The following is a 57,671-nucleotide window of genomic DNA, read 5'->3' as shown; positions in this document are numbered from 1 at the left end:
TCGCAACGCTTTGACAGCAGAGGATGAGCCCTTTCGAGATATCTCCGTCTTCAAGTGCAACTCGGTTCCGCATATGGACGGCCCCTTCGGTAAGCCGGGCAACACAGGCACCACAGACACCGGACTGGCAACTGTATGGTGGATTTAAGCCTTTCAATTGGGCAGCTTCCAGTATGGTTTGACCCGCAGCCACCGGTACGTCATGCCATGCACCATGCAGATTTATGCGGGCTGTCGCTGCGACCCCTGACGTGCTGAGGTCGAGCTCGACATTCCCTCCAAAGCTTTCCGTGTGAATGCGATCGTCAGGCACGTCCAAATTTTTGAGCGCCGCCCGTAGGTCCGTGTTCATGCTGCCCGGACCGCAGATCCAGTATTGCGTGTCCTGCGCCACAGGTGGGGTCTCGGCAATAGCGGCCTGAACGGCGTTTGCATCCAACCGACCCGTGCGCCAAGGGCTGAACCAACTGAACAAGGAGGGGTGTGACAGAACATGGCGCACAGAAAAGCGTTTTGGGTATCGCGCTTGGATCTGCTCCAACTCGTCCCGAAAAATGATGCTGTTCGCGTTGGTGTTGCCGAAAACCAAATGCGCGACGGAATGCGGCTCGTCCGTCAAAACGGCATTGATCATCGCGTATAGAGGCGTGATGCCACTGCCCGCGCCAAAGAAATAGTGTGTGCGGCGTTTAAGGAGTCCGGGCGTTAAGGTGAACTGTCCAAAGGGGGGCATGACTTCGATGGTATCCCTTACCGACAGAGCATCACCGATATGGTTCGACACGATCCCGCCTTTCACTCGTTTCACAGTGATGCGCAGTGCGGATCCAGGAGGGTTTGAGATGGTGTAGCTGCGCCTATGTTCCTGCCCTTCGATCAAAAACCTGATCGTCAAATGTTGCCCTGCTATCCATTGAAACAGATCAGCCAGTCTGGCAGGGACATCTAAAGTGACACTTGTGGCTGCACCGCCGATCTCTGTGCGGATGTCAGATAAGGTCAATGGATAGAAGTCGCGCTGCATTAAATCACCAATCACCGGTAGTCATAAGTTGTTGTCAATGACCGGACCACCATCCCGCCAAGGTAAGGTTCAAAGGCAAACTCATCTGTTTTACGCATTTTGCCGGCATATCCCTGCCAATCATATTCAATATCCGTAACCGCGGTTACGTGGTGGACCTCATCTTCGGTGCGGGTGGTCATTCTGGGCGTGGATCGCTTAGTTTCCTTGTAGTCCGCCAATTCCTTGGGGAGTTCAGCATCGGTAGCGGCGGCAACGTCCCCCACACGGTAAGTGAAGACATCATCTTCCTGCCCGGCACCGTATTTGAGAACGATCCGATGAGTAGCTTTGGGATGCCAGATTTCCCACGTAGCCAGAAGGCTATCTTCGTCTTGAGCCGCCAGGACACGGGCGGAGATCTCCTCAGGCGTTTCTGCTTGCGCTGTCAGCGCCAAAGCCGACGCGATAGCCACGCCAATTAGGGTGGCTTGAACGGGTGTCATAATCCATCTCCGCATTGTTCAATCAGCCTTCATGAACTCCAAAACGGCTTTTTGGTGCTGGGTAATCGGGCTTTCACCAATCCCGGCCGGGCCGATTTCCAGATACGGGCTTTTCAGAGACTTCTGCTGTTGTTCGCAGGCATAGATATCCTCGGTCGTGAAGTCTCCGGATGCCATCGGATCATCTTCGCCTGCGACATCGGCCCCTTGATACTTCGCACCGCCAAAGTCCTTCCAAAAACCCCAGCTTTTCCACTGTTGTTTCTGAAACGCCCAATCAGATTCATTGGCCAGTTTCGTGCGATTTTCGATGCGCGTAAGGTCCGGCGCCAGTGGCGTGATGATAAACAGGTTCCAGCTTTCCTCACTGGCCCCGATACCAATGCCGGGAAAGAGCATTGGAACCCACGCGCCGACATGGGGTTTTGGGATCGCGCGCGGCATCGGCAGGTTCGCCTCATGATCCTTGGCGTACTCCGCGGACGGAGGCTCCCAAAAGTGATAGTGCGGCCCCTTCCACCCGTATTCCGCCTTGGCATGGTCATACATATGCAGGGTGTTGGAATGCAGGTGGCTCAGGTGATAGACGTCGATGTAATTCTCGACAACGATCTTCCAATTTGCCTTGATCTCATAGGTGTTCCGACCTTCAGCGTACTCTACCAGTTCCTCGGGCTTGTGCGGGCCAAGGAATGGATCGACCTCGCCAAACCACTCCGCAAGCGTGGGCGCGTTCGGATCAGGATGGACGAACAACATACCGCGCCAGACGTCTACGCTCGCCGGTTTGAGGCCAAGGCAGGATTTATCGATACCACCGGGAAATTCCGACGCCTCATCGGGGACGGAGATCAGATTGCCTTCCAGATCATAGGTCCAATCGTGGTAAGGACATGTAAGCGCTTTTTGCGTCTTGCCAACCGCGCGGATCAGTTGTGTACCGCGATGGCGGCAAATATTGTGAAAGGCCCGCAGCCGGTGATCGCGCCCCATGACGACAAACAGGTTGTTCAAACCTGCCTGCACCGACAGATAGTTCCCGGGGCCTTCGATATCTTCAACCAGTCCCGCAAAACGCCAGGTGCGTGAGAAGATCTGTTGTTGTTCTCGGTCGAACCAATCCTGCGAAGTATAGGCTTCGACTGGCAGGTGATGATACATTTTGGTCATCTTTATCCCTCAGGTCATCAGATGGGCGTATTGTGGAAAAAGGCTGGCGGCGAGCATCATCAGTCCTGACAAAGCCCAGAGGCAGGCAATGGCCCAGAATAGAATTGGATCGTCGTGTCGGTTGATCTCGAACACCAGAAAAGCCTGACCATTCAGGATGGTCAGAATGGTCCACCACAGGAAGAGCAGCCCCCAGACCCAGTAGTATCCCAGGACAGCTGCAGCCAACAGTACAGGCAGAGTTATATAGTTCGCGGTTCTGGCGTGGCTCATCGCTCGGCCTCCAGCGTAGAGGCAAGCAAAGACGCCGCCAGCTTCAATTCCGCGCGCCAGACTTTGGGCGGCTCGAGTGGCGACAGGGCATCCATGCTGACAAAGATTGCGGAAATACCCTGAGTCACGGCACGAGTGCTTGCACCCGGCGCGTTAGGGGCGGCGCGCTTCAGGACATCCTCAACCACGTCAAAAAAGGCACTTAGGCTGTCCATAAGATCCTGCCGCAATTCCGGGCGATCCGGAACAACAGTCACCAGCGCCTGATACGCCAACATCAACCGCGGATCAGTTCCGCTGTTTTCGGCAAAAAGAGCGTCCACAAGATCCGTTGGCGTAGCTCTGTCTGGCAGGGCCTGTCGCAGGCCGTCTAGTGACATCGCAAAGCCTTCAAGCGTGTACTCGGCAAGTGCGGCAATCATTTCGTCCTTGTTGCCAAGATAGTGGCGAAGCAGAGGGCGCTTGACGCCTGCTTCCTCCGCGATCCGTTCCTGGGTCGCGCCGTCAAGGCCGAACCGCGCCACACATGTGAGGTACGCATCCAGGATTTCCTGAGATCGTTGGTCTTTCAGAGATGGTCTTGGCATTGCGGCCTCTTAAATTGTCACTGATGACAAATAATGATTAGAGATTGTTTGTCAACTATGACAATCTACTTTGAGACCAGCGCGTGAAAAGAAACTTCAATTCGGAAGGGCTATAGCGAGGGGCCAGCCACCATCCAATGCTTTCGCGAGTGCGACAGCCTGCCTCTCATCTTTTTCAACAGTACCGCCCGCTGGTTCGAGAAAGAGAGTTCAGCCCAAGTAAAATGACCGCGGAACACCGTCACAACGTCTCGATGTTTCCCAAAAGAATAGAGGTCATATCCATCGCAAATGAACCATCTTGGACAGTAACATCCAACTGCGTGTCATAATTCACCGCATTTCGCGTTATCCCCGAGAGGTCGGCATCTGCGTCCAGAAAAACCCATTTCGCGGGATATGGAGAAGTTTGTCCGACCGCCGCCTGCAGGATGGACAGCGCGTCCAGTGCGTTGACGGCTCCGTCCTGTGTTATATCGGCGGCAATCAGATTTTCTGGAGCCGCCGGCCCCCATGTCGGATCCAACCCGACCGAGATGCGCAGAACCTGCAACGCATCCAGAGCGTTAACCCGTCCGCTCGCTGTTGAATAGGTTTTGACGACCTCCAGCTCTCCGGCCAACGTCTCGTTCGGAACGTTCAGATCGAAGCGTCCGGTCTCATCCGTGGTTGCAGTGACGGTGCCGCCTCCGGTCGGAGCGAACTTGATCTCGGCATCTGCAAGAGCCGGATTGGCGGTCTCGGAATCGACGCGCACGCGGCCCTGAATGCCGTCCGAGCTTGCAGGCTCCAACCCGCCAAACGTTCCGAAATCCACCGGAATGTGGTCTGGTCCGCCGAACCCGGAGCCAAAAACCTCTTCTTTCGTCAATGGCGCACCGGTCGAGGATATTACGTGGACGACCTCATTCAGATACTGGATATCGGCCCCTTGGGATGTGGCGGTAAAGGTCAATTGATCGGGGGTTCGCAGCAACAGATAGTCGAACATGTCCAACCGATCGGCACCGGCTTCGAAATCCGTGATCGTCGTGGGGTCGCTGCCGTATTGCATGACGAATATGTCAGCCCCAGCCCCGCCTGTCAGTGTCGTCTCACCACTCCCTGCAATGAGGATGTCATCTCCGTCCCCGCCGGACAGTTGGGCATCCAGCACCCCCGCGCTGAGCATGTCGTCTTGCGCCGTGCCCATAACCGGCCCGCTACCGTCAAGGACGACACCAAGATTTGCCAAAGAAACGCTCAACTGCGTCAGTCCGGGATCCTGCTGCGACGTAGCCAGGACCTGAAGCTCATCACCGATATGGGCGAGGCTGAGGGTCTGGACGTTCCCCAACCCACTATCCAACGTGTCGGCAAAGCTATCCAGATAGATCAGCTTTCCATTCGGGGTCAACGTGAACAGGCTGACGCCATCGTCGGAGCCGCCGGCCACGATGAAGGCACGGCCCTTCACCTCGATCACCGACAGGTCCTGCACGGATTCAAATCGGGTATTCAACGTATCGAGAACGTGATCCTTGGGGATCAACCGACCATCGCTGCGCAATCCCATCACGCTGAGGGAATTGCTACCCGACCCCGCCACGATGACCCAGGATTGCCCATAGGCTTCGACCACCTCAATCGCCGTGGGCGTAGAGATTCCCATCGTTGAAACAGCGGCACTGTTGTCCAGAGCGCTGAGGCTGCCATCGCTTGCGGAAACGTCAAATACGGCGATTTCACTATTTGCAGCGTTCGCGGTGATCACGAATTGTTCGGTCCCGACCGTCGCAGCATGCATCGAATCGGCTTGGCCAGAGAGCAGCGATACAACCGAAAGCGTGCCGTCTGGGTTGATCTCATAGCTGACGATCTGATCGGTGTCTTCATGCGCAAGGGTCAGATAGTTCTGCCCCCCGACGTCCAGTTGCGCCATCGCCGAGATGTCTCCGCCACCGACGAGCGTCCCGGTTTCCTGCAGATCGCCAAAAGTGCCGTCCGAGTTGAGCGTATATCCCACCAAACCCGTTGCATTGTTGATATCAAGGGCCAGTTGGTCCTCAGCGCCCAAGGTGATTGGCACACCTGTCCGCCCCACCTGATACAGGATCGGGCCGCTATGATAGACCGTATCCACCAGCTGCGGCCCGGCCCCTTCAATGAGCCGCCAGGCGGCAACGCCACCGAACGGCCCGGTGATGGAATAGAGATACGTATCCCCGTTAAACGTTTTTAAAGCCGTATCGCCGATACCTGAATCGAGCGCCGGGCTTCCCGTTGCAACCACAGTTTCGAATTGAAGCATCACCTTGATCACCCCCAATGCCACCCCTGGCAATGACCTGAGGATGATCTGATGCCCAGACCGAAACAAAAGCGGGAATGTGGTGAAAACGAGGAGTTCGGCTTCAGTTTAACTCAATTTTTCCAGGTTCGCCCGCGGTGGTAACCGGAAGGCAAGACAGATGAACAAAGCGTCATGTCGGGGACGGCCTTCCCAGGATCGCGGACACCAATTCTGAGGGGCAAGACGATGAAGACACCTGAGCGCCATACTGATACGCCAGCCGATCTTTCAGGGGCAGATCGCGATCGCCACAAGCGCTCGTGGATCGAACGCAACCTGCGCAAACTGTCCGGGCGCGGCATTGCGGGCGGATTGGTGTCGACCTTGCTGGCCCTTCCGGCTTTTGCGCAGGCGACGGTTGAGGAACTCTATGCTTTCCAATTCGCGGATACGATCCCGGGTGTGAAATCAGCCAAGCTGATGGACAATAGGGATGTCCTTCTGAAAATGCTCGATGGGCGCACCATGGTTGTTGCGGCTGAACATGTTCAGGTCCTTGAGAGCGGTTCGATCATGATCGCCGAGGCGATGGTTTCGCAGATCGTCGAATTCAGCGCTGTTGCCGAGGCCGGAGCTGCCTCAGCGGCAAGCGGTCTGGGCGGCATGGGTGCTGCGGCGGCGGGTCTTGGTCTCGCCGGTGCTGCGGCGGCAGGTGGCGGCGGCGGAGGCGGTGGGGACGATCCAGCCCCTACGCCAAACTTCCCGACGCTGAATCTGGCAGAGTTGCAGGCCACCTCCCTCAACAACACTCTAACCAACGCAACTGCGCCGGACGATGCGACTTCGGTCGAGGTTACGATCGGCTCCGTGACCACGACCGTGACACCGGATTCCGAAGGGAACTGGACCGTCACTCTCACAGCGCCCGAGGCGAGCGCCCTGGCCCAAGGTCAGTCCACCGTGACCGTTCGTATGCTTGATACCTTGGGGGACGAGATCTCCGTATCGACGGCAACCGTGGTCGTAGACACAATCCCACCAACACTCAGCATTGACAGTTTCTCGGATGGCGCCGTCATGAACGCCGCCGAGCAGGGAACAGATCTTGTCGTAAGTGGCGCGACAAACGCGGAAAACGGGCAGTCGGTGAGCGTCACCCTGAATGGCCAGACTTACACCGGCACGGTGTCCAACGGCCAATGGTCGGCAACCGTTCCAGCCGCCGATCTGGCAGCCTTGTCGGATGGGGCAACCATCAGCGTGACAGCGGATGTTTCGGATCGCGCTGGCAACCCGGCCTTTCAAGCCAGCAACAGCTTCGATACGGACTTCACGGCTCCAACCCTCACGCTCGATCCGGTCGGCGGAGGGTCCATAGACCTTATTAATGTAACCGGCGATCTGACCATGACCGGGGCGACCTCGACCGAGGACTACCAAACTGTAACGCTTGTATTGGATGGGCAGTCCTTTACCGGCACGACTCTAGGCGGCAGTTGGTCTGTCACTATTCCCAACGCGGATCTTGCCGGGTTGACGACGGGCACCCCGGCAGAGATTAGTGTTTCGCTCGCAGATGCAGCTGGCAACCTGGCGACCACCGTGACGGCCACGGTGCCCGTCGACCTCTCTGGTCCATCTATTGCCATTTTACCCTTGTCCGTAGGTGATATCCTGAACGCTGCCGAAACCGGTTCAGATTTGACCATTTCAGGCACAACAGGAAATGTTGGCGACAACCAGCAGGTTTCCGTCACGCTGAACGGCCAGACCTATACGGATCTTGTTTCGGGTGCCACCTGGAGCGTAACCGTCCCAACGGCCCATCTGGCGGCTCTGTCCGATGGGGGTGATTTTACGGTAACAGCCAATGTGTCTGACGCAGAAGGGCTGGCCGCGCCTCAAGCAACGGCGCAATTGGCCAAGGATGTAAGCGCTCCGACAGTCACCATAGACAGTTTCTCGGACGGGGCCGTCATGAATGCGACCGAACGAGGAACCGATCTAACCATTTCGGGTTCCACCACAGCTGAAGACGATCAAACCGTGACCGTTGGCATGAATGGGCTATCCTACACCGCCGAGGCCGCGGGCGGGTCGTGGACCGTTACTGTGCCAGCCGCTGATCTGGCACTCTTGGTAGACGGAGCGACGATTGCCGTGACGGCAGATGTCTCAGACATCGCCGAAAACCCGGCTGTTCAGGCGACAAGTAGTTTCGATACAGATTTCACTAATCCGACCATCGCGATTACGAGTGTTTCGGACGGCTCGATCATGAACGCCGCAGAGCGGGCAACGGACCTGACCATTTCAGGCACTAGCGATGCAGGCGTAGGGGCGGTTGTATCTATCACGATCGCACGCGCCGACGGCACGGTTGACATCAGCGAGACGACAACCGTCACTGGTGGCAATTGGACGTTGGTGACAAGTGCGTCTGATCTTTTGGGGCTTCAGGATCAGGAAAGCTATACCATCACCGCGACTGTGGCTGATGCAGCTGGAAACACGTCCCAAACCACAATGGGCTTTACAACTGATTTTGCGGCACCCAGCATTACCCTCGATCCACTGTCCATAGGATCAGTTCTGGATGTCGTGGAGCGCGGGCAGGACCTGACGGTTTCGGGTACGACAACGGCCGAAAACGGGGAAATCGTAACCATCACCTTGGACGGCGAGGCCTATACAGCCACCGCAATGAACGGAAGTTGGAGTGCGGATATTCCAACCAGCGATCTCACAGCCTTGGCAGACAGCGCTAGCTTCCAGATCTCGGCATCGGTTGAAGACGCTGCAGGCAATACCTCCAACGCGGCAACAGGATCCTTCTCAACCGATTTCCGACCATCCTTGAGCCTCGATTCGATTGGAACCAATGGGGCGATCTCTCTTGCCGATGCGCAAAGTTCCGGGATTACAGTCAGCGGCTCTTCGGTTGGTCTGGCCGCTGGGCAGACTGTGGACATCCTTTTGGGCAGTACATCCGTTGGCACCGCAACCGTCGCAGCAAATGGAACATGGTCTGCGCCTATCGCAGCCTCCGCTTTTGCCGGCACGACGGCCGGGACGGATCTGAGTTTCTCGGCAGAAGCAACAGTATCCGGAGGGCCTGATCCCCTTCCGGTGAGTGCTGACGCCACAGCTCATACGCCCGCAGCCTATGTCATCTCGGAAGTCGGCAGAAGCGGCTCAACCGTCCAGTTCGCGGTTTATTCGGAAGCCGACCGTGATCTGTCGAGCGGGTTATTTGTAGACATGCGTTTAGAGTTCGACTCCGCTCAGGTCACCTTTGACAGCGGCTCCATCATATTCAACGGGCAATTGCCTCTTGCCGTGAACGCAGCCAACCCCAGTTTCGTCAATTTCGCCGGAGCCACACTCAGTTTCTCCGACATTTCGGCCCCTCTCGTGCAGTTTTCCGTCGACATTCAGGACATCAATCAACCCTTTGAGCTGAAGATCGTCACGCCAAACGGAGGCGACTCTGTCTACCAATCAGGGACGACCACTGACGATGTCATAGGTGCAAGCAATGTGGACACGATCATCAGGGGGGGTGATGGCGACGATACGATTGACCTGACAGAGGCAGGCCGAGACATCGTTGTGTTCGAAGCAGACCCTGCAATCAATGGCACGGATATTATTACGGGGTTCAGCACCGGAACTGCAACGGAAGTCGCAGATACCCTGATGTTCAGGGGCCTCGACGTCGCCACGTTGCGAGGCACGGGAACGGACGTGGAGTTCCTGAGTCAAGGCGGCAATCTGGGAATAGATACAGGCTTCGTCGGCTTTACGACCATCCTGAGCGACCTCACGGTCAGCACCATTGAATTGTCATTGGAGAGCCTGGTCGGAGCGCAGGCCGGAGACGAGATCTATGCCCTGACAACCGATGGAACCGACGCCAAGCTCGTCAAAGCCAGCTTCTCTGCATCAGACGACGTCACTGTTGATACGCTCGCCGTGTTCGATGGTCTGAATGATCTGAACAACCTGAGTGCAGACAATATCCTGCATACCGATCCCACAGGTGCCACCGCCTAGTCCTTTTCTAGGATTGGCCGAGAGCTTGGAAGGCAGCCATGTCAAAAACCCACCTCAAACCCCTCTCATTCCAGAGGTATGGTCACAAGTTCTGGAAACGCTTCACCTCATTCGATCATACAAGGTACGTGACCGAATGTTCAGTTGTTGCGGCAGAAGTTTTCCCCGTAGCGGCTGCTTTCCCGCTTGTGTTCCGCAAAACGGAGAGCGGGGTAGAGCCGGTCGCAGTGTTTTCCCTGACAGAAGAGGCTGAAAACTCATTTGTGTCTGAAACAGGCATATGGTTGGCGCCCTACTTGCCCTCTGCGATGAGGTGCCCGCCTTTCGATGCCGAACCAATGCCAAGAGGTGGGCAGGTCAAGGACGCTCAATTCCAATTGCTCATCGACGAATCCCTTGGCTTGATCAGTGATGACCCCAGAGATGAGGCGTTCTACCGTGAAACAGGAGCGCTTTCTTCCAATCTTGAAGCCGTAAAGAGGTTCTTCCAAGGTCGAATGTCGTCAGCACAAACCACAAAGGCCATTTGTGATGTGCTTGCGGATATGAACTTGTTGGCCCCACTCACCCAACATGAGGGTTGCTCTTTACCAAAGGGCTGTTGGGGTATCTCGCCCGATGGGTTGAACAGTTTGACCAATAGGCAACTGGCCACACTGACAACTTGTGGCGCTCTGCAGCTAGTCCACGCGCATCAGGTCTCACTGTCTCACATAGCTTGGTTGGCCCAAGCACAATCACGAATGACACAAAATCCGAGCTCGGTGGATCTTTCGCGGAAGACGAATGTCGACGGCTTCTTGTCTGCATTGGCCGATGCGCAAACGAACGAAACCTCTTGGGGCCCGAATTCGGAGCTAAACGCTTATGCCCAATGACCCCTGGTTGCCATGCAGCGGGCCAAAACCGAAAACAGGTTCGATCAGCGGACGCACTCCATTCCTTCGCTGCCGTAACTTGCCGAAGAGGAACTTAGACATGACGCGGCACGAATCCCAACCGGACACATCTCGTTTAACAGAACTAGAAAAGTGTATGCTGCATGTGGGTGAGACACTTGAACGTCCAATAACAAAAGCATCTCTCTTTGCCGCGCAGTCAAATTTGGAAAATGGCCTCTCGATAAGTGATGCACTGGCGCTTGCACGCCAAAGCGGTCTTCAGGCAGGGTATGGCACGCGCTTGCTGAGCAAATTGGATGACGACTTGTCACCAGCCATACTGTTGTTGGAGGGGGGACGATCCGTTGTCTATCATGGGCGCAGCGACGACGGCATGCTTTTGGTGTACGACCCTTGCATTGGGCCGGGAACCGGAACAATTCCACAGAAACAGTTGGAAAAAGCGTATACCGGCTACGCAATTCTATTTCGCCGAGACCATCAAGATATCTTGAAGAATAGCGAGGCCCAAAGGTCTGGACATTGGTTCTGGTCAGCTTTGGCGGCCAGTCGATGGTCCTATTTCCAGGTCATTCTCGCGGCAGCGCTCGCCAATCTTCTAGGGCTCTCAACTTCTATCTTCATCATGGTCGTCTATGACCGAGTTCTTCCCAACGAAGCAACGGAGTCTCTGATTGCACTGACCATAGGCGTGGGCCTCGCCCTTGGCTTCGATTTCCTACTTAAGATTCTAAGAGCTGGATTCCTTGATCATGCCGGCCAAAAGGCTGATCGGCTGATGGGACGGCGCATCTTTGACAAGTTACTCGATATCCAAATGAAATCTCGTATCGGATCAACTGGCGCGATGGCAAATACAGTTCGCGAGTTCGAAACTCTGCGCGAATTTTTCACGTCCGCAACATTGGTTGCGATCGTCGATCTACCATTCATCGCTCTGTTTGTCTTCGTGATCTACTTGGTTGGTGGATCATTGGCCATCGTTCCTGCGATGGCAGTACCCATTGTTCTGCTGACCGGCTTGCTCGCCCAACCTATACTATCGCGGTTGGCCGAGCGGCAATTCAAGGATGGTCAATCCAAACAATCTGTTCTTGTTGAGGCCGTCTCTGGCCTCGAAACCATAAAAACCACCTCTGCGGATCGTCAGATGCGTACCCGTTGGGAAAGCGCGATAGAACGACAATCGAACCACGGACTTCGCAGTCGCGCGATAACACAATTCGCCCTGAACCTGACCGGCCTCACGCAACAGGCGGCGCAGGTGCTGATCGTTTTCTATGGCGTTTTCTTGGTCACGGAAGGACAAACCAGCATGGGCGCCCTGATCGCCGCCGTCATGTTGACGGGTCGCGCCTTGGCACCCTTGGGGCAATTGGCGCAAACTTTAACGCGATACAATCAAGCACGCAGCGCTTTTCGAAACCTTAACCAGATTATGCGGGCAGACAGTGAGCGACCGGAAGGCAGAACCTGGATCGGCCGTTCACACTTCAAGGGCGCGATTTCGTTTAGCAACGTCCATTTCGCATACCCGGATCAATCCGAAGACACGTTGAAAGGTGTCTCCTTTACTATCAACCCTGGTGAGAAAGTCGCAATTCTTGGCCAAATTGGCTCGGGCAAAAGCACAATCGCGCGACTGTTGCTGGGCCTCTATGCGCCTCGGGTCGGGTCGATCATGCTGGATGGGTTGGACATTCGGCAAATTGACCCAGGAGATCTACGACGAGGTGTCGGCTCTGTTCTGCAGGATGTTTGGCTGTTTTCCGGCTCGATCCGCGAAAACATCGCCAGTGGCACCATGAGGCCGAATGACGAAGAAGTGATTGAAGCCGGGCAAATTGCCGGAGTTGAGGATTTTGTAGCGCGTCATCCAGCAGGTTATGATCAACAGCTTGCGGAAAGGGGAGAAGGGCTTTCAGGTGGACAAAGACAAGCGATTGCCTTGGCGCGGGCCTTGATCGGCAAGCCATCGGTTCTGCTGCTGGATGAGCCGACAAGCGCCATGGATGTTCAAACCGAAGCGCGTGTTCTGTCCCGCCTCAAGCAGGCGACTCCGGACACGACGATGGTGATCGTCACGCACCGTCCTAGCCTCTTGGAGCTGGTGGACCGCGTTATTGTCATTGACGACGGCCAAATCGCGAAAGACGGGCCAAAAAGCCTTCTGTCACAACATGCACGCCAAAACAGGAGGCACCTGAATGTCGCAGCATCATGATCTTGCCTCATTGGCACGCGCGACTCGCGGAACTTCACCTTTGCGAAACTCTCTTCTGCTTGTGGCAATTCTCGCATGCCTCCTCACGGCCGGGCTTTGGGCGTATCTGACCGAGTTGGACGACGTAACCCGCGTGGATGGCCGGATCGTGCCATCTGGAGACATCCAGATCATCGAAGCAACAGAGCCAGGCGTTTTGAAGGTATTGCACGTGCGGGAAGGCCAAGTGGTTCAAGCCGGGACCTTGTTGATGGAATTCGACACGACCCAAATCGACAGTCAGTTGAATCAGGAACAACAACGTGCTTTTGGCCTGATGGCTCGGATCCAGCGGCTTCACTCCGAGATCGAGGGCCGGGAGCTTCAGTTTGACGCTGCGCTCGTCACAGGCGCCCCGGATGTCGTTCAATCAGAAACGGCTTTGTACCAAGGCAGGCAAGTCGAATTGCAGGCTGAAGTTGATATCTTGCTGCGACAACAACAACAACGCCATAGGGAATACGAAGAAGGATTGGTAGATCAGGTCACCGCGAAAGAGACACTGAATGTTCTGGCTGAGGAACGAGCAATAATGGCACCTCTGGTCGCCAGCAAAATGGAACCCGCGACCACGCTTTTGGCGCTTAGGCGCAGTGAGGCAGAATGGAAAGGTCGCCGGGTCAGAGCCGAAGCTGCGACCAGTCGACTAAAAACCGGTCTGGAAGAGATTGATGACCGAATCCGAGCGGCGCGCAGCAGATTTCGGAGCAATGCTCTGACCGACCTCGCCGTCGCAACCGCTGAACTGTCCGCCCTAGAACCAATGCTGCCAGCTTTGCAGGATCGAGCGTCCCGCGCAAACGTTCAATCTCCGGCGCGCGGCATCGTAAACCGCATCCACCGTACCACGATCGGCGGTCTTGCGCGCACCGGAGAGGAGTTGGTCGAGATCGTTCCACTGGATGACAGTTTACTGGTCGAAGCCTATGTTCGCCCGCAAGATATCGCGTTTCTTCATGCTGGACAGCCCGTGAAAGTCAAAATCACCGCCTATGATTTCGCCCGCTACGGCGGACTGGATGGGGAAATTGTTCGAATTGGCGCAGATACCATCACCCGGTCCGAGCACAACGACGAAGAGGTCTTTGTCATCGAGATCCGGACCAATGGCACAATGCTCGACGCCTCGGGGGCCGCTGTTGAAATCATTCCTGGCATGATTGCCGAGGTCGATATTTTGGCTGGGCGCAAAACCGTTCTGGACTATTTGATCCAACCGGTCGTGAAAATTAAGGACCAAGCGCTGCGGGAATAGCGCAGCCTCAATCACAGCACCACACTCAACTTATTGACGTAGCGTGAAATCCTGTTGTTATAACGAGCTAGGCTTCTTGAATTGCTGGTCAAACAGCCGGCGGAACGCGCCGTTTTCTTCCAACAACACATTCAAGGTCCCTTGCTCGACGATTTGACCATCCTGAACGACCATGATGTTGTCCGCTTCCAGAACGGTCGATAGTCGGTGAGCGATTACGATTGTCGTGACCCCTTCCGTCAGCTTGTCCAATGCCTCTTTAACCAGAGTTTCGGATTCTGCGTCAAGCGCACTTGTGGCTTCATCCAGCAGAAGGATTTCCGCTTTGCGCAAAATTGCGCGGGCAATTGCGATCCGCTGTTTCTGACCTCCGGACAGGAAAGCTCCGTTTTCCCCAACCTGAGTGTCATAGCCCTCTGGCAACTGAGAGATGAAGTCATGCGCATGCGCAGCGCGTGCAGCTGCAAAAATTTCTTCATCGGTCGCGTCCGGCGCGACATAGCGCAAATTGTCCATCACGGTGGTCGAAAACAGGAACGTGTCCTGCCCGACATAGGATATCTTCCGGCGCAGCGATGCAAAACTGACTTCGGTGAGATCCTGACCGTCAATCTCTACATAGCCCTGATTGGGATCATAAAACCGCATTATCAGGCCGAAAATCGTGGATTTTCCTCCGCCTGATTGGCCCACGAGCGCCGTGGTTTTTCCTGCTTCGAAAGTGACATCCATGTCTTTGATAACGGGCAGTGTCCCCTGATACCCGAAGGTCACATCACGCAAGCGGATTTCGCCTGGACCTTTAACCATCTCTTTGGGTTCTGAATGTTCCTGCATCGAATCCTGTTCATCCAGAAGCTCGAACATCATACCAATTGGCACCATGCAGGTCTCGATCGAAACCCGCATTTTCGACAAGCGTTTGGCGGGTTCATATGCCATCAGTAGGGCCGTGATGAACGACATCAGTTGACCCGCCGTCGGAGGCTCAGATCCTCCGATCCCCAAAGTGCTGATAACCAGAACACCGGCAACGGCCAGACCTGCCAGAAACTCCATCAACGGGCTGGCGATGGCCTGCAAAGAGGCGATGTCGTTCGAACGTTTCTCGACGCGTTTGATCGCAATGTTCATCCGATCGGTCATGCGGCCTTCAAGGCTGAACACCTTAATGACTTTGATCCCGTTCGATGTTTCCTGCAGGACCTGGATGATCTCGGAAAGGTATTTCAACTCGGCCTGCATTATTCGCCGTACGTTCTTCAACAGATAGCGCACGCTTATCAAAGCAACCGGACCAACGACAAAAAACAGCACGGAAAGTAGCGGTTGCTGATAGATCATGACAATAATAAGACCCACAAGCGTTAGCGCGTCGCGCACGAAACTGGTTACGATGATATTTACCAGGTTCCGGGCGGCCCCCGCCCCTGCGGTGACCCTCATCAACAGGTTGGACGATTCAATCTCGGCAAAATACCCAATACCGCGCTGCAGTAGTCGATTGTACAGCCGCTCTTGTTGGACCGCGATAATTCGGTTCCCCGCGCGCGCCAAAAAAATCGACTGAATATAGGAAGCGAATGCCTTAGCGCCGAACAGCCCGACGACAACAAGCGCGATCCAATGTGCCTGCGACCTCATTTCGGGGGTGGTCATGGCATCGACGATGTTTTCCATCATCCAAGCCGTACCGGCGGTCGTGGCGGCAACGACTACCATCGCACCCATCGCGATGCCGTACATCCACCCTTGTTTGCGCAGGCTTTCCACGACAAGCCTACCGATATAGCCCGATCGCCATTTTGCCCAGGCCTTGCCGATCATTTCACACTCCAGATCGTCGGTGTCGCCGCCCTTATCGGGCAACCGCACGGTTAAACAGCGGTGTCTTATACCTCTGCCCCTCGGTCGTCGAGGTCGCTTTAGTTAATCAGGACAAACCCGAGTTTCCAGCCCACCCGTGCAGATATCCTTGAAGCAGGGTCAAATGCGCGCACCGGGACCTTCAGTGCCAGACCACATCGCCCAGGAAAATATAACCTGCGCCATAGATCGTTTTGATCAATCGAGGGTTTTTGGGGTCTTCACCCAACTTGGTTCTGAGACGGGAAATACGCACATCCATTGCACGATCAAAGCTCTCACCAGCCGCGCCTCCCAGCGTTTCCTGCATCTGGGCGCGGCTAATCAGACGTTTGGGACTTTCGAGAAACAGACGCAATACTTCACCTTCTGCATGGCTGAACGCGGTTTCTGTGCCTTTTTGATCCTCAAGAACATAGCGGTCAAAATGCGCGACCCAACCGTTGAAACTGGCCGTCTCCGAGTGCGCCACCTGCCCCTTCGGCGCCCGCAAACGCGCCCGCACACGGGCAACGACCTCGGCGGGGTCGAACGGTTTGGTGATATAGTCGTCGGCCCCGAGCTCTAGCCCGGTGACCCGATCCTGCACCTGCGCGCGGCCTGAAATGATGATGACGGCAGCGCCCTGTTCCAAGGCAAGGCGATGCACCAGCGCCAATCCATCCGTATCCGGCAGGGACAGATCAACCAGACATACATCGGGCGTAACACGGTTCAACGCGGCCTCGAATTCTCGGGCACGTGAAAAGCTCTGGGTTCGAAAACCTGCGTCTTGCAGGGTCTCCGTCAGAATATGGCGAATCTCGGGTTCATCATCGAGAATGGTCACCAACGGTTGAGTCATCACGCAGCCTCGGTTCGGATCAAAGCCGAAAGTTGTTTGGGAGTGAACGGTTTGTGCAAGACGGGCACCCGACCGATTGCGCGCTTCAACACAGGATCAGTCGATGGCAACGACGTCATCAAGATACATGGCAGCCGGGGTTTGAGACGCTCCATCAGGTCCAGCCCGGTTGCCTCCCCTTCCAACCGGATATCGGACAGGACCAGAACAATGTCATCCAGTTCGCTCACCAGCGTCAATGCCTCGTCGACCGAGGTTGCCTCGATGACCGAAAACCCAAAGTCGATCAGCATGTCGCGGAACTGGAGGCGCAAGTCCTGATTGTCTTCGACCAGAAGAACCATTCCGCCGCGCATGGGGGGCGCAGGGCGGTACGGAAGCCGCAATACAACCGACGCCCCCGAGGGCGTGTTCTTCAGGCTCAGGTCCCCTCCGGCTAGTTTCACCGTGTCATAGACCATTGGCAAGCCAAGACCGGACCCGTCGCTGCCCTTGGTGGTAAAAAATGGATTGAGGGCTTTGTCCAGCGCTTCGGGCGAGAACCCCGGCCCGGTATCAGAGACCGTAATCTCAACCCAAATCGCGCCAATCGCATGGGCGCTGATGGTGATCTGACCGTTGTTGCCGCAAGCATCGCGGGCATTCAGGACCAAATTCAGCAAGGCATCCTGCACCATCCCCGGGTCCAGCATAAGGGCCTGATCGGGCAGCGTGTTGACCACCGAAAGCCCCACCCCACGCGGTAGAGAAGGTGAGGCGAGAATGCGGAGGTCCTCAAGCAGCTGAAGCATATCCGTTGCTTTGGGCTGCGGCGTCCGGTTCCCCGTCATATCCGCGATCCGGTTCAAAAGCTGCCCGCCGCGCTGCGCGGTTTGACGGGTCGCCGCAATCAGCTCATGCGCTTCATCGGGCAGGTTCATCTTGTCCAGCCGTCCCTGCATCCCCAGAATGATGGTCAGCAAGTTCGAAAAATCATGCGCCAGCCCGCTGGTCATCTGCGCGGCCATCTCACGGCGGCGGGTTTGTTGCAACGCGACGCGGGTTTGGGTTTCCTCGGTGATGTCCACAGACATAATATAAACGCCTCCTTCCCCATCCGGGGTAAAGGACACGCGAATACGGCGGGAATCTTGTTCTTCAGAGAACTCGAAAACGGAGGTTTCTCCGCCATAGGCTTTTGACAGATGCGGCTCGACCCTTGAAAAGGCGTGTTGGCCAAGCGCGTCGGAGATATGCAGCCCCAAAATATCAGATGGGCGACCCGGCAACACCGAGCTGAGCCGCCGGTTTGAGTAATCGTAGCGCCCATCGACATCGAGATGCGCAATATGGGCGGGCATCATCTCGGTCGTCATGCGCGTGCGGGCTTCGATCTCGGTCAGTTCGCGCTTGGCCTCCTCCAACGCGGCGATGGTCGCGGCAAGCTTACGGTTGGTGGCCGAAAGTTCCTCGGTATGGCTGAGAAGCTGGTCCGAAAGCTCCTCGGATCGGGCGCGCAGCAAGTTTTCGGCGCGTTTCGTGCCTGTGATATCTGTGTACACTGCAACCCAACCACCCTGCGGCAGAGGCGATCCCTCAACAGCGACAACCTGCCCGTTCGGGCGGACGCGCTCCATGTAGTGCGGCTCAAACGCCATAGCTTGCTCGACGCGCTGCTGCACCATTTCATCTACATCGCCCTCGGGCCCGTATTCTCCGCGGGTGACGAGGAAGTGAATCGTATCACGAAACAACGCGCCGGGTTTAACGAGGTCGTCGGGAAGGCCGAACATCTCTTGAAAGCGTCGATTGCTGAGAACCAGACGCAGTTTGTTATCGTAGATCGACAGTGCCTGACCGATCAAATTCAGCCCGGCGGTCGTCATAGCCTTGATGCGTGTCTCGCTAACGGTCAAGATCGCCCTCCTTGCGGCCTATCCGTAGCATCAGATTTGGACTTGGTGTAGAGGCGAACGCCCAGCCGGTTATTTTGTCCCACAATCGGTAAACGTGTCTGCGCCGAACAATCGTGGCGTGCAAGCTGCACGTGTCGCCGCGGCGCAATGCCGGATTTGTAAATCCGCCGACAAAGGCATACAACCATTGCAGATTCAGGCTTTTTTGCATCACATACAGATATGAGCAGCCCAACCATTTCCGCCGAACGCGAAAGCGATGGCACTCAGATCCGTATTGCAGGCGAAATGCTGACGCAATTGCTTGCTCCGGTCGAGGGGCCTTTTGCAGGCATTCAGCCAGAAGGCGGGCATGTTACGCTGGATCTGTCGGACGTGGAAGCATTGGATACAAGCGGCGCGTGGCTGGTTGCGGATCTTGCCAAGCGGTTCACGACGGCTGGCGCTAAGTTGGAATTCCGGGGTGTTCAACCGGCCCATGCCGCACTGATCGAGACCGTATCGAAGAACATCCCAGACCATCCCGGAAAACTGGCCCCACCCCGCAATGCCGTGGATTGGGTCGCGAGCGTGGGTCAGAAAACGGTTGGCGCGTGGAAGGACACGCTCTCGATCCTTGGGTTCCTGGGTCTGACGCTGCATCGGCTTGGGCGCACACTTGTCATGCCCTGGCGTCTGCGTCGGGCTGCCCTGTTTACACATATGGAGGAAACCGGGTTCAAGGCTCTGCCCATCGTGGCATTGATGGGGTTTCTGATCGGCGTTGTTCTGGCCTTTCAGGGGGCGACACAGCTGAAACAGTTCGGGGCCGAGATTTTCGTGGTCGAGCTGATCTCGATCTCTGTTCTGCGTGAGCTTGGGATCCTTCTGACTGCTATCATCGTTGCCGGTCGGTCGGGGTCGGCCTTTACCGCCTCAATCGGGTCGATGAAGGTGCAAGAGGAAATAGACGCCATGCGCACGCTGGGTCTCGATCCGATAGAGGTGCTGGTTGTTCCGCGTGTCCTGGCCCTTTTGATCATGCTCCCGATCCTCGGTTTTGTCGCCGATCTGGCGGGGCTTTTCGGCGGCGGACTGATGAGCTGGATCGACCTCGGCATCAGCCCCGGTATGTTCGTCACCCGTTTGAACGAAAGCACCGATGTCTGGCAATTGGCGGTTGGGTTGATCAAAGCGCCCTTCTTCGCGCTGGTCATCGGCGTGATCGCCTGCTGGCAGGCCATGCAGGTTAAAGGCTCGGCCCAGAGCGTGGGTCAGCGCACCACGGCCTCGGTCGTGCAGTCAATTTTCATGGTGATCGCCATCGACGCCCTGTTTTCGATCTTCTTCTCTGAGATCGGGATCTGACATGGACGGCACGGTGCAACATCAGACCACTCAGGCAGACGCGCAACGCGAGGCGGTGATCCGCGTGCGCGGGCTTCGTAATCAGTTCGGGCCGCAGGTTGTCCATGACAATCTGGATCTCGATGTCTGGCGGGGTGAGGTTTTGGGCGTCGTGGGCGGCTCGGGCACCGGTAAATCGGTACTGCTGCGGACGATTGTGGGGCTGAACACGCCAGCGGCAGGCAGCATCGAGGTTCTGGGCGTAGATGTCCTGAATGGCCCCGAGGAAGACCGCCGCCGTATCGAACGCCACTGGGGCGTGGCGTTTCAGGATGGTGCGCTGTTTTCCTCGCTCACCGTTTTGCAGAACGTCATGGCCCCGCTGCGCGAACATACTGGCCTGAGCGAAAAACTGATGGAATCTCTGGGCGCATTGAAGATCAGCCTAGTGGGTCTGCCACAGCTGAGTTGCGGCAAGTTTCCATCCGAACTTTCGGGCGGGATGCGCAAACGGGCCGCGCTGGCTCGCGCCTTGGCCATGGACCCCGAGATCGTGTTTCTAGATGAGCCCACCGCTGGTTTGGACCCAATCGGTGCCGCCGCCTATGATGAGTTGATCCGAGAGTTGCAGCAGGCATTGGGCCTGACGGTTTTCATGGTCACCCATGATTTGGACAGTCTGTATGCGATCTGCGACCGTATCGCGGTACTTGCAGAAAAACGCGTACTGGTTGAAGGTCCGATAGAAGAGATGACCAAGGTCGACCATCCTTGGGTTCAGGAATACTTCACAGGCCCCCGCGCCCGCGCGGCACAGCAGAAGGGGTAAGGCAGGTAAGGCGATGGAAACCCGAGCGAACTATATTCTAATCGGCGCATTTACCCTTGCAGCACTACTGGGGGCTTTTGGCTTTTTCTTATGGCTCGCTAAGTTCGAGGTAACCCGCCAATACGCCTACTATGACGTGTTGTTCGACAACGTTTCTGGCCTGTCGGCCGCTGGCGGGGTCAGTTTCAACGGCCTTCCTGTGGGTCAGGTGATCTCATTAAATCTGGATGATGACGACCCCTCGAAAGTGCGGGTGAGGATTGAGGTCGATGCAGATATCCCCGTCACAGAAGACACGATCGCCCAATTGCAATCGCTTGGTGTAACCGGCGTTGGCTATGTCGAACTGACCGGAGGATCTACCACCGCCGCCCGCCTGCCGCAAAACAGCGTGATTAAAAGCAAACGCAGTACGATTCAATCTCTGTTCGAAGGCGCGCCGAAGGTGCTCGATGAAGCGATCACTTTATTGCAGGAGCTGAACTCGGTCGTCGATGAAAAGAACCGCAAGGCCGTCTCGGATATTCTCGAAAACCTAGCCTCCGCCACCGGGCGTTTGGACAAGACCATGTCGGATTTTGAAACCGTTTCCGGCAATATCGGCGATGCGGCCAAGGATATCGGTGAGTTCACCAAACGTCTCGACCCGCTGATCGCTGCGGCTGAAACCACGCTTCAGACCGGAAACGAGACGCTGCAATCGGTCAAAACAGCAGCGGACTCGGCGACAGGCGCGTTGGATGAAGCCAAAACAACCCTGACAACGGCAAACAGCGTCATGGCCGAAGACATCAAGCCCTTTATTCAGCGCGGCTCGGAACTGGCCGAGAACCTGACGCGGTTGTCGAATGAGGCCAGTGTCTCGCTAGGAGTGATCACCGAAACTGTGGCGAATGCCAACACCACGCTGGCGTCAATCACCACCGCGATGGACTCGACCAAGGGCGTATTGGCCTCGGCCGAGCGTGCCTTTGACACAGCAAACCGGGTGATAGACGAAGACGTGGCTCCTGTGGCTGAAGACATCCGCAAAGCAGCCAATCAGGTGACCGAGACCGTCTCAAACATCACCAATAAAATCGACGAGATCTCGGACGATGTCCTCAGCGCCTCGAACTCAGCGAAGGAGCTGCTGGGAACGGTCGACAAGATCGTACAAGACAACAGCCGGCAAGTGTCGAACTTCCTACGCGTTGGCCTGCCTCAATTCGTCCGTTTTGTCGAAGAGGCGCAGCGGCTGGTCATTTCCCTCGACCGCTTGGCTGACAGAATAGAACGCGACCCGGCACGGTTCCTGCTGGGCACCCAAGCATCGGAGTTCCGTCAATGATTAGGACCCTGTTTCTGACCCTGTCTTTGACGTTGCTGGGGGCCTGCGCCGGTCTTGGTACGCTGCGACAGGCCTCAAAACCAAACAACCTTTATCTGCTTACGCCCAAAAGCACGTTTTCTTCTTCGCTGCCCCGGGTCCAAAAGCAGATCGTTGTGCAAGAGCCGACGGCGACGGCCGCTGTCAACACCGACCAGATCGCCATTCAGCCCACTGCGCTTCAAGTGCAATACCTGCCGCAAGCGCGCTGGGTCGATCGCGCGCCGCTGATCGTGCAGGCGCTGATGGTCGAGAGCTTTGAGAACTCAGGCAAGGTTGCTGCGGTGGGTCGATCTACGGTCGGACTGCGCGCGGACTATGTTATTCAACCGGACTTGCGTGAATTTCAGGGTCTTGTCGTATCGGAAACTGAGGATTCCACGTCTGTAAGGGTCGAGGTGCGGATGAACATCAAGATCATCGACGAGTTCGAAGACAAAATCATCGCCTCAAGCTCATTCCGCGAATATGTCGTCTCGGCCAGCGATCAAACCCCTGATCTGGTAGAGGCTTTCGACATCGCGCTCGGCAAGACCATGCGCGATGCCGTGGAGTGGAGCGTGCGTAAAATCCACTCGCATGCGGCCAACAATCCCCGACCGTCGTTGCAATAGACCCTAGAAATGCTGGGCTGACGCACGGTTCCAATCGTCGGCAAATTCGGCGGGAATAGCGTCCGACAGCAGTGCGCCTTCTTCAAGGATTGTGTGCATTTGCGCGTAGGAATGCTCCCGCTCGTCGGCGGTCCGGCGCAGGATGTCACGTGGGTGAAGCTCGGCCACCGTTGATTTCCCCATCGCGCCTAACAACTCGCGAAAGCTCTCCAAGGTGGCATCGTGGTAGCGATGTACTCGCTTGCGCTTTTGCGGCACGTTTACCGCCCTTCCCCTAACCGGGTCTTGGGTCGCCACGCCGGATGGGCAGCGGTTGGTGTTGCAATGCAGCGCCTGAATGCAACCGACCGCAAACATCATGGCACGCGCGGCGTTGCAGATATCGGCCCCCAGAGCAAATTTTTCGACCAGATCATAGCCCGTGGCCACTTTGCCTGAACAGATGATGCGGATTTTGTCGCGCAGGCCCGCACCCTTCAGGCAGTTGTTCACGAAAATCAACGCCTCGTTCAGTGGCATGCCAAGGCGGTTCGTGAACTCGACCGGAGCAGCCCCCGTGCCCCCTTCGGAGCCGTCAATGGTGATGAAATCGGGCAGGATTCCGGTCTCCAACATTGCCTTGCAGATTGCCATGAATTCGGACGGGTTGCCGATGCACAGCTTGAAGCCGACCGGTTTTCCGCCAGACATCTCGCGCAGATGCTGGACGAATTCGAGCAGCTCGGTCGGGCCGTCAAAAGCCGAATGAACCGGCGGAGAAATGACGTCCTGATGCTCTGGCACGCCTCGGATCTCAGCAATCTCTTTGTCGACCTTGGCCGCGGGCAGTACCCCGCCATGCGAGGGTTTAGCCCCCTGAGACAGCTTGATCTCGATCGCTTTGACCACGTCCTTCTTGGCCTTTTCTGCAAATTTATCCTTGTCGAACCCGCCGTCGGGGGTCCGACACCCGAAGTAGCCGGTGCCAATCTGCCAGACAATGTCACCGCCTTCGGCCAGATGGTGCGGAGACAACCCGCCCTCACCGGTGTTGTGGGCGAAACCGCCATCTTTTGCCCCACCATTCAAAGCCCGAATGGCGTTGGCGCTAAGCGCCCCGAAACTCATAGCCGAGACATTCAGGCGCGACGCGCTGTAGGGTTTTTCACATTGCGGCCCGCCCAGCATGATACGTTCTTCGCTTTCATCCACGTGCTTGGGGGCCAGCGAATGATTGGCACGGTGATAGCCCACGGTCGTGATGTCGTATTGCGTGCCAAAGGCCTGCGTATCGACCTGACCCTTGGCTCGGGAATAGATCAGGCTGCGCACGATCCGGTTGTAGGGACGACCGCTTTCGTTTGTTTCCACGAAATACTGACGGATTTCGGGACTGACGAACTCCAACATATACCGGAAATGGCCCAGCACGGGGTAGTTGTTAAGCACGTTATGTTTGGTGGTCAGAATGTCGTACATTCCGATCACCGCGTAGGGGATCAGAATGATCAGGAGCCAATGCACCGGGTGCCAGACAAAGCCCAAAAGCAGAACCAGAGGCAAACAGACGAAGCTGAGGAAATAATAAAGCCTGCGTACAACCATTCCTGATCTCCTTGGGTGGGTCGTTTTGGAGTGCGGCGTAAAATCCATTCAGATCAAAAACCGAAAATGCTAAATCAAAGTGAAACAGCTTGGCTTTTGATTGCAAGCCCTCAGACAGTTTGCAATCAAAGGAGACGCGTTTGTGAAATCGCGTTACGAGTTTGATCGATCTGATGTTTTAAGGCGCGACGCCTGACAGGCTGGCATTAAGGGCAGGCAGAGTGAACACGCACAACTCTCAATCAGGCAAACAAGGTCGCGCCCTGATGTTTCTTGCCGTTTTTGTCGGCGGCGCACTGGGTTCTCTAGTGCGGGAGTTTTTTTCAGTAGAAATCCCGAGCGCTTCGGTCCTGACTGCAACGTTCGGGATCAACGTTTTCGCCTGTTTCGCCCTTGGCTGGCTGTATTCCATTCGCCATCGGGTTCACGCGCACGTTTTGCACCTCGGAGCTGTCGGGTTTTGTGGTGGCCTGTCCACGTTCTCTTCATTCGTGGCCGAGCTTGAACGGTTGGCTGCAAACACGCTTGGGGCGGCAATGACGGCGGCCGGGTTGGAAATCGCCGTTGGCCTGGGTGCCGCAATCGCCGGTGAGGCCCTCGGGCGGCGTTTTCATGCAGGTCGGGGGTCCGCATGACGAATCTGTACCTGCATGCTCTGTTTGGCCTAGGCGGTGGTTTGGGTGCTGTGCTTCGACATTGGGTGGCGCTGCGGATCACGCATGACCTCCCTCTCTCAACCTTGATAGTGAATGTGCTTGGCAGCCTGTTGCTTGGGCTGTGGCTGGGCTATCTGGGAGGCCCAGTCGACATGGGCGAGGAGGAAAAGCGATTGGTATTCGGCTTTTGCGGCGGGTTTACCACTTTTTCCAGCTTCGCCTATCAATCGCTAGAGCTGCGACGCAAGCAAACTCTGGCTCTGGCGGCAGGCAATATCGTCGTCAGCCTTGTGATGTGTTGGGGCGCGTTGTGGTTGGGTCTCGTTATAACACGCTGACGTACCGGCTACATTGCGTGCAAGTGCATTCGAACCGCAAGGTTGCCCAAAATCCAGACCGTTCCGAGAATGATGATCAACAGAACAAGGGTCGAAAACAGGATCAGATCCAGATCCTCGCGGCTGCTGCGACGACGATCTATGTGCAGGAAATAGACCAGTTGAAAGATCAGCTGCGCCAAACCCAACAGACCGATGGTCAAATACACTCCAGTCGTTTCAATACCAAACACTTGCGCAACGCCAAACATCGCAAGCGTCAAAAGCAGTGAGCCTCCGTAGCCGATGACATAGCGCCGTCGCTCGCGCCGGTGCATCTCGGAGCGTTTATCCATAGGTCAGACCTCCGAAATAGACGATTGTGATGATGCCGATCCATATCAGGTCGAGAAAGTGCCAGAACAATGCAAGGCGCACGACGCGTGAGATGACCAGATCGGTCATTCCCATGAAGCGCAGTTGAATACCTAAAACAATCAACCAAACACAGCCTGCCGCCACGTGCAGCCCGTGCAACGGTACAAGCCCGTAGAAGGCCGATAAAAAGCCGCTGCGCTGCGGGATACCGCCCTTCTCGACCATTGCCATGAAGTCTCGTATCTCAAGAACAAGGAAGCTGATGCCCAAGAACAGCGTTACTCCGAACCACAGAATGATCTTTGACCTTGGCAGGTTGTATTTCAGAGCCAGCATGGCCAACCCGACTGTCAAGCTGCTGGTCAACAGGATCATGGTTTGCGCGAAGATACTTTTGAGGTCGAACAGCTCGCGCGGGCCGGGACCACCCGCCTGCGCGTCGATCATCGTGATGTAGATCGCGAACATCAGGCCGAAATAGACCAGATCGCTCATCAGGAAGACCCAGAAACCGAAGGTGACGACTTCGGACGCTTTGTGGGCACTGGCGTGGCGTTCACCGAGGTTGATGCCGGGATAGCTATGAGTTGGGGCGCGTTTCATGTCACCACCTCCATGTCGGGTCGGGCAAGACCTCGGTTTTCCGTCGCCGTCTCGTGGTCCCGATCCACGGCGGTTTCGCTGTGAACCAATGCAAGCCAGGCTTCGTGTTCCTTGCGGACCTCCTCGGCGGGGATGGTGATTTCGGTGCTGGTGTCGAAGGTCCAGATGATGAAGGCCAGGATCATCGCAACCGTCATCAGCGCTGCTAGCCACCAGATCCACCAGACCAGCGCAAACATCCAGATACCGCTGGTCACGCAGAGGATGAACCCGATCCCGGTATTGCGCGGCATATCGATATCCTCATAGGCGTCAGGGGTGGGATAGGCCGCGCCGCGTTCTTTGGCGTTGGCGAAGTCATCCCGCGCGGTTACTTGCGGGATGATGGCAAAGTTGTAGGGCGGTGGCGGTGAAGGGATCGACCACTCCAACGAGCGGCCATCCCAAGGGTCGCCCACAGGAACGCGGGTTTTTTCGCGGTCGCGGATGCTGACCCAAAGCTGGACCAGAACCGATAGCAGCGCGGCTGTGATGACCAACGCTCCGACCACCGCGACGATCATATAAGGGTGAAAGCTCGGGTCTTCCCAACTGAACGATCGGCGTGGCATGCCCATTAGGCCGACAAAGTAGAGCGGCAGGAAGGTCAGCATGAACCCAATAGTCCAGAGCGCAACCGTCACCCTGCCCCACCCTTCATTTAGGCGAAACCCAATCGCCTTCGGGAACCAGTAGTTGTAGGCCGCCAGCAAGCCAAACAGCACGCCTGGCAACAGTACATTGTGGAAATGCGCTACCAAAAACAGGGTGTTGTGGACCTGATAGTCAACGGTTGGATTGGCCAGGATCACTCCGCTAAGGCCGCCAATGACAAACAGCATTAGAAAAGCCAGCCCATAGAGCATTGGGACCGAAAACCGGATACGGCCCCGCCAGAGAGTTGCCATCCAGTCATAGACTTTCACGCCGGTGGGAATGGCAATCAGCATAGTCGCGATGCCGAACACGGCGTTGATCAGCGCGCTTTGGCCCATTGTGAAGAAGTGGTGTAGCCAGACGGTGAAGGACAGGACCGCGATGGACATCGTGGCAATCACCAGCGAGGTATAACCATAAATACGCTTTGCCGAGAAGGTCGCAAAGACCTCGGAATAGATGCCATAGGCGGGCAGTACGAGCAGGTAGACCTCGGGGTGGCCGAACAGCCAGAACAGGTTGGCGTAGTTCATCATGTTGCCGCCGAGGTCGTTGGTGAAGAAATGAAAATCCAGATAGCGATCAGAGGCTAGCAATAAGGCCGCGACCCCGAGCGGCGGCATCGCAAAGACGATGAGGATTGAGCTGCAGATGATCGTCCAGCAATACATCGGCAGCCGCATGAACGTCATACCCGGTGCGCGCAGCTTGTAGATCGTGACGGCAAAGTTGATCCCGGTCAGTGTCGTTCCGATTCCCGAAACGACTATTGCCCAGATCCAGTAATCGGGCCCCACACCAGGGTTGAACGCAGCCCCGGTATAGGGCGGATAAGCGGTCCATCCCCCGGTCGAGAACTCTCCGACCACCAGAGAAACCATCAGCATCATGCCCGCCGAAACCGTCAGCCCTAGGCTGATCTGGTTCATCACTGGAAAGGCGACGTCCCGCGCGCCGATCATCAGTGGAATGACGTAGTTCGCGATGCCAAAGACAAAGGGCACAGCGACAAAGAAAATCATGATCGTGCCGTGGGTGCTGAAGAGTTCGGCAAAATGCTCGGCCTCAAGGAAACCGTCGCCCGGCCCGGCCGCCTGCTGGGCGCGCATGACAACGCCTTCCAGCACACCGCGGGCCAGCATGACGATGGCAAAGACGATGTACATGATGCCGATTTTCTTGTGATCGGCACTGGTCAGCCAGTCGCGCCACAGCGGCCCCCACAGCCGAAACCAGGACAGTAGAAAGACAACGGCAGCCGCTCCGACTATGACTACGGCGGCGGCGGCATTGGCGACGATCTCATTTGCGTTGGGGTTCTGGATCAGCCCCGCGATTGGAAACGCGTCCCAACTGAGGCGGCCGAAGAAACCGGTCTCTGAAGTCATTGGCCGACCCCCTGCCCGTATGAGGCTGTTCCCGGCTGCTGATCGCGCGGCAGGGCTTGGCCAGAGTGATAGCGATGCAAAATCGACTGAAACAAATCGCCGTCGTCCAAGCGGAAATACAAGGCGTTTTCAGGCATATCTGAGGTTCCGAGGGCCTGCTGCACCTCATCCCTATCCGAACGCATTGCGACGGTCTTATACGTCGCCGCATCCAACACGATGCCGTTCTGGCGCACAGTTTCGACCCAAGCGTCAAAATTCTCCGCCGATAAGGCAAGCGTTTCGAACTTCTGTTTCGCGAAACCGCGCCCGTTATATTGCGTATTCACGCCCTGCATCTGTTCGGGTTGATCTGCAACCAGATGCAGCTGAGTGGTCATGCCCGGCATCGCGTAAATCTGCCCGGCCAAGGCAGGGATCATAAAAGACTGCATTACCGTGTCCGTTGTCAGAGTCAGAGCGATTTGCTGTTTGACTGGAATACCCATCTCACCCACGGTCGCGATCCCGAGATCGGGATAGATGAACAACCATTTCCAATCGAGGCCAACGACCTGAACCTGAACAGCGGGCTCATCCCCAAAGGGAGCCGCGTAAGGGTCCAGGCGATGGGTTGCTTTCCACAAGTAGATCGACAAAATCGTGACGATCACCACCGGAACGCCCCACATCACCATCTCGAGCCGGGGCGAGAAGTCCCAATCTGGCCGATAAGCAGCTGTGCCGCCCTTCCGACGGCGATATCGCAGCGCGATAAGCGGAACCAGAACAAGAACAGGCACAACAGCGATCAAAATCAACCACGTTGCCCGCAAAAGATGTGCCTTCTGCACCGCCGCGATTGGTCCCTGAGGATCCATGAAGCTGTCACTGGCGCCTGCGGTCCGGGCCAATGACACCACCACCACTAGGGCCATCAGCACCGCCGCCGATATGAGGGCCGTTCTGACCTTGGTCATAGGCGACTGTCCTCTTTCGCATCCGTTTCAGTGCAACTATCGACAAAGGCAAGAGATTTCTCAAGGCTTTTGATCGCAGCCTTCAAGTTGGCACCAATGTTGCTCTGGTTTCGGTTGACTTGCAGGCATCGTCGGGACACAGCTTGGCTACGATGCGTATTCTCATTTTGATTTTTTGCCTTGCCATCCAGCCCGTGGCGGTCAACGCGCAAGATCGCGCCAAGGTTGAGCGTCAGTTTCAAAACTGGTTGCGTGAAACAGTGTGGCCGCAAGCCCGTGCCAAAGGCGTTTCGCGCCAGACCATGACACGAGCGCTGTCCGGCGTGACATTGAAATGGGATCTTCCCGATCTGGTGCCGCCGGGCAGCCCTCCGCAGTCATCAAAGCCACAATCCCAGGCCGAATTCGGAGCACCGGCGCGCTATTTCAAAGCAGGCTCTTTGCAGGGCGCGACTGCTCAGGGGCGCAAAATTGCCAAACAGCACGCGGCGGTGCTTGCTCGTGTCGAGGCCGAAACCGGCGTTCCAGCCCGTATCATCCTGGCCATCTGGGGTCGTGAAAGTGGCTATGGCCAAGTGGCGATCCCGCACAACGCGTTTCAGGTCCTAGCGACAAAGGGGTTCATGAGCACCCGCTCGCAATATTTCACAGCCGAGTTGCTGGCCGCTTTGCAAATCGCGGAAGCAGGGCATTTGAACGGTCGTGAGATGAAAAGCAGCTGGGCCGGAGCGCTGGGGCAGCCGCAATTCATGCCCTCGAGTTTTCTGACTTACGCCGTGGACGGAGATGGCGATGCCAACGCAGATATCTGGCAATCCGAAGAGGACACGATCGCCTCGATCGCCAACTACCTGTCGCAGCATGGCTGGATTTCGGGCCGTGATTGGGGGTTTGAGGTTGTTGTGCCTGATACAGTCAGCTGCGCTTTGGAGGGTCCTGATCAGGGGCGCGCGATCGAGGAGTGGGCCTCGATGGGGATCACGCGAACATCCGGCCGCCCGTTTCCAGCGCATGAACTGCCCGCCCAAGGGTTCCTAATGATGCCCGCAGGTCGAACCGGGCCGGCGTTTTTGGTGACCCAGAATTTCTACGTCCTGAAAGAATACAACAAGAGCGATCTATACGCCCTGTTCGTGGGTCATGTCGGGGATCGGATTGCATTCGGTGTCGGAGACTTCACGGCGCGCTGGGGTCGCGTTGACCCGCTATACCGTTCAGAAATTGCAGCGATGCAAAGAGGGTTGGAACGCCTTGGCCATGATGTCGGCGGCGCAGACGGCCTGCCAGGTTTCAAAACGCGACGCTCAATCGGGCGCTGGCAGAAAACGCAAGGTCGGGCCGAGACGTGTTTCCCTGACCGTGCGCTTGTCTCTGAACTTGGGCAGTAACCAGCCCCAGTCCAAATCAACAATGTTTGTTTTTCCTCGCTATCGTTGCCTATTAAAGGTCAATTGACAGGCTTGCCCAAATTGGCTTGATGCACGGCCTTTCTATTGACCGGACATGTCGCACAGGCTTGGCGCGGCTGTTTAGAATCAACCCGTTATGGATACATCGCCAAGAACGCGATACTGGAGCGCTTCAACGAAGCGACCTCGCGGCTTGAGATGCCAGCCCAAGCAACCAGAAACTGGCAACATAACTGTCTTTTGACTTGCTGTTCCCGCCATGGCACGATCTGACCGATTTAAGCTCAGGCCCTTCGGGTAATATTGAATGATCTGGCCCCAAAGCCTAAGAGGAATAACCCGATTGGTTTCGACCACGAGGGGCAACTAGATTGAGAGGCACTATGACACGCAAGGTCACCAAGGCGATTTTCCCCGTAGCAGGACTTGGAACACGCTTTTTGCCCGCGACGAAATCCGTCCCTAAAGAGATCATGACGCTGGTTGACCGCCCTCTGGTCCAGTACGCCATCGACGAAGCCCGCGCTGCTGGGATCACCGAGTTCATATTTGTCACGTCCCGCGGGAAATCCGCGCTTGAGGATTATTTCGACCATAACCTCGTTCTGGAACAAGAGCTGAAAGCCAAAGGCAAGGACAAGCTGCTGGATACGCTCAATGCGACAAACATGGAGAGCGGCGCCATCGCCTATATCCGCCAGCACAAGGCGCTTGGGCTTGGCCACGCGGTCTGGTGCGCGCGCCGCCTGATCGGGGATGAGCCTTTCGCCGTCATGCTGCCCGATGACGTCATCGCCGCCGACAAGCCCTGTTTGCAGCAGATGATCGAAGCTTATGAAGAAACCGGCGGCAATATGGTTGCCGCGATGGAGGTTCCGCCAGAACAAACCAGCTCTTACGGGGTGCTGGATGTGGGTGGCAACGTGGGCACGGTCGTGCGTACGCGCGGCATGGTCGAAAAACCCAAGCCTGAGGACGCGCCTTCTAACCTCGCAGTCATCGGACGCTATGTGCTTGGGCCGTCAGTTCTGTACAACTTGAACCAAAAGAAGAAGGGCAGCGGCGGAGAAATCCAGCTGACCGACGCCATTGCCGAAGATATCCGCAACGGTGTTCCTGTCTTTGGCTACAAATTTGACGGACAGCGCTTCGATTGCGGATCGAAAGCTGGGTTCCTGCAGGCGACGGTCGCGTTTGCGCTGGCCCGTGACGATCTGCGCGATGACCTGAGCGCCTATCTGCACGACCTTTTCTCGGCAGAGAAAGCTGCCCAGTAACCGGGCGGTAAGACACAGAAATGAAAGACGCTGCGCGATCATGACAACCGTATACCCAGTAATTCTGTGCGGGGGGTCTGGAACCCGTTTGTGGCCGCTCTCGCGGAAAAGCTATCCCAAGCAGTTCGTCCCCTTGCTGGGCGAAAACAGCCTGTTGCAGGATTGCGCCCTCAGAATGCGTGGGCCTGAAGCTGCGCCTTACGCCAAACCTGTAGTCCTCACAAATGAGGCCTTTCGGTTCGTCGTGCCGGAGCAATTGACCGAGATCGGCATAGACCCCGGCCCGGTTTTGATCGAACCCGAAGGACGCAACACCGCGCCCGCCGTTCTGGCCGCAGCGTTGTTCCTGAATGAAATCGACCCGGATGCGGTTATGTTGGTTGCCCCCTCTGACCACGTTGTCCCCGATACCAACGCATTTCACGACGCGGTCATTGAAGGTTTACGCGCGATTGCCGAGCGTGGCGATCTGCTGACCTTCGGTATCACTCCGGATCGGCCGGAAACCGGCTATGGCTATCTGAAACTGAGCCAAACGCCCAAAACCCGCGCAGTCCCTCTGGATCGGTTCGTTGAAAAACCCGATCTTGAAACCGCCCAATCCATGCTGGCCGATGGCAGCTATCTGTGGAACTCGGGCATCTTCCTGTTCGCTGTTCGGGACATCATCGCGGCGTTCGAACAACACGCGCCTGCCCTTTTGAGCCCTGTCAAAAACGCTGTCGAAAACGCCAAGAGTGACCTTGGCTTCCTCAGACTGGATGCCGAGGCGTGGTCTGAGGTCGAAGATATCTCGATCGACTATGCCGTGATGGAGAAAGCGGACAACCTGAGCGTTGTGCCCTATGCGGCCGGTTGGTCGGATGTAGGCAGTTGGTCCGCGGTGCAAGAGTTGACCCATCCGGACGCAGATGGCGTCGCGACTTCCGGTGAGGTTACGGCGATTGACTGTCAAAACGTGCTGGTCCGCTCGGAATCTTCGGCGCAGGAGGTTGTGGCGCTGGGTTTGCAGGACGTGATTGCCGTTGCCATGCCCGACGCGGTTCTGGTCGCCAGCATGGACAAGGCGCAGGACGTCAAAAAGGCCGTCACCGCGCTGAAGACCAAAGGCGCGAAGCAGGCGGAATCCCTGCCTGTGGACCATCGCCCTTGGGGCTGGTTCGAAAGCCTCGTGATCGGCGACCGGTTTCAGGTCAAGCGCATCCACGTCCACCCCGGCGCGGCGCTTAGCCTGCAGTCGCATCACCACCGGTCGGAGCACTGGATCGTGGTGGAAGGCACTGCCAAGGTCACAATCGACGAAGAAGAGCGTCTGGTTTCTGAAAACCAGTCTGTCTACATTCCTTTGGGTGCGGTCCATCGGATGGAAAACCCCGGCAAGGTGCCCATGGTGCTGATCGAGGTCCAGACAGGCACGTATCTAGGTGAGGATGACATCATCCGCTATGAGGACATCTACTCACGCAGTTAAACTGTTTGAATTCAGTTTCTTGCACGAGATTCAGGTGAAAAGGTAAACAGAAACACCTCCGGGCGTTCGCTGCGGTCAGATAGATTTCATGCGTCTTGCGGCAGGGTAGCGCGCAACGAAATGTCGGACCGACAGCCTAAGGAGGACGCCCGTGTCTCAGACCTCACCCCGATTGAACCTCCCGTTTTTGCAGCCGTCTCAAGCGCAGAAACATGTCACTCACAACGAGGCCCTGCGCCAGTTGGACCTCGTGGTGCAGCTGAGCGTTGTGTCGACCAGCAGCACAAATCCACCCGTCGCCCCGGAACAGGGTGAGATTCATGGGCTGGGCGTGAACCCGACCGGAGATTGGGACGGTCATGCAGGCGAATTGGCCGCCTGGATTGATGCCGCCTGGCACTTCCTAGCCCCACAGACAGGCTGGCGCGCTTGGGATCAGGCGGATGGGCAGGTGAAACTGTGGGACGGTAGCGCGTGGATCACCCCTCCGGTCGAGACCACGAACTTGCCCGGTATAGGCATTGCCACCGGCTATGACAGCACCAACCGCCTATCCGTTCGTGGCCCTGCAACTTTGCTGAGCCATGAGGGCGGAGGCCATCAGCTGAAGATCAACAAGTCCGACTCTGGCGAAACCGCGTCGCTGCTGTTTCAATCCAACTGGACGGGTCACGCCGAGATGGGCCTTTCCGGCAGCACCGGGTTTTCGATCAAGGTGTCACCGGACGGCGGCAGTTGGACAGACGCCCTGCGCCTTGATCCCGCCACGGGTATCGCCAGCGGCGCCGCCGTTCAAAACAGCCCCACGGATACAACGGCCGGACGCTTGATGCGGGCTGACTATGGGTACGGGCCCGGCAATCTGCTGGGGTCGGTGTCGGAAAACGCAGGCGCTCCGACGGGTGCAGTGATCGAACGCGGCAGCACCGCAACGGGCGACTATGTCCGTTTCGCCGATGGCACTCAGATTTGTACCGCAACCCTGACCGCCACAGGTTGTAACATTGCTGAAGGCGCGCTTTTCGCTAGCAACACGGAGACGTGGACCTTCCCGGTCGTTTTCGCGGCGACCCCGTCTGTCAGCGGCAGCGGTGGCAGCGCGGGGCGGTTCATCGGGGCCGACGAACCCTCGACCAGCCAGGCCGTTTTCAAGGTGCTTTCCACCACATCAGATGCAACAACCCTAGCGCCGTCTCTTGCCGCGATTGGACGTTGGTTCTGAGGTAAAATGGGGCCCGGGCCTTGGGGTTCGGGCTTCTATTTCGCGCGAAGATCGCCCTGAGACTGTTCGAGAAACCAAGCGTAGGTTTCGCGAATACCGTCCTCAAGCCCGATCGAGGCCGTCCATCCCATATCCGCCAGACGTGACACATCCATCAACTTGCGCAGGGTCCCGTCGGGTTTTGAGGTATCCTGCGTGATCCGCCCCTTGAAGCCCGTGACCTTCGCCACCAGCGCCGCAAGCTCGGCAATCGAGATGTCAGACCCGCACCCGACGTTGATATGGCTGAGCATCGGCTGCGTGCTCGCCTCGTAGACGTCACGCGGAAGGTCCAGCACGAATAGAGACGCCTCGGCCATGTCATCCACGTGCAGGAATTCACGGCGGGGTTTGCCGGTACCCCAGATCACAACCTCATCTACACCGTGCCTCTGCGCTTCGTGGAAACGGCGGATCAGGGCGGGCAGCACATGGCTGTTTTCGGGGTGGAAATTGTCGCCCGGCCCATAGAGATTGGTCGGCATGACCGAGCGATAGTCCACCCCATGCTGTCGGTTGTAGCTTTCGCACAGCTTGATCCCGGCGATCTTGGCCACCGCGTAAGGTTCGTTGGTGGGCTCCAGAATACCCGTCAGCAGGGCGTCTTCACGCATCGGTTGTTGCGCCGCGCGCGGGTAGATACACGAGCTGCCAAGCTGGAGCAGGTGTTTGACTCCGGCCTCAAACGCCTGATGGATCACGTTGCATTCGATCATCAGGTTTTTGTAAATGAAATCAGCAGGGTAGGTATTGTTGGCATTGATGCCACCGACCTTGGCCGCAGCCAGTATAACCATATCGGGCTTCTCGGCCTGCATGAAGGCGCGCACCGCAGCTTGATCGGTCAAATCCAGTTCGGAATGCGTGCGGGTAATCAGGTTCAGGGCTTCTCCAGCCGCCTGCCGGTCCTGCAATTTGCGCAGAATACCGCCGCCAACCATACCGCTATGCCCTGCTACGTAGATTTTACGCATGATTGGTTCCTCAGCCGTTTTCCAAGCTCACGGGCATCTCATAGCCGTGTTGCTTGAGTAATGCATGGCGCTGCGCTGTTTTGAGATCCTCGCGCACCATCTCAGCGCACATGTCCTGTACCGTCAACTCGGGCACCCAGTCCAGTTTCTGCTTGGCTTTGGACGGATCACCCAGCAGGGTCTCCACCTCAGCCGGACGGAAGTAGCGGGGGTTGATCCGCATCACCACATCCCCGGGCTTCAGCGCCGGAGCACTGTCGCCTTCGACCGCCTTGACGGTTGCAATCTCATCTACGCCTTCGCCGGTGAATTCCAGCGTCACGCCCAGTTCGGCGGCGGACCATTCGATGAACTGGCGCACGGAGTATTGCACCCCAGTCGCAATCACGAAGTCCTCGGGCGCGTCCTGCTGCAGCATCAGCCACTGCATGCGGACATAATCCTTTGCATGTCCCCAGTCCCGCAGGCTGTCGATATTGCCCATATGCAGGCAGTCTTCGAGGCCCTGAGCGATATTCGCCAGACCGCGTGTGATCTTACGGGTCACGAAGGTCTCACCCCGGCGCGGGCTTTCGTGGTTGAACAGGATGCCGTTGCAGGCATACATCCCATAGGCCTCACGATAGTTGACGGTGATCCAATAGGAATAGAGCTTGGCCACAGCATAGGGCGAGCGCGGGTGGAACGGCGTGGTCTCACGCTGGGGCGTTTCCTGCACCAGCCCATAAAGCTCGGACGTGGAGGCCTGATAGAAGCGGCACTTCTCCTCCAGCCCCAGAAACCGGATCGCCTCGAGCAGGCGCAGCGTCCCAATCGCATCCACATCCGCCGTGTATTCGGGGGATTCGAAGCTGACCGCCACATGCGATTGGGCCCCGAGGTTATAGACCTCATCAGGCTGAACCTGCTGGATAATACGCGTCAGGTTGGACGTGTCGCTCAGATCGCCATAGTGCAGATGCAGCTTGGGGTTCGGCTCGTGCGGGTCTTGATAGATATGGTCGATCCGCTGCGTGTTGAACGACGAGGCACGCCGCTTGATTCCATGCACCTCATAGCCTTTTTCCAACAGAAACTCGGCCAGATACGATCCGTCCTGACCGGTAATGCCGGTGATCAATGCCGTTTTGGTCATAACTGTGCCTCGTTTCCACAAATGCGTCTGTTTGACGTCTCAAAAACAGCAAGAGCGTATGGAATGCAACCCAAGGCGATAATCTGGCATTGCACCTGACCACGATTTCTTTGATTGTGCAGGCGCATTTCGGCCGAGACAAAAAAGGAATTCGAGCTTGCGTATTGCGATGATCGGCACCGGCTATGTGGGTTTGGTGTCAGGAGTGTGTTTTTCGGATTTCGGCCATGATGTGATCTGCGTCGACAAGTCCGAGCATAAAATCCAGTTACTGCAAACCGGTGAAGTTCCAATTTATGAGCCGGGGCTGGATACCCTCATGGCCAAGAATGTGGCCGCCGGGCGGCTGAGCTTTACGACGAACTTGCAAGACGCCGTAGACGGAGCGGATGCGGTTTTCATCGCCGTCGGCACACCGACGCGACGCGGGGACGGGCACGCGGATCTGACCTATGTGATGGCTGCAGCCGAAGAGATCGCCAATGCGCTGACCGACTATGCGGTGATCGTGACAAAATCTACGGTGCCCGTCGGCACCAACCGCAAGGTGCAGCAGGTCGTCACTGCCGCGAATCCGAATGCGCAGTTCGATGTGGCCTCGAACCCGGAATTCCTGCGTGAAGGGGCCGCGATCGACGATTTCATGCGCCCTGACCGGGTTGTGGTCGGCGTGGAAAACGACCGCGCTGCCGAGGTGATGGCCGAGATCTACCGCCCGCTTTATCTGCGAGACTTTCCGATCCTGACCACCGATCTGGAAAGCGCCGAGATGATCAAATACGCCGCCAACGCGTTCCTCGCGACCAAGATCACCTTCATCAACGAGATTGCCGGCCTCTGCGAGAAAGTGGGCGCCGACGTCAAGGAGGTTTCGCGCGGGATCGGGTTGGATGGTCGGATCGGAAACAAATTCCTGCATGCCGGCCCCGGCTATGGCGGTTCGTGCTTTCCGAAGGACACAGCAGCGCTGGCCCGGATCGGGCAGGAACACGCGCATCCAATGCAGATCACCGAGACCGTGATCCGCGTTAATGACGGTGTGAAAAAGCGAATGATCGACAAGATCCGCGACGCTTGCGACGACAGTTTCAACCGCAAGACCGTGACCGTGCTGGGGGTGACTTTCAAACCCAACACCGACGATATGCGCGATGCCCCGTCCCTGACCATCATTCCGGCCCTGATCGGCGGAGGAGCCAAAGTGCGCGTTGTTGACCCGCAAGGCCGTGCTGAGGGCGAGGCGCTGCTGCCCGGCGTGGATTGGTGTGACGACCCATACGCGGCGGCCAAAGATGCCGACGTCGTTGTTCTTCTGACAGAATGGAACGAGTTCCGTGCCTTGAACCTAAGCGAACTTGGCGGTGCGATGAAGACGCCGCGCATGGTGGATTTGCGCAACGTCTATTCTCAGGACAGTGTCGAAAAAGCGGGTTTTGAAACCTATGTGGGGGTCGGGCGTTAACCGCCCACCTCAACCTGCATAGAGCGGAACCGACGCGTCTGCCCCTTCGGCCAGTGCTTTGCTCTGATCCCGCCGTACTTGCTCATACGTTGCTAATGCATCGGATGAGAACAATTCTGTAGGTGCTTGAACCGGCACGAAATTGCTGTGTTTGTCCGAGCCCCTTGCCAGAAGCGCATAGTCCCGATCCGCCACCAATTGTTGCGCGCCGGGGCTGAGATAGCGGATAGCCAACCCGATCCGCCGGTCCTCGGACTGGTTCGGCCCTGAACCGTGGATCGTCAGCCCGTGATGCAGCGACATCTGACCGGGCGCGAGTTCGATATGGGTCTTGTCCGTCTCGGCGACTTCGACAGCCACTTCTTGCCCGCGGGACAGCAGGTTCGTTTCCGAATAAGTATCGGTATGCGGCAAGATCGGGTTCTTGTGGCTGGCGCGCACGAAATCCATACACCCGCTGCGCTCCGTCGCCGGGGACAGAGCGATCCAGGCCGTGACCTGATCCGGCGTTTCGCCCATGCCCCAATATGTCAAGTCTTGATGCATACCTACCGTTTGCACGGTGTTGGCCTCCTTGATGAAAAACTCGGCCGACCAGATCATGATATCAGGGCCCAGAACGCCCTCGACCACATCCAGAACGCGGGGATCCTGCGCGATGCGCGCTGCCAGTGGCATGACCAGATGCGCATTTACCCTCTTGTAGGTGTTCAAAGGCAAGGGCAGATCAGCCTCCAGCCAGTCGCTCTCAATCTGTTCTAGCTCCGCCCGGAAACCGGCGGCTTCGGCCTCGGAAAAGACGGAGAGGGGAAAGAGATAACCATCCTCCCAATACTGGTCGGATTGTTGCTGCGTTAACGTCGTCGCCATTGGGTCACCTATTTGCCGTGTGCGCAAAGGGTATCCGCGAGCGGACACGGGTCAAAACCAAACCTCTTGCCTGTCAGGATAAGTCTAGCTTAGCCTGCGCTACATGCTACCTCGCATCCCATCCCTCAACTGGCTACGCGTGTTCGAAGCAGCCGCCCGCACAGAGAGTTTTTCCCGTGCAGCATCGCAGCTCAACATGTCGCCAGCCGCCGTCAGCCAACAGGTCAAGGCGCTAGAGACCCGGTTGGGCACGCCGCTATTTCACCGCCATGCCCATGCTGTCACGCTGACGGAAGCGGGGCGTGCCTATCTGCCCTCGGTCCAGCAATCCCTGCTGATGCTGGAAACGGCCACCACCGGGTTGTTCGGTGAGACGCGGGAACAGAGGCTATACGTTCAGTCGGTGCTATTATTTGCCCATGGTGTCTTGGCCAAAGGCCTTCCCGCGTTTCAGGCCGCGCACCCTCAGATCAAGCTTTCGCTGACCACCGGCAATGCGAATTCGGATTTCACCAATCAGTTCACCGATCTACAAATCGTATTTGGCAACCCTGCGCTGTTTGGCACTGAAGGAAATGAACTGCTCCGCGAGGTTCTGTTTCCCGTCGCCCCGCCCGAGTTTGCCGCACAGATCCACACCCCGCAGGACCTGCTGCAATTCACCCTGATCGAAGTATCGACCCACCGAGCCAGTTGGCTCTATTGGTTCGAAGCGTTGCGTTTGCCGACAGGGCAGGCCCGGTTCTTCTTTGCCGACAACTCGATCATGGCGGCCGAGCTGGCCGCCAGCGGGCTTGGGATTGCATTGGCCCGCGCGCCCGCATCCGACCGTATCATGGAGAATTCAGGACTGGTGCCTTGCCTGCCCGACCTTCAGGTCAGCGGGCAAGAAGCCTATCACCTGATCTATCCCTCTCGTGCAGATTTGCGCCGGCCGGCCCGCCTATTTCGCGACTGGCTGCTGGATTACAGCGCCGCCGTCCAAACGCGGTATCGCCCCTGACCGGTGACTTCGCGGACCAAACCGCGGCGGGTGAAGCGGTCGATGTTGCGCTGTACTGCCGCGCGCGAGGCCTGGGTCAACTCCTCGGCCAGAGGGGCCGAGACCATGGGCCAGGCGCGCAAAGCGTCGATCAGCAATGGCGGCGTCCGACCGCTGAGGTCGGCTGTTGCCTCCTTCGCCCGCGCCTCCCACGCGTTGATCCGGTCCAGGTGCAACAAGGCTGCGAGGGCCGCCTGACCGGCCCCGAGAATCCAGGCGGACAGTTTTTCCTCAGGCGATCCGACTCCACGCAGCGCGCCCGGCCCAGACAAGGCTAACGGCATGAAAAGCGCCCCGCCCCGCCCCATCGAGGCCGCATGCCGAGCGGCAATGACGGCTGCTTCCGTATCCTGACCGGGTCCTTGCGACACGGCCCGCCATGCATGAAAGGCGATCGCGGCTTGCGTGACGGGGTGCAGCGCCTCGACGCTACGCATCACGTCTGACAGGTCTGCAATGGCCTCCGGCACCTCTTCAATCCCTTGCGCTATCCGGTCCAGAAATGCGGTCAGCCCGGCCTCCCACCCGTCATGGGAAGGGGCCGCGCCGGACGACAGTCGGCGCACCGCCCACCCTGCCCGGAACAAGGCCTGCACATCATCACCCGTTGCGCCGATCCGCAGACTTGTCCAAAGCGCCAAGCGTTCGACACTGATCCGGTCACCCGTCCACCAGCCCAGATCGGATACATCCATCAAGGCCAGACGATGGGTCCACCCGTCTGGTCCTGCCCGCAGCCGTTCATCCAATGCGCCGAAGGTTACCGCCAGATCGGCAAGCTCGGATGACAGCCCGGATTGCGCGGCCTGCCACTCTCTGGGATCGAACAATTGCCGCTGATCTGCCCGAGGGCCAGGGGTCAGGAAATCATCCTGTGGCGAGTCATCCTCGGGCGGGAGAAACCACAGATCATCCTCATCCTCCGGGTCGCCATCATAGATGCTGCGCGGCCCGAGATCTTCGGCCTCATCATCGGGGTCGGATGTGACAGGTTTGGGCTTCATACCCGCATTCTTCGGCTATTTCCGACCACTCACAAGTGGTTTTCCATTTGGATGACCAGCTTTCCCGTCTTGCATTGGAAGATTCGACCAAATGGACGCGCAACCAAGCCCGGTCGCTGATCTAGACTTCAGAGCTGACTTATCCCTGACAACCGCCCATCGCCCACCGGCGCAGGTTGACCTTCAAACCACCGCCAAACGGATGCTGCTTGGCCACGTTGCCTGCCGCTGGGCGTTTGACATAGGTCTGAGCCTGATCGCACAGGGCCTCATGCGTCCACTGGTGGCAACTCGAACAATTCTGATCTTTCCACAACTCATCCGGCAACCCATCAATCGGCGGGAACTGAGGCGAGCCTGCGACCAGTTCCTCGATCGACTTGCCCCTGACGTGGGTGTTGCCGAACGTCAGGATGGATTTCATGGTGACCGCTGCTCCGGCGTCGATGCTGCCCGAATTCTGCGCCTCGGGCGCTTCGACATTGGCTTCGGCTTTGCGCGTCACAGTCTCGCTTTCCAACTGCAGGGCCGCCAGACGCTCGACCGCCTGATCGGCGAATGCGCCACTGGGAAAGCTGTGCAGGTATACCTCATAGGAATGGATCGAATCGTCAACCTGCGCCAGTTCATACATCAAACGGTCTGTCTCGGTCGCTTCCGGGGCCTCTTGCGATGGCGTTGGCGTGGGCAGAGTTCCAAAGGACTCGGCCAAAATCGTCTGCAACAGATCATTGGCCTGCGATGCATGAACACTGTCTGGATAGGCCCGCTGAAACAGCATGATCTTCACCGGGTCACGGCTGTTCACGGCTTCCTGCCATTGTTCTTCTTCGGTTTGTTCCGGTTTCGCGATCAGTGTTTCATTCGCGCGCGCAAAGGCGAAATCCTGCGTCAGGGACGAGGTATCCCAAGGCGTTTGCAACCCACGCGTTTCGCTGAGAACATCAACACGGACCTTCTTGAACAATTGCTCGATCGCCATGCCGGGCGTGTCGATATGCTGCGCAAGGCTCAGCGTGAACGGGCTGTTGCCGGTTTCGCCGTCCAGCGCAACGCCGCCGGGATCGGTGGCATAGGCGAGAAAAGTACCGGTCGGGGCTTTCATCTCGGCCAGACCGTTGTCATCCATATCGGCCAGATCCTCAAACGGGTTGTTCCGGCAGGCGTCCAGAATGACGATATTCGTTTTGTTGTTGGCCGAGGCCATCTGATGCAGGACCGAACGAGCCTCAACCGCCATAAGATCCAGATCGGCCGGATCGGACAGCGACACATCCACGGGCAGCAAGTAGTTCGAACCGAAAGACTGCACCCCGTGACCCGCATAGTAAAACAGGCCAACGGCAGTTTCGCCGCCCTTGCGCAGGTCACGCCCGAACTGGGCAATGGCGCGCTTCATTTCGATCTGAGTGCTGTCGGACAGATGCCGCACCTCGAACCCGAGCGCGGTCAGCTTCTCCGCCATCAGCCGCGCATCGTTGATTGGATTGTCCAGAGCCGAGACCGAACCATAGTCGGAGTTTCCGACCACCAGCGCGATTCGCGGCTCGGCCCAAGCCGAACCGGTCCAGAGCATTGCGATCATCGCAAACAGGGTTCTAAGTACGCGTTGCACCTTTGGTTCTTTGCCTTTTTCTGGTCTCATGGTCCGTGACCCCTTGGGCACCACTCAGCCCGGAAGTACTCTGATATTGTTTTTTGGCTTTCTTATGGCCGTGGCCTGAAATATCCCAATTAAAGTATCAAGACTAGGAAGAGGTTCACACATGCCGCGTTTAAACTTGGTGCGAAATGCTTTTGCGATGACGGCACTGGTATTTGCAAACACGGCGTGGGGTCAAAGCGCCGATCCGTTCGAACATGGGTGGAAATTGGACGCCGATGCCTCGGAGTTGCAATTTTTGTCGGTCAAAAAGAACTCGATTGCCGAAAACAGCGGCTTTGCAACCCTCACGGGCGTGATCAGCCCTGAAGGCGGTGCCGATATTCGGGTTCAGATGGACAGCGTTGATACCAAGATTGACCTGCGCAATGTGCGCATGCGGTTCCTGTTTTTTGAAACCTTCAACTTCCCCGAGGCTGTGATCACCGCCCAATTGCCGCCCGAACAACTGGTGGATCTGCACCAGACCCGGCACAAGATCATCGACCTGCCCTATAGCCTATCCCTGCATGGGGTGAAAAAAGACAGCGTGGCGCAGGTGGCCATCACTCTGGTCGACAATGACCGCGTGGCTGTGGCCAATACGACGCCGATTGCGATTGCCCTGCCCGACTTCAACCTTGAGGAAGGACGAGGCAAGCTCGAAGAAGCCGCCGGTGTTGATATTCTGCCCTTCGGCTTTGTCAGCTTCGGGTTCGTATTCGACCGCGCTCAACCCGGCACGCCACCTCAGCTCGAGGTTGCCTCGGCCACGCCGGGGGCTACCGCGCTGGAGACCAAGGGTGATCTGGATCGCGAGGCCTGTGAAGGGCGGATGGAGATCCTGTCGCGCACCGGCAATATCTACTTTAACTCGGGCAGTGCGCGGCTGACCAATGACTCGATTCCGCTGCTGAGCAATCTGCATGACATTGTCGACCGTTGCCCGGACCTGAAGATCGAGATCGGCGGGCACACGGATAGCGATGGCTCGGATGAGGCTAACCGTGTTCTCAGCGAACGTCGAGCGCAGGCGGTCAATACCTATCTAGTCGATCAGGGGATCGCGCCGGAACGTCTGCTGACGGTTGGTTATGGCGAAAGCCGCCCGGTTGTGTCGAATGACACCGCAGACGGCAAACGCCGCAATCGGAGGATTGAGTTTGTGCCCGTAAACTAGGCTCAGTACTCAGCCAGAATAACCGGATCGAACCCACCACTACGCCATTGCCGCAGGGCCGATATGAAATTCGGCCCCGGCACGCCGTCGATCGCGCTGTTGTAATAGCCCGCCTTTTGCAGCAGCCGTTGAACCTCCATCAGGGTGTCGCGCGACCATTGGTCTGAGGCGAGGGATAGCTGATCCAGGATCGCTCCGTTATCCTCAGCGGCTCCGCGCAGAAGCATCCGCGCGGCCTCCAACGGATCACGAGGCACGCCGCGCCCTTCGTCCAGAAGGATCGCTGCTGCCAGATAGCCCTGATACTCACCATCACGCGCAGCTTTCTGGAAGTAGCCCAATGCTTGCTCGGGCTCGCCAGCGGCACCATCTTGTGCCAGCACCCCAAGATTGAACGTCGCCTTGGCCGACCCATCCTCGGCGGCCTGCTGCAGAAGCGCGACGGCGCGCGCGTCGTCTTTGGGAACGATCTGACCTTCAAACAGGGTAACGGCGAGGTTGATCATGGCATCTGCGCTGCCCCCTGCCGCCGCGCGCTCGTAGAGGTCCAGCGCTGTTCCCATATCCTGAGGGACGCCAGTGCCGCTTTCATGCAGTTGCGCCAAGGACACCATCGCCCGCAAATCCCCTTCGGCAGCAGCCTGTTTGTAGAGGGTCACGGCACGCTCCACATCCCCCGCAGCAATCGTCGCCCGTGCCAGCAGCGCCACGTAGTGCGACAGATCCGGTGACTGGGCTGCCGCCGCGCTGCACGCCTGAATGGCCGTCAGCGCATTTTCCTGCAACCGGCTGAAAGGAACGCCCGTGATGCTGGCCGTGCGGTCGCGGGGATGGGTCGCGAGGCGTTCGCAAATGCCGCCCGGTGTGCTGTCCTCGGGTCGTGGGATCGAGGCGATCAGCCGCTGCGCTTGCGCGGCGTGGCTGCCATCGGGGTATTGTTCAAGATAGAATTCCAGCAGAGGCCGCATCCGGCTGCGTTGAGCCAGTTTCCAAAGACGTTCGGCCTGTTCGTCCTGGTCTTCGACGCTCAGCGCGCGGGTCTGGGTGCCGCCCTGCCCGGCCTCATCCAGAAACGCAAAAACCTCAGTGGCATGCGCGCCCTGTGGGTAGCGGTCGATATAGAGCTGCATCAGTGAGGCATCCTGCGCATTGGCCGCAACCTGCCACAGTAAGGTCTCCTCAGAAGCTGTCACCGGGCTGTTGTCAAACCGGAACTGCCGCGTCAGCGAAGAGTTGTCCCACGGGATCTGCCGCCCCCCGGTCGACGCCAGAACATCCTTGCGGACCGAGATCAGCAGGTCCGAGATATCCTGACCGGGCGTGTAAATATGGCTCAGCAGCGCTTCGGTGAAAAAACTGTTCCGCCCGGTGCCATCGAAGGCCACGTTGTCCGGCTGCGTGGCGTAGGCGAACAGAAAATCCGCCGCGCTGCCGACGCGGGCCAACCCTTCGTCAACGCTCAGCACCCCGTCTTCGAAAGGGTTGTCGCGGCAGGCGTCCAGAAACACCAGACGAATACCGTCGGAACGTTCCATCCGAGAAACGAACTCCTCCATCGCCACGGTCTGCTCCGGAATATCCGCGGCACTGGTCAGGTTGGCATCGACCGGAACCAGATAGTTACGCCCGTCTACCTGAAAGCCGTGCCCGGCGTAAAACAGCAAAGAGACATCGGAATCCGCAGCCGTCGCGCCATAGGATTCGGCCAAAGACAGCATCTCATCCCGAGTCAGATCTGTACCCAGGAACACGTCGAACCCCAGCCCCTCAAGCGCGATGGCCAGATCCGAGGCATCGTTGATCGGATTGTCGAGCGCCCCGACGGTCTGGTAATCCGAGTTCCCGATGATTAGCGCCACACGTTTGTCTGCCAGCGCCGCAACAGCGCTGAACAGGGTCAAAAGCATGGCCGCGCAAAGACGGATCAGGAACATGGGCGCAGAGCCTCCATGGGGTTAAAGACCGATGGCGCGCGACAGGCCAATCTCGGCCTGACCAACCGCTGCCACGATTGTATCTACCTGCTGGTTCTGGATACTGACAAGCTCGGGGTCGGTTGCTCGTATCAATGTGATCGCCTTGCGGATTTCGCGCTGCGCCTGACGGATTTGACGGCGGGCTTCCTGCACTGCCTCGCGGCGGATCGTCTCCCGCTCCTCAGCGGTGGTGGCAAGTGCCAGACGACGGTTCGCATCCTCGCCCGCTGCGCGAATACCAGCACTAGCACCTCGGATGATATCGCCAACGGATTCCAGACCCGGCGGCAAACCCTGAACGATCGCATCGAGGTCCGAGGCGTATTCGTCCATCGCATCGGCAATACAGGCCAGATAGGCGCTGACATTGTTGCCCTGTTCCGCACAGGAAGAGATTACCTCGTCAAAGTCCTGCGACGCATTCTCGACCGTGCCTAGCGCCGCTTCTGCTTCGGTTGTCGTTGTGGTCGTAGTGCCACCGCCGCCACCTCCGCCGCCGGTGATGGTTGTATCCACGGTCGGGGTGATTTCAATGGTTGGGGTCGGCGGGGTCGGAATGACAGTGTTCCCGATGATTGCCGTGCCAGGCAGCGCGGAAACGGTATAGAACACCTCCGAGATACTCAGGAGGGAACTTGTATCCACGGTATAAGTCGTGGTCCCATTTTCGGTGCTGGCAAACGTCAAAGTCTCAAAGATCGGCGACGTATCCAGCGAGTCACCCGACGGCCCGAACCGAAAGACAGACGGGCCACCAGAAATTGTACCCGTTCCTGTCGTCGTTTCAGCCTCTCCTTCGGGGATGAGAAGCGTGTCAGGCACCACGAACAGGACCGGTGAGGTCGTGTAGTGCAACGGGTTTGTTCCGCCTTCTGACCCGCTCGCTCCGGGCGCCCACGTATTGGTAAAGTCCCACCCTTGAGCAGACGCAAGGTTAAAGAACCCAACCGTATCCTGAAGCTGTGCTGTGGTGAGTGCTGTTCCCCCGGCGCTAGTGGCCAGACCGGAGGTATCGGTATTCCAGAAGGAACCAGAAACAGATCCAGAGTTTGAACCAACTAACCCACCGATTGTGGGTGTGTTGGGGCCGGAAAAACTCGCTCCGCCAGTTGAATAGCTGCGGGCAACCGTGCCGCCATTGTTGAAGCCTACGAGCCCACCCAGACTTGCCGAGTCCCCGGGCGCTGAACTCTGGTTGGTGCCTGAAACACTTCCAGTTGCATAAGAATCCTGAACAAGGCCGTTGTTGTCACCCACCAGGCCACCAACGGAAAAATCACCCGCCGTAGAACCACTGACGGTTCCTGTAGCGTGAGACCGAGTGATGGTTCCGTTGTTTTCGCCGACCAAACCGCCCGCGACTACTAGGTTGGCCTCGGTCGTGGCGACGGTCACACTGGCTGTCGAGAAACTGTCGATGATTGTGCCATCGTTGAAACCAACAAGACCTCCAGCCTGTTCGTCACTACTGCTAAAGCTACCGGATACCGAAACGCCGGAAATTGTGCCGCCGTTTGTGCCCGCTAAGATACCACCGCCTCCAGAGGAAACGCTGGCCCCATTGATGCGCAGGTTTTGAACGTTGCCATCAAGATTGTTGAACAGGCCACCGAACGAACTGGTCGAAATGGTGAGGCCGTTGATCGAAAAGCCGTTGCCTTCAAGTGTTCCACCCGCATAGTCGATTGGATCGAACGAACTGAGTGGCGCGGCACTGATAGAATTTGCCAGGGCGTAGTTGTTGCCGTCCGAAATACCTTGAAGGCCAAAAACATCCGTCAGGAGGTATGGAGACCCGGCGGCGCCAGTGCCACCGAGCGCACGGGTGAATGTTGCGCCGGACGCAATATCAAGCGTTCCCGTCGAGAAACTCGGGAGCGTGGAACTTACCTGTGACCAGGCGCCATTCGTAAGTGTAAAGGTGTCGACGTTGATTGTACCACCTGCGCCGGTACCAATCGTTGTGGCGGCGTTCAGTTCCAGCTCGCCGCTTGTCGCGGTGATCGCAGCGTTGATTGTGATCGAATCATTGGCAAGCAGCGTCAACCGAGAGCCGTTGCCCCACGTGATCGGGTCGTCGACGGTGATGGTGCCTACCTGTGAGTCATCGCCGCCAAGGTCGATAGGGTCTCCGTTCGGTTGGAGAGTGCCGCTTCCTGCGGTCGTCAGAGTGACGTTGCCGAAGCCAAGGTTTGTTTCAATCGTATCGGGCGTGACCGAACCCGGACCAGTTGCCGTATCAGACACCGTGATATTCGTGGGGTCCAGCAACAGCGTGCCATATGCACCAAACGGTGCCCGCGTATCGGTCAGGCCATCGTAATTCAGGGCCAGCTTGCCCGACACTTCGACAAAACCGCCATCCCCGTCAAGATCACCTCCGCGCGCAGAGTTGAACCCCGAGAACGATGTGTAGTCATCCGACCAGACGATGATCAGACCGCCATCGCCCTGTTCTCCACCATTGGCACTGATTACCGTTGTGCTGTCGACCAGCGTCGTACTGGCCCGTTGCAGATCACCGCCCCCTTGCAGGTCACCGCCGACGCGGATCTCTCCGCCATTTCCGGTGCCTGCACCGTCTGCGCTCAGGGCCGCTCCGGCCAATTCGATGGCTTCACCGGTAATCGTGATCGACCCACCGTTCTGATCGCGGGCCACCGGACGCGGAGACGCCTCGACCAGTGTCACCCGCGCCGAGGTATCAATGCGGCCCGTCACCTGCACGGCGCCGCCGCTGCCGCCCAGAACAACTGCTCCGGACACACCACCGACCGAACGCGCCTCGATCACTCCAGACATGTTCACGACCCGGCGCGCTGCATCACGGGCGCTCGCGGCCTTGAGGTGAACAACACCGCCATCCGCCTCGATCCGGCCCGAATTGGTGACTAAAGCCTCCATCGCGGCGTCATCACTGTTTGAAGGAACCGCAACCTGCAGAAAACCATCACCGGATACGTCCAGCGTCACTTGCTCACCCGCGCCAAGTCCCACTTTGCCCATCGGCACGCGGATCACACCCGAGTTTGACACCTTGCCGCCGATCAAGGCCGCATAACCGCCGGGGACAACCTGAATCGTACCGGCGTTCTCGACCCCGGCCGAGGCCCCGTTGCCGCTATAGTGATAGCGGCCGTTCAGAAAGTCGTCGTCCGAGATGTTCAGGGTCGAGGCCACAAAGCCCCCAGTATTCACATGGCCATTCGGACCGATGAAAATGCCGTTCGGGTTGACCAGATGCACCTGACCGTTGGCGTTCAGTTGGCCGTGGATCTGGCTCGTCGTGTTCCCGGTGACCCGGTTCAGGATCACGCTTTGCGCGCCCGGCTGATTGATATTCACGGTCGAGCCGGAGCCAATCGAAAACCCGTTCCAATTCACGATGGCCGCATTCGACCCCTGCGTGATGTTCAACTGATTGCCGCTGGGTTGGCTGATCGCAACATCACCCGCAGCCACTACCCCTCCGGTCGGGAGGGATTGCGCCAGCGCGGTCGTGCCCCATAGCACGGCCGAGGCCGACACAAGAATGCGGCGTGAGACTGTCATGGCTGCGCTGCCATCAGAAGCGGCGGCTGGCAGTGATGCTGAACCGGTTTCCATCTTCCCCGAGGTCATCACGTTCCCCCCTCCCATATTCCACTCGTACTGACCCGGACCGATAGGTCGAGTCCTCAATCGTAAACACATCAAAGCCCAGACCGTAGGCATATGCCCGGGTTGTGCCTTGTTCCAGAACAGTGGGTTGTTCCAAACCTAACACGCCGTAAGCCCCAAAAACATAGGGTTTGAACAGGATCGGAAAGCCGGCCACTTGCGTCTGCTGCGACCGGCCAAGCTCGGCCCGGGCGACCCAGCCGTCATCTCCGCGCAGGTCGCCCGCGTCGAAGGTCGATAGCTCGCTGGAGCTGGCAACACTGAACTGTTCCGACGTGACCAGCGGATCGCCAAAGCTGGATTGAATTCGGCCATTCACGTTCACGGACCAATTGGCGTTCAACGGGCGCTGATACTGCGCCGACAGCACAAGCTTGGTGAATTGCGCGCTGGCACCTTGCCGTGACAAAGGGGTATCCCCCGCCCCGACCGAGGTACTGGCACCGAATGCATCCAGCCCGCGCGACAGAACAGCCCCGGCAGACAGAAACGCGCCATTGTCATAGGTCCAGCTTGCATCCAGCGTGGCCCGCAAGACACTGAGATCGTCGTCATAAACCGGTAGCGACCCTGAGCTGGCAATCAGATCCTGCGAGTCGCTGATCCGGTCCAGGATCAGTTGCGACGACAGATTGTGACGCCGCGTGCGCACCCAAGGATAGTAGAGCCGCAGGGAAAAGCGTTCAAATTTACTGGTGTTTGGCACCAGTTCCGCATCCGGCTGCGCCTCACTCAGGGTGTATTCGGCGTTGAATGTCATCCCATCGTAACCGATCGGAAAAACCGTCCCCGCTGCCGCAATCCGGTACTGCGCATCGCTTGAGAAGAACCGTTTGGGTGAACCGCCGACGCGGAAATAGAAGGTCTCCCCCATCTCCAGCGCGCCGTTGACCTCAAGGCCCAGGTTCAGGTTGCCCGGGCCAAGCTCATCCGAAAGTGTATTGTCAAAGCCGTAAGAGCCGGTGATTTCTTTGAACTCACCATCCAGCGTCAGAATGGTACCGCCCCGCGCATCGCCCGCCGACAGGGTCGAGGCCAGCCGCACGCCAAACGTATCCCCGGCCAGCAAAAGCGCACGTTCGATCTGTTGCAGTTTGATGCCCCGTTTGCCGATCAGAGGTTTGGTGATCATCACCACCCGCTCACGCGCCTGCTGAGGCACTTTCTCGGCATCAATGCGTTCGATGAACCCATCGATCACGACGATGCGTAACGTGCCCCCATCGCGCAGGGTCTGCTGAGGGAGGACCACCCGGCTAAGAACAAAACCAGCGTTGGTATAGGCGCTTTCCAATCTATTGGTGGCCGCAAAAATCTCGGAAACAGCCACGCGCTTACCGGTCAGTCGCTCAATGAAGGCCGCATTGGCCGCTTCCATCTGGGGCAGACCATCTTCGATCCGCACCTGACCAACAGTCACAAACAGCCTGTCTGCGCCTTCGGGCACCGGCGCGCCCGGATCGCGCGCTACGGTCACAGGTCCGGTGCTGCGTTGGTTCTGAGGCTGAAAGGTGGACGGAGCAAGGTTCGACGCGCTTTGCGCCTGCGCCACCGTGGAAAATACAGTCGACGCGATCACGACGCAGGAAGCCAAAACCAGAAAACGACAGATCCGCGTCATGTCAGATGAACACCCCTTACCCGTACCGGCCCGAACCAATGAGCCAGAAACGTATCAACGAAATCCCATCGAAGGGACCATGGCAAGGTCGTTCTCAACATTCCGCAGCCCCCTTTGGAATAGATAACGCTTTATTTACTTTGCACCCCAAAGCGTCTGTGACAGACTTCACAAACCGCAAGAGAAGCGCAGTCAGAGCATCCCGGCCTCAAGCCACTCTTCGATCTTGTTACGGCTGACCTCGAAATGCATCGAGTCCTCACGGCCCCAGGCAGCACCCCAGACCCAGCCTTCCTCGCGGAAGAAATCGGCCAGAATGGTCAGACCCAACTGAGTTTTTCCGTCGCCCAGCGTATCCAGAACACCGTCGATATTCAGATCGACCGCAAGACCGTAAGCATGGGCCGAAGCCGAAGACGTCGCCCCGCGAATACGGCGCACACACAAAGAACCGGCCGTGTTGATACGCGCATAAAGATCGGGATCGGTGCGTTGGATATTCTCGAATACAGCCCGCAAGGAATCAACCGCAGGTTTCAACATCCGCACCCGAACCGGCCCGACCTCTTCCAACACCAGAAGCTCCTCAAGGCGTGGGTTGGTCATCGACTGGCATTCATCCGTCAGATCCTCGCGCGGCAGGCCGAAAGTTTCGCGCAAGAAGGACGAGCCGGCCAAGTCCAGCTCTCGGTTCACCTTGTTGCGGTTGGCGATCAGGACGACCTGCGCATAAGCGTCAATGATCTCATTAGGCGACGAGCGGTCAAACCCATAGTCATCCGCCGCCGAGTTGTCTTGCGGCACGATCCCGGCACCATTTTGGGTGCGCGACACCTCAAGCGAAAGTCGTTCAACCTGTTCGCGCATATCATCCAGCTGTTGGCTGAGCATCTCGATCTCGATCCGGGCGCCTGAATCGATGGCGGGACCTTCGAAATTCTCGTCAAGTGGGACGACCAAAGGAAAGACGTACCAGATGATCGGAGCCAGTATGATGGCCACTCCCAGAATGATCGCCGGAACGATGCGCATTTGCCTGATGTTTCCTGTATTCTGCCACCTTATAAGATGAACTTAAAAGGCTGGGCGCATGATGTCACGCTATTGACCTAAAAATGTCCAGCGCTTGTGTGACATTCTTCATTGTCGGTCGTCGGGTGGGGGGCTAGTCTTCCCCTCAAACACGGAAAGGTTAGGGTTATGTCCGCATTTGCATCATGGAAGTTCATCGGGGCCTCGGCATTTGCCGTCCTGTGTACCGCTCAGTTCGCTTTGGCGCAGTCAGGCGAGTTGACGGCAGACGAAATCACCGACGCGTTCAACAAGCAAAAGACGCGCGGCCTTGTCATCGTGCCGTCGAATTCCGGCGAAACGGCTGAGGCCGAAGCTGAAACCACCGTCGCCGCTGCACCGACGGAATACCAGCCGGTCGCAAGCGAGGATCAGGTCAATATCCAGATCCGTTTCGATTTCGCCTCTGCCGCGCTGCGTGAGGATGAAAAGCCCAAGCTTTCGTCGCTGTGTCAGGCGATGAAGAACGTGGATGTGAACGTTTTCCAGATCATCGGCCATACCGACAGTGCAGGTTCTGCCGAATACAACCAGAACCTGTCGCTGCTGCGCGCCAAAGAGGTCAAGCGCTTCCTCGTCGGCGATTGCGGCATCTCGGAACAGCGGCTTGAGGTGCTGGGCGTGGGCGAGGCTGAACCTCTGAACAAGGACAATCCGCGCGCCGACGAAAACCGTCGCGTTGAATTCCAGGCCCTCGGCTGACTACACCACCACTCTAACTAAACCGAGGACAGCATGACGGACTCCCGCGCAGGCGACCTGTTTCAGCCGGGCGATCTGGTGAACAATACTTATCGGATCGAAGCGATACTTGGGCGGGGCGGTACTTCTGACGTCTATCGAGCCCGCTCCGAGATTTCGGGGCGGCTTGCCGCTTTGAAGGTTCTGAAAGCGGAGTTTTCCAGCAATGATGACTATCTGGTCCTGCTGACCCGCGAGGAAGAAATCCGCGACATCCGCCACGACGCGGTTGTCCGCTATTCTGAAAACAACCGAACCGCCGACGGGCATGTCTATCTGGTGATGGACTATGTCGACGGGCCGGGTCTGGACCAGAAACTCAAGGCTGGCCCCATGTCGGCAAGCGATGTGCTGACCGTTTGTAAACGGGTCTGCGAGGGGCTTGAGGCCGCCCATGCCCGCAATATCGTGCACCGCGATCTGAGCCCCGACAATATCATTCTGCGCGATGGCGATCCGGCGCAGGCCGTGATCATTGATTTCGGCATCGCCAAGGACACAAACCCCGGGGCCGAAACTATTGTGGGCGGTGAGTTTGCCGGGAAATACGCCTACGCCGCGCCCGAGCAGCTTTCCGGCAAAACCGACCAGCGCACCGATATCTATTCTCTGGGCGCCTTGTTGCTGGCCAATTTCCGGGGGCAAAAAGCCGACGCCGGTCGCAACTTGCTGGAAGTCGTCGAAAACAAGAAAGAGCCGCTGAATACTCAGGACGTACCGGAACCGCTGAAGTCGATCCTCGACAAAATGACGGCCCCGAACCCGGATGATCGGTACCAGAGCGCCGGAGATGTCCTGCGCGCACTTGCGGCGGCCCGGAACGGATCGGCCGCGCCTCAAGACGATCTGGACGATGCGACCGTGATCGCCCCGCGCGCGGCCCCTACTGCTGCGCCATCCGTCGCCCCGGTTACGCAGCCGGACCCGAAACCCAAAGCAACTCCTGCCAAGGCTGAGCCTGCCAAGTCCTCGCGTGGAGGCGTGGTGGCTGCAGTCGGCGCGCTTGCGGTTGTTGGCATTGGTGCCGGTGGCTATTTCGCCGGACTGTTTGACAGCTTCCTTGCACCGCAATATCCGACCGTCTCACCCTATACTCTGGTGGCTGATAAACGACCCGGTCAGGCCCCTCGTGCTGTAGGCTTTGTTCCGTCCGAGACCGTGCGGGACGCCATGACCGGCGAGATCACATCCGAAGGGGGAGATGTTGATCTCACATTGGCCTCGGGCGACATTTCCGACACCTGGGGAACAGCGGTGACTGGCGTCATCGACGCCGCCATGGATCTGGACGAGTGGCGTTTCGTGGTCGAAGGCAATGAGGCTCGGTTGACCGGACAAACCACCGATCAGGCCCTGCATGCCGAGCTAGAGCAGCTCTACTCCGCCGGTCTGCCCGCCGGGCTACAAGGCACCGCAGATATCGAGTTGGAGTCGCTGTTCCTGTCCGCAGATGAGGTCCGACCCATCCTGTCCGGTCTGGCCGATTGCGGCGCGTTGAAACTGATCGACGCACCGAGCACGGGCTACGGCCCCGAAACACCGATCAAGGTTGGCGGAACGTTGGCCTCAAGGGACAGTTTGGTTGGGTTGGACACCGCGCTGACAGCCCTCGCTGGTTCACGCCCTATCGATCTTGAACAGGTCACGCTGCTGAACCCGACCTTGTGTTTGATCGAGAACTTCCTGCCCTCGGCACCTACCAGCGATATCTCCATCGCGTTCTTCAACGGAGAACAAGGCAACGCCCCCAATCCGACCGGCGACTTCATTGTCGGGCAAAACCCGGTCATTGATGTCGACCTGCCCGATGATGTTCAGGACGGGTACCTGTCCGTCTCAGTCTTGGATGTGTCAGGCAATGTGTTCCACTTGCTGCCCAACGTCACCCGCCAAGACAACGATATCGCCTCTCTACGCGACGGAGAGTCCGGACCGATTTCCGTCCGCGTGGCCTATTCGATTGATGAAAGCCAAGACAATGGCGGCATCGCCTTTCAGGTCGATGACACCGCGCTGGGGAAAAGCAAGGTGATCGTTCTGCACACTGACAACCAGCTGTTCAGCACCATACGCCCAACGGCGGAATCCGCTGCAGGTTATGCCGAGGCTCTGCGCGAGCAGGACCGCAATGTTGAAACGCAAATTCTGTCTCTGGACAGCCGCATTCTGACCACGCTGGAGCAATAGGCTCCGGCGGCGTTCCTGCGTCCAAATGTGAAATTATAGGATGTCGACAACAATCACGGTTATGTTGTCGGCCCCGCCTCCATCCAGCGCGACCTGTATCAACTGATCCGAGACGGTCTCGATCGGCATATCCGACAGCGCTTTCTCCAACATCGGGAACGTCGCGTATTTACTGAGACCGTCTGAGCAGATCAGAAAACGATCGCCGGGCTGAACTTCGCCACGGACCTTGTCCAGTTCAAGAACATCCCCAACGCCCACGGCCCGTGTGATCGCGTTGGACTGAGGGTGCTGCTCTGCCTCGTCCCAGCTCATCTGACCGGCCAGAACCAGATCCGCCACGACCGAGTGATCGGTGCTAAGCATCTGGATCTTGCCCTCACGCAGCAGATAAATACGGCTGTCCCCAGCCCAAAGCCCGACAAAGTGCCCATTGGCCAACATCATGCACGCAACCGTCGTACCAATCGTGCCGCCACCTCGGGCATCTGCCTCTTGTCGGATCACGGCATGGGCGCGCTGGATTGCGTCCCGCAATGCGGTCAACCGTTCTGCGGGGGCCAAACCGGGCGGGATTGCGGCAACCATGTCCGCAACCAATCGACTGGCATAGTCACCCGCGTCATGCCCGCCCATTCCGTCAGCCACCAGCCAGAGGCTTTCCTCGGGCAGCGCCAGCACCGCGTCTTCGTTGACCTTACGCCTGAGGCCCACATGGCTGCGTGCGCTGTACCGAACGCGGTGACTTGAATTCATATTGGTCGTGCCTCGGTCCACAATGCGGCGTGTAGGTTGAACAAGCCTTGCATGTTTGCCCCATCCGGTAAACCTTCGCAGATCATCATTCGGGGGACGCCACCGATTTCGGTGCTCCAAACGCTTGGGGTGCGATATCTTTGCGACATCAACCCCGCCGCCAGATCAGGCAACAAGCTGTCGGAGACTTCCCCGCGGGTCAGAACCATCGTGTTCCCATGCGCGCGCACAGGAGCCGTCGGTTGCTGCGTTGGGGCTGGCAAAGCGGCCAGACCTTCGGCCAGCTTTTCGCGGGTCATGTCATCTTCGAGCGCGGCAAGCGCCAGATCTTCAAGCTGTCGGTAAACCTCAGCCGCCCGGAAATGCGCCAGCGCGGCAGACCCTTCGTTCGACACGCCAGCGACCAAGGTCAAAGGAAACCGACGTCCGACCCGATCCACCGAAGGCATCAAAACCCCCAGCATCTTTTGCGGCCCGGCCAGCCCGGGAGACAGGCAAAACCGCCAGATCGGAGCAGACATGTAGTGGGAATCCCACGCCTCTGCCAAGGTTTCTGACGCAGCTAACATGCTGCGCTGAATCCACTCATCCCACGGCTGTACAAACGCCTGTGACACCCCGAGGCGGAAGAAGTCTCCGACCGAGGGCATCTTGCCGAATGCACCAAAACCGCCTGTTTGCATCAGAATGACTTGGGGCAGCTGAATTTCTGCAGTGCTGGCAGGGCGAAGGGGTTGATGACCGACCCTGACTGCAACTGGAAGATTGCGATGCGACCACCGACATTGAAGATCACCTTCTTGCGGTCAGACACATTGGTGCGCCTTACCTCGGCCGCGTCCAGCAGGCGGAACCAGGCCCAGGGGCCGTCCTTGGACAGAACGCTTTCAATATTGCGCTTTTCCGGCTCAAAGCTGACGCGCGCCAGCCCAACCGAGCCAGGCCATGTCACAGCGAGGGGTGAGGGCAGCCCACCGCGATGTTTGAACTCCAGCACTTGGCCATCAATCTCAAGCTTGACGCCTTTGGCCTTTGGGTCCAGTGCCTCGGGCATGATCTGGAACTGGATTTGCGGTTGCGGACCCGCGGCAAAGAACGCCTCCTTGATCTCGGCTGCGTTCTGGAACTGGGTCAGAACCGCCTGGCTGATGCCCAGATCGGTCGCATTGACCCCGGACTTCCACGACCATGGACGCGTACGCATATCCACATGTTTCGCGAGGTTTTCATTGAAGAACGAATCGATCAGACCTTGCGGACCGAACAACTTGCCGAAGTCACCCATCGCAACATCCGCACCCGAGCGGCGGTTGAAAGGATA

The 57,671-nt window shown here is 57.8% G+C and carries 45 protein-coding genes (2 of these 45 only partly in view); 19 read left to right on the top strand and 26 right to left on the bottom strand.

The window, feature by feature from the left end; all coding sequences use genetic code 11:
• The 6 genes from ACR0I8_RS13820 to ACR0I8_RS13795 all read right to left on the bottom strand — a co-directional run.
• Positions 1–1,024, bottom strand: the 5' portion of a protein-coding gene (locus ACR0I8_RS13820) for a ferredoxin--NADP reductase (protein ID WP_170689126.1). 35 nt of this gene lie to the left of the window's left edge; 1,024 of the gene's 1,059 nt are visible here — the first part of the coding sequence; its start codon is at positions 1,022–1,024; its stop codon lies beyond the left edge, outside the window.
• Between the two features lie 11 nt (positions 1,025–1,035).
• Entirely contained in the window at positions 1,036–1,509 is a 474-nt protein-coding gene (locus ACR0I8_RS13815; RefSeq protein WP_170689125.1) for a hypothetical protein, read from the bottom strand.
• An 18-nt stretch (positions 1,510–1,527) separates the two neighbouring features.
• On the bottom strand, positions 1,528–2,679 hold the full coding sequence (locus ACR0I8_RS13810) for an SRPBCC family protein (protein WP_170689124.1): 1,152 nt from the start codon (positions 2,677–2,679) through the stop codon (positions 1,528–1,530).
• A gap of 9 nt (positions 2,680–2,688) precedes the next feature.
• Complete coding sequence (locus ACR0I8_RS13805) at positions 2,689–2,952, bottom strand: hypothetical protein (protein WP_170689123.1); 264 nt, start codon at positions 2,950–2,952, stop codon at positions 2,689–2,691.
• Positions 2,949–3,539 carry a TetR/AcrR family transcriptional regulator gene (locus ACR0I8_RS13800; protein WP_170689122.1) on the bottom strand — a complete coding sequence of 197 codons (591 nt, stop codon included), beginning with the start codon at positions 3,537–3,539 and terminating at the stop codon, positions 2,949–2,951. Before ACR0I8_RS13800 ends, ACR0I8_RS13805 begins: the two co-directional genes overlap by 4 nt.
• Positions 3,540–3,780: 241 nt before the next feature.
• Positions 3,781–5,829: a dockerin type I domain-containing protein gene (locus ACR0I8_RS13795; protein WP_480703269.1), complete on the bottom strand. Its 2,049-nt coding sequence runs from the start codon at positions 5,827–5,829 to the stop codon at positions 3,781–3,783.
• 228 nt (positions 5,830–6,057) lie between these two features.
• Between ACR0I8_RS13795 and ACR0I8_RS13790 the strand changes: the two genes are divergently transcribed.
• From ACR0I8_RS13790 to ACR0I8_RS13775, 4 genes are read left to right on the top strand one after another with little or no spacing between them, the layout of a single operon-like run.
• The gene (locus tag ACR0I8_RS13790) at positions 6,058–9,867 is read left to right on the top strand and encodes an Ig-like domain-containing protein (RefSeq protein WP_170689120.1); all 3,810 of its coding nucleotides are present in this window, start codon (positions 6,058–6,060) and stop codon (positions 9,865–9,867) included.
• 38 nt (positions 9,868–9,905) lie between these two features.
• Positions 9,906–10,745, top strand: coding sequence for a SapC family protein (locus ACR0I8_RS13785; RefSeq protein ID WP_170689119.1), 840 nt, complete (start codon positions 9,906–9,908; stop codon positions 10,743–10,745).
• Positions 10,735–12,993, top strand: coding sequence for a type I secretion system permease/ATPase (locus ACR0I8_RS13780; RefSeq protein ID WP_480703267.1), 2,259 nt, complete (start codon positions 10,735–10,737; stop codon positions 12,991–12,993). The genes ACR0I8_RS13785 and ACR0I8_RS13780 overlap by 11 nt, the downstream gene beginning before the upstream one ends.
• The gene (locus ACR0I8_RS13775) at positions 12,977–14,287 is read left to right on the top strand and encodes an HlyD family type I secretion periplasmic adaptor subunit (protein ID WP_170378318.1); all 1,311 of its coding nucleotides are present in this window, start codon (positions 12,977–12,979) and stop codon (positions 14,285–14,287) included. The genes ACR0I8_RS13780 and ACR0I8_RS13775 overlap by 17 nt, the downstream gene beginning before the upstream one ends.
• A gap of 57 nt (positions 14,288–14,344) precedes the next feature.
• Here ACR0I8_RS13775 and ACR0I8_RS13770 read toward each other — a convergent pair whose 3' ends face one another.
• The 3 genes from ACR0I8_RS13770 to ACR0I8_RS13760 form a co-directional block, all read right to left on the bottom strand.
• Positions 14,345–16,162, bottom strand: a complete 1,818-nt coding sequence (locus tag ACR0I8_RS13770) for an ABC transporter ATP-binding protein (protein WP_480526012.1) — start codon at positions 16,160–16,162, stop codon at positions 14,345–14,347.
• Between the two features lie 133 nt (positions 16,163–16,295).
• Entirely contained in the window at positions 16,296–16,997 is a 702-nt protein-coding gene (locus ACR0I8_RS13765) for a response regulator transcription factor (RefSeq protein ID WP_170378320.1), read from the bottom strand.
• A complete protein-coding gene (locus ACR0I8_RS13760) occupies positions 16,997–18,862 on the bottom strand; it encodes a PAS-domain containing protein (RefSeq protein ID WP_170689290.1) in 1,866 nt (621 codons plus the stop codon). Before ACR0I8_RS13760 ends, ACR0I8_RS13765 begins: the two co-directional genes overlap by 1 nt.
• Positions 18,863–19,114: 252 nt before the next feature.
• Between ACR0I8_RS13760 and ACR0I8_RS13755 the strand changes: the two genes are divergently transcribed.
• The 4 genes from ACR0I8_RS13755 to ACR0I8_RS13740 are packed head-to-tail and all read left to right on the top strand — an operon-like array spanning position 19,115 to position 23,030.
• Complete coding sequence (locus ACR0I8_RS13755; RefSeq protein WP_170689118.1) at positions 19,115–20,239, top strand: ABC transporter permease; 1,125 nt, start codon at positions 19,115–19,117, stop codon at positions 20,237–20,239.
• Position 20,240: 1 nt separating this feature from the next.
• On the top strand, positions 20,241–21,047 hold the full coding sequence (locus ACR0I8_RS13750; protein ID WP_170549542.1) for an ABC transporter ATP-binding protein: 807 nt from the start codon (positions 20,241–20,243) through the stop codon (positions 21,045–21,047).
• A gap of 13 nt (positions 21,048–21,060) precedes the next feature.
• Positions 21,061–22,377 carry an MlaD family protein gene (locus tag ACR0I8_RS13745; protein WP_170378326.1) on the top strand — a complete coding sequence of 439 codons (1,317 nt, stop codon included), beginning with the start codon at positions 21,061–21,063 and terminating at the stop codon, positions 22,375–22,377.
• A complete protein-coding gene (locus tag ACR0I8_RS13740) occupies positions 22,374–23,030 on the top strand; it encodes an ABC-type transport auxiliary lipoprotein family protein (RefSeq protein ID WP_170378328.1) in 657 nt (218 codons plus the stop codon). The genes ACR0I8_RS13745 and ACR0I8_RS13740 overlap by 4 nt, the downstream gene beginning before the upstream one ends.
• A 3-nt stretch (positions 23,031–23,033) precedes the next feature.
• Here ACR0I8_RS13740 and ACR0I8_RS13735 read toward each other — a convergent pair whose 3' ends face one another.
• Positions 23,034–24,614 (bottom strand): FMN-binding glutamate synthase family protein, encoded by a 1,581-nt coding sequence (locus ACR0I8_RS13735; protein WP_170689117.1) that lies wholly within the window; start codon positions 24,612–24,614, stop codon positions 23,034–23,036.
• A gap of 266 nt (positions 24,615–24,880) precedes the next feature.
• Between ACR0I8_RS13735 and ACR0I8_RS13730 the strand changes: the two genes are divergently transcribed.
• The gene (locus tag ACR0I8_RS13730; RefSeq protein ID WP_170378332.1) at positions 24,881–25,249 is read left to right on the top strand and encodes a FluC/FEX family fluoride channel; all 369 of its coding nucleotides are present in this window, start codon (positions 24,881–24,883) and stop codon (positions 25,247–25,249) included.
• Complete coding sequence (crcB, locus tag ACR0I8_RS13725) at positions 25,246–25,608, top strand: fluoride efflux transporter CrcB (protein ID WP_170378334.1); 363 nt, start codon at positions 25,246–25,248, stop codon at positions 25,606–25,608. The genes ACR0I8_RS13730 and crcB overlap by 4 nt, the downstream gene beginning before the upstream one ends.
• An 8-nt stretch (positions 25,609–25,616) precedes the next feature.
• On the opposite strand, the gene ACR0I8_RS13720 is transcribed toward crcB, so the two are convergent.
• Genes ACR0I8_RS13720 through ACR0I8_RS13705 form a run of 4 tightly spaced genes read right to left on the bottom strand, consistent with a single transcriptional unit; the run spans position 25,617 to position 29,611 of the window.
• The gene (locus ACR0I8_RS13720; protein ID WP_480526005.1) at positions 25,617–25,943 is read right to left on the bottom strand and encodes a cytochrome o ubiquinol oxidase subunit IV; all 327 of its coding nucleotides are present in this window, start codon (positions 25,941–25,943) and stop codon (positions 25,617–25,619) included.
• Positions 25,936–26,568, bottom strand: a complete 633-nt coding sequence (locus ACR0I8_RS13715; protein ID WP_170689116.1) for a cytochrome c oxidase subunit 3 — start codon at positions 26,566–26,568, stop codon at positions 25,936–25,938. Before ACR0I8_RS13715 ends, ACR0I8_RS13720 begins: the two co-directional genes overlap by 8 nt.
• Positions 26,565–28,652, bottom strand: a complete 2,088-nt coding sequence (locus tag ACR0I8_RS13710; RefSeq protein ID WP_170689115.1) for a cbb3-type cytochrome c oxidase subunit I — start codon at positions 28,650–28,652, stop codon at positions 26,565–26,567. Before ACR0I8_RS13710 ends, ACR0I8_RS13715 begins: the two co-directional genes overlap by 4 nt.
• The gene (locus tag ACR0I8_RS13705; RefSeq protein WP_170689114.1) at positions 28,649–29,611 is read right to left on the bottom strand and encodes a cytochrome ubiquinol oxidase subunit II family protein; all 963 of its coding nucleotides are present in this window, start codon (positions 29,609–29,611) and stop codon (positions 28,649–28,651) included. The genes ACR0I8_RS13710 and ACR0I8_RS13705 overlap by 4 nt, the downstream gene beginning before the upstream one ends.
• Positions 29,612–29,763: 152 nt before the next feature.
• On the opposite strand from ACR0I8_RS13705, the gene ACR0I8_RS13700 reads away from it, so the two are divergent.
• The 4 genes from ACR0I8_RS13700 (at position 29,764) to ACR0I8_RS13685 (ending at position 34,990) form a co-directional block, all read left to right on the top strand.
• Positions 29,764–30,999, top strand: coding sequence for a lytic murein transglycosylase (locus ACR0I8_RS13700; RefSeq protein ID WP_480703263.1), 1,236 nt, complete (start codon positions 29,764–29,766; stop codon positions 30,997–30,999).
• A gap of 404 nt (positions 31,000–31,403) precedes the next feature.
• The gene (gene galU, locus ACR0I8_RS13695; RefSeq protein ID WP_170689112.1) at positions 31,404–32,297 is read left to right on the top strand and encodes a UTP--glucose-1-phosphate uridylyltransferase GalU; all 894 of its coding nucleotides are present in this window, start codon (positions 31,404–31,406) and stop codon (positions 32,295–32,297) included.
• Positions 32,298–32,337: 40 nt separating this feature from the next.
• On the top strand, positions 32,338–33,768 hold the full coding sequence (locus ACR0I8_RS13690) for a mannose-1-phosphate guanylyltransferase/mannose-6-phosphate isomerase (RefSeq protein ID WP_170689111.1): 1,431 nt from the start codon (positions 32,338–32,340) through the stop codon (positions 33,766–33,768).
• A 151-nt stretch (positions 33,769–33,919) separates the two neighbouring features.
• Positions 33,920–34,990, top strand: coding sequence for a DUF2793 domain-containing protein (locus ACR0I8_RS13685; protein WP_170689110.1), 1,071 nt, complete (start codon positions 33,920–33,922; stop codon positions 34,988–34,990).
• Between the two features lie 35 nt (positions 34,991–35,025).
• Here ACR0I8_RS13685 and fcl read toward each other — a convergent pair whose 3' ends face one another.
• On the bottom strand, positions 35,026–36,003 hold the full coding sequence (fcl, locus tag ACR0I8_RS13680) for a GDP-L-fucose synthase (RefSeq protein ID WP_170689109.1): 978 nt from the start codon (positions 36,001–36,003) through the stop codon (positions 35,026–35,028).
• 10 nt (positions 36,004–36,013) lie between these two features.
• Complete coding sequence (gene gmd, locus ACR0I8_RS13675) at positions 36,014–37,138, bottom strand: GDP-mannose 4,6-dehydratase (RefSeq protein ID WP_170689108.1); 1,125 nt, start codon at positions 37,136–37,138, stop codon at positions 36,014–36,016.
• A gap of 157 nt (positions 37,139–37,295) precedes the next feature.
• On the opposite strand from gmd, the gene ACR0I8_RS13670 reads away from it, so the two are divergent.
• The gene (locus ACR0I8_RS13670; RefSeq protein ID WP_170378353.1) at positions 37,296–38,600 is read left to right on the top strand and encodes a UDP-glucose dehydrogenase family protein; all 1,305 of its coding nucleotides are present in this window, start codon (positions 37,296–37,298) and stop codon (positions 38,598–38,600) included.
• Between the two features lie 9 nt (positions 38,601–38,609).
• Here ACR0I8_RS13670 and ACR0I8_RS13665 read toward each other — a convergent pair whose 3' ends face one another.
• Positions 38,610–39,470, bottom strand: coding sequence for a phytanoyl-CoA dioxygenase family protein (locus ACR0I8_RS13665; RefSeq protein ID WP_170378356.1), 861 nt, complete (start codon positions 39,468–39,470; stop codon positions 38,610–38,612).
• 103 nt (positions 39,471–39,573) lie between these two features.
• Between ACR0I8_RS13665 and ACR0I8_RS13660 the strand changes: the two genes are divergently transcribed.
• On the top strand, positions 39,574–40,473 hold the full coding sequence (locus tag ACR0I8_RS13660; protein WP_170689107.1) for a LysR family transcriptional regulator: 900 nt from the start codon (positions 39,574–39,576) through the stop codon (positions 40,471–40,473).
• Here ACR0I8_RS13660 and ACR0I8_RS13655 read toward each other — a convergent pair.
• Together ACR0I8_RS13655 and ACR0I8_RS13650 are read right to left on the bottom strand one after the other, a co-directional pair.
• On the bottom strand, positions 40,437–41,516 hold the full coding sequence (locus ACR0I8_RS13655) for a helix-turn-helix domain-containing protein (RefSeq protein ID WP_170378361.1): 1,080 nt from the start codon (positions 41,514–41,516) through the stop codon (positions 40,437–40,439). The genes ACR0I8_RS13660 and ACR0I8_RS13655 overlap by 37 nt on opposite strands.
• Before the next feature lie 139 nt (positions 41,517–41,655).
• A complete protein-coding gene (locus ACR0I8_RS13650) occupies positions 41,656–43,161 on the bottom strand; it encodes a caspase family protein (protein ID WP_170689106.1) in 1,506 nt (501 codons plus the stop codon).
• A gap of 121 nt (positions 43,162–43,282) precedes the next feature.
• Between ACR0I8_RS13650 and ACR0I8_RS13645 the strand changes: the two genes are divergently transcribed.
• Entirely contained in the window at positions 43,283–44,338 is a 1,056-nt protein-coding gene (locus ACR0I8_RS13645) for an OmpA family protein (protein WP_170378365.1), read from the top strand.
• Between the two features lie 2 nt (positions 44,339–44,340).
• Here the strand turns inward: ACR0I8_RS13645 and ACR0I8_RS13640 are convergent, their stop codons facing one another.
• From ACR0I8_RS13640 to ACR0I8_RS13625, 4 genes are all read right to left on the bottom strand, one after another.
• Positions 44,341–46,272: a caspase family protein gene (locus ACR0I8_RS13640; protein WP_170689105.1), complete on the bottom strand. Its 1,932-nt coding sequence runs from the start codon at positions 46,270–46,272 to the stop codon at positions 44,341–44,343.
• A 21-nt stretch (positions 46,273–46,293) separates the two neighbouring features.
• Positions 46,294–49,935 (bottom strand): two-partner secretion domain-containing protein, encoded by a 3,642-nt coding sequence (locus ACR0I8_RS13635; RefSeq protein ID WP_170689104.1) that lies wholly within the window; start codon positions 49,933–49,935, stop codon positions 46,294–46,296.
• Positions 49,880–51,595, bottom strand: coding sequence for a ShlB/FhaC/HecB family hemolysin secretion/activation protein (locus ACR0I8_RS13630; protein ID WP_170689103.1), 1,716 nt, complete (start codon positions 51,593–51,595; stop codon positions 49,880–49,882). Before ACR0I8_RS13630 ends, ACR0I8_RS13635 begins: the two co-directional genes overlap by 56 nt.
• 192 nt (positions 51,596–51,787) lie before the next feature.
• Positions 51,788–52,627, bottom strand: a complete 840-nt coding sequence (locus ACR0I8_RS13625; RefSeq protein ID WP_170675837.1) for a M15 family metallopeptidase — start codon at positions 52,625–52,627, stop codon at positions 51,788–51,790.
• A gap of 168 nt (positions 52,628–52,795) precedes the next feature.
• On the opposite strand from ACR0I8_RS13625, the gene ACR0I8_RS13620 reads away from it, so the two are divergent.
• A complete protein-coding gene (locus ACR0I8_RS13620) occupies positions 52,796–53,368 on the top strand; it encodes an OmpA family protein (protein WP_170549474.1) in 573 nt (190 codons plus the stop codon).
• Between the two features lie 33 nt (positions 53,369–53,401).
• Positions 53,402–55,594 (top strand): serine/threonine protein kinase, encoded by a 2,193-nt coding sequence (locus ACR0I8_RS13615; RefSeq protein WP_170689102.1) that lies wholly within the window; start codon positions 53,402–53,404, stop codon positions 55,592–55,594.
• A 33-nt stretch (positions 55,595–55,627) separates the two neighbouring features.
• Here ACR0I8_RS13615 and ACR0I8_RS13610 read toward each other — a convergent pair whose 3' ends face one another.
• The 3 genes in view from ACR0I8_RS13610 to tssM are tightly spaced (each overlapping or abutting the next) and all read right to left on the bottom strand, a layout consistent with a single transcriptional unit that may run on beyond the window.
• A complete protein-coding gene (locus ACR0I8_RS13610; RefSeq protein WP_170689101.1) occupies positions 55,628–56,350 on the bottom strand; it encodes a protein phosphatase 2C domain-containing protein in 723 nt (240 codons plus the stop codon).
• Positions 56,347–57,033 (bottom strand): type VI secretion system-associated protein TagF, encoded by a 687-nt coding sequence (tagF, locus tag ACR0I8_RS13605; protein ID WP_170689100.1) that lies wholly within the window; start codon positions 57,031–57,033, stop codon positions 56,347–56,349. The genes ACR0I8_RS13610 and tagF overlap by 4 nt, the downstream gene beginning before the upstream one ends.
• Positions 57,033–57,671, bottom strand: the final stretch of a protein-coding gene (gene tssM, locus ACR0I8_RS13600; RefSeq protein ID WP_170689099.1) for a type VI secretion system membrane subunit TssM. The gene runs 2,931 nt beyond the window's last position; only the last 639 of its 3,570 coding nucleotides appear in the window; its start codon lies off the right edge, out of view; the stop codon is at positions 57,033–57,035. Before tssM ends, tagF begins: the two co-directional genes overlap by 1 nt.

This window comes from Ruegeria sp. BG9, assembly GCF_056538305.1.
The sequence above is the reverse complement of the archived record's forward strand: the minus strand, read 5'-3'. Positions and strand labels throughout refer to the sequence as shown.

What these genes read in the sequence shown, in the direction of transcription:
- galU (WP_170689112.1), top strand. Translation starts at nt 31,404, where the DNA reads ATGACACGCAAGGTCACCAAGGCGATTTTCCCCGTAGCAGGACTTGGA.
- ACR0I8_RS13640 (WP_170689105.1), bottom strand. Translation starts at nt 46,272, where the DNA reads ATGTTCCTGATCCGTCTTTGCGCGGCCATGCTTTTGACCCTGTTCAGC.
- ACR0I8_RS13615 (WP_170689102.1), top strand. Translation starts at nt 53,402, where the DNA reads ATGACGGACTCCCGCGCAGGCGACCTGTTTCAGCCGGGCGATCTGGTG.
- ACR0I8_RS13790 (WP_170689120.1), top strand. Translation starts at nt 6,058, where the DNA reads ATGAAGACACCTGAGCGCCATACTGATACGCCAGCCGATCTTTCAGGG.
- ACR0I8_RS13805 (WP_170689123.1), bottom strand. Translation starts at nt 2,952, where the DNA reads ATGAGCCACGCCAGAACCGCGAACTATATAACTCTGCCTGTACTGTTG.
- ACR0I8_RS13620 (WP_170549474.1), top strand. Translation starts at nt 52,796, where the DNA reads ATGTCCGCATTTGCATCATGGAAGTTCATCGGGGCCTCGGCATTTGCC.
- ACR0I8_RS13810 (WP_170689124.1), bottom strand. Translation starts at nt 2,679, where the DNA reads ATGACCAAAATGTATCATCACCTGCCAGTCGAAGCCTATACTTCGCAG.
- ACR0I8_RS13650 (WP_170689106.1), bottom strand. Translation starts at nt 43,161, where the DNA reads ATGAGACCAGAAAAAGGCAAAGAACCAAAGGTGCAACGCGTACTTAGA.
- ACR0I8_RS13705 (WP_170689114.1), bottom strand. Translation starts at nt 29,611, where the DNA reads ATGACCAAGGTCAGAACGGCCCTCATATCGGCGGCGGTGCTGATGGCC.
- ACR0I8_RS13635 (WP_170689104.1), bottom strand. Translation starts at nt 49,935, where the DNA reads ATGACCTCGGGGAAGATGGAAACCGGTTCAGCATCACTGCCAGCCGCC.
- ACR0I8_RS13715 (WP_170689116.1), bottom strand. Translation starts at nt 26,568, where the DNA reads ATGAAACGCGCCCCAACTCATAGCTATCCCGGCATCAACCTCGGTGAA.
- ACR0I8_RS13765 (WP_170378320.1), bottom strand. Translation starts at nt 16,997, where the DNA reads ATGACTCAACCGTTGGTGACCATTCTCGATGATGAACCCGAGATTCGC.
- ACR0I8_RS13710 (WP_170689115.1), bottom strand. Translation starts at nt 28,652, where the DNA reads ATGACTTCAGAGACCGGTTTCTTCGGCCGCCTCAGTTGGGACGCGTTT.
- ACR0I8_RS13795 (WP_480703269.1), bottom strand. Translation starts at nt 5,829, where the DNA reads ATGCTTCAATTCGAAACTGTGGTTGCAACGGGAAGCCCGGCGCTCGAT.
- ACR0I8_RS13690 (WP_170689111.1), top strand. Translation starts at nt 32,338, where the DNA reads ATGACAACCGTATACCCAGTAATTCTGTGCGGGGGGTCTGGAACCCGT.
- ACR0I8_RS13815 (WP_170689125.1), bottom strand. Translation starts at nt 1,509, where the DNA reads ATGACACCCGTTCAAGCCACCCTAATTGGCGTGGCTATCGCGTCGGCT.
- ACR0I8_RS13625 (WP_170675837.1), bottom strand. Translation starts at nt 52,627, where the DNA reads ATGCGCATCGTTCCGGCGATCATTCTGGGAGTGGCCATCATACTGGCT.
- ACR0I8_RS13785 (WP_170689119.1), top strand. Translation starts at nt 9,906, where the DNA reads ATGTCAAAAACCCACCTCAAACCCCTCTCATTCCAGAGGTATGGTCAC.
- ACR0I8_RS13720 (WP_480526005.1), bottom strand. Translation starts at nt 25,943, where the DNA reads ATGGATAAACGCTCCGAGATGCACCGGCGCGAGCGACGGCGCTATGTC.
- ACR0I8_RS13760 (WP_170689290.1), bottom strand. Translation starts at nt 18,862, where the DNA reads ATGACGACCGCCGGGCTGAATTTGATCGGTCAGGCACTGTCGATCTAC.
- ACR0I8_RS13730 (WP_170378332.1), top strand. Translation starts at nt 24,881, where the DNA reads ATGTTTCTTGCCGTTTTTGTCGGCGGCGCACTGGGTTCTCTAGTGCGG.
- ACR0I8_RS13750 (WP_170549542.1), top strand. Translation starts at nt 20,241, where the DNA reads ATGGACGGCACGGTGCAACATCAGACCACTCAGGCAGACGCGCAACGC.
- ACR0I8_RS13665 (WP_170378356.1), bottom strand. Translation starts at nt 39,470, where the DNA reads ATGGCGACGACGTTAACGCAGCAACAATCCGACCAGTATTGGGAGGAT.
- crcB (WP_170378334.1), top strand. Translation starts at nt 25,246, where the DNA reads ATGACGAATCTGTACCTGCATGCTCTGTTTGGCCTAGGCGGTGGTTTG.
- ACR0I8_RS13740 (WP_170378328.1), top strand. Translation starts at nt 22,374, where the DNA reads ATGATTAGGACCCTGTTTCTGACCCTGTCTTTGACGTTGCTGGGGGCC.
- ACR0I8_RS13775 (WP_170378318.1), top strand. Translation starts at nt 12,977, where the DNA reads ATGTCGCAGCATCATGATCTTGCCTCATTGGCACGCGCGACTCGCGGA.
- tagF (WP_170689100.1), bottom strand. Translation starts at nt 57,033, where the DNA reads ATGCAAACAGGCGGTTTTGGTGCATTCGGCAAGATGCCCTCGGTCGGA.
- ACR0I8_RS13735 (WP_170689117.1), bottom strand. Translation starts at nt 24,614, where the DNA reads ATGGTTGTACGCAGGCTTTATTATTTCCTCAGCTTCGTCTGTTTGCCT.
- ACR0I8_RS13645 (WP_170378365.1), top strand. Translation starts at nt 43,283, where the DNA reads ATGCCGCGTTTAAACTTGGTGCGAAATGCTTTTGCGATGACGGCACTG.
- ACR0I8_RS13660 (WP_170689107.1), top strand. Translation starts at nt 39,574, where the DNA reads ATGCTACCTCGCATCCCATCCCTCAACTGGCTACGCGTGTTCGAAGCA.
- ACR0I8_RS13780 (WP_480703267.1), top strand. Translation starts at nt 10,735, where the DNA reads ATGCCCAATGACCCCTGGTTGCCATGCAGCGGGCCAAAACCGAAAACA.
- ACR0I8_RS13630 (WP_170689103.1), bottom strand. Translation starts at nt 51,595, where the DNA reads ATGACGCGGATCTGTCGTTTTCTGGTTTTGGCTTCCTGCGTCGTGATC.
- ACR0I8_RS13655 (WP_170378361.1), bottom strand. Translation starts at nt 41,516, where the DNA reads ATGAAGCCCAAACCTGTCACATCCGACCCCGATGATGAGGCCGAAGAT.
- ACR0I8_RS13755 (WP_170689118.1), top strand. Translation starts at nt 19,115, where the DNA reads ATGAGCAGCCCAACCATTTCCGCCGAACGCGAAAGCGATGGCACTCAG.
- fcl (WP_170689109.1), bottom strand. Translation starts at nt 36,003, where the DNA reads ATGCGTAAAATCTACGTAGCAGGGCATAGCGGTATGGTTGGCGGCGGT.
- ACR0I8_RS13700 (WP_480703263.1), top strand. Translation starts at nt 29,764, where the DNA reads ATGCGTATTCTCATTTTGATTTTTTGCCTTGCCATCCAGCCCGTGGCG.
- ACR0I8_RS13610 (WP_170689101.1), bottom strand. Translation starts at nt 56,350, where the DNA reads ATGAATTCAAGTCACCGCGTTCGGTACAGCGCACGCAGCCATGTGGGC.
- ACR0I8_RS13745 (WP_170378326.1), top strand. Translation starts at nt 21,061, where the DNA reads ATGGAAACCCGAGCGAACTATATTCTAATCGGCGCATTTACCCTTGCA.
- gmd (WP_170689108.1), bottom strand. Translation starts at nt 37,138, where the DNA reads ATGACCAAAACGGCATTGATCACCGGCATTACCGGTCAGGACGGATCG.
- ACR0I8_RS13800 (WP_170689122.1), bottom strand. Translation starts at nt 3,539, where the DNA reads ATGCCAAGACCATCTCTGAAAGACCAACGATCTCAGGAAATCCTGGAT.